Source organism: Deinococcus roseus (assembly GCF_014646895.1).
GTDB classification, from domain to species: domain Bacteria; phylum Deinococcota; class Deinococci; order Deinococcales; family Deinococcaceae; genus Deinococcus_C; species Deinococcus_C roseus.
Map to the genome: position 1 here is coordinate 57,672 of NZ_BMOD01000010.1, position 56,214 is coordinate 113,885.

56 protein-coding genes (2 of these 56 running past the window's edge) are annotated in these 56,214 nt (G+C 55.8%); 28 read left to right on the top strand and 28 right to left on the bottom strand.

All coding sequences use genetic code 11. The annotated features are described in order from the left end of the window. Positions 1–266: the 3' portion of a 30S ribosomal protein S9 gene (gene rpsI, locus IEY52_RS13890; protein ID WP_189003306.1), read on the top strand. The gene continues 121 nt to the left of window position 1, outside the view; the window shows 266 of its 387 coding nt (coding positions 122–387); its start codon lies off the left edge, out of view; its stop codon occupies positions 264–266. A 135-nt stretch (positions 267–401) separates the two neighbouring features. Here rpsI and IEY52_RS13895 read toward each other — a convergent pair whose 3' ends face one another. Continuing rightward, positions 402–866 carry an Lrp/AsnC family transcriptional regulator gene (locus tag IEY52_RS13895; RefSeq protein ID WP_189003307.1) on the bottom strand — a complete coding sequence of 155 codons (465 nt, stop codon included), beginning with the start codon at positions 864–866 and terminating at the stop codon, positions 402–404. A 204-nt stretch (positions 867–1,070) separates the two neighbouring features. On the opposite strand from IEY52_RS13895, the gene IEY52_RS13900 reads away from it, so the two are divergent. Next, positions 1,071–1,475 carry a thiol-disulfide oxidoreductase DCC family protein gene (locus IEY52_RS13900; protein ID WP_189003308.1) on the top strand — a complete coding sequence of 135 codons (405 nt, stop codon included), beginning with the start codon at positions 1,071–1,073 and terminating at the stop codon, positions 1,473–1,475. A 28-nt stretch (positions 1,476–1,503) separates the two neighbouring features. After that, positions 1,504–2,244 (top strand): YqjF family protein, encoded by a 741-nt coding sequence (locus tag IEY52_RS13905; RefSeq protein ID WP_189003309.1) that lies wholly within the window; start codon positions 1,504–1,506, stop codon positions 2,242–2,244. 16 nt (positions 2,245–2,260) lie between these two features. On the opposite strand, the gene IEY52_RS13910 is transcribed toward IEY52_RS13905, so the two are convergent. The 3 genes from IEY52_RS13910 to IEY52_RS13920 form a co-directional block, all read right to left on the bottom strand. Next, positions 2,261–3,484, bottom strand: a complete 1,224-nt coding sequence (locus tag IEY52_RS13910; RefSeq protein ID WP_189003310.1) for an AAA family ATPase — start codon at positions 3,482–3,484, stop codon at positions 2,261–2,263. Further along, on the bottom strand, positions 3,481–4,110 hold the full coding sequence (locus IEY52_RS13915; protein ID WP_189003311.1) for an RNA ligase family protein: 630 nt from the start codon (positions 4,108–4,110) through the stop codon (positions 3,481–3,483). The genes IEY52_RS13910 and IEY52_RS13915 overlap by 4 nt, the downstream gene beginning before the upstream one ends. A gap of 151 nt (positions 4,111–4,261) precedes the next feature. Then, the gene (locus tag IEY52_RS13920; RefSeq protein ID WP_229684792.1) at positions 4,262–5,125 is read right to left on the bottom strand and encodes a class I SAM-dependent methyltransferase; all 864 of its coding nucleotides are present in this window, start codon (positions 5,123–5,125) and stop codon (positions 4,262–4,264) included. Positions 5,126–5,287: 162 nt separating this feature from the next. Between IEY52_RS13920 and IEY52_RS13925 the strand changes: the two genes are divergently transcribed. The 5 genes from IEY52_RS13925 to IEY52_RS13945 all read left to right on the top strand — a co-directional run bounded on the left by IEY52_RS13925 (position 5,288) and on the right by IEY52_RS13945 (position 8,736). Next, complete coding sequence (locus tag IEY52_RS13925; protein WP_189003312.1) at positions 5,288–6,049, top strand: VOC family protein; 762 nt, start codon at positions 5,288–5,290, stop codon at positions 6,047–6,049. Positions 6,050–6,110: 61 nt separating this feature from the next. Further along, entirely contained in the window at positions 6,111–6,548 is a 438-nt protein-coding gene (locus tag IEY52_RS13930) for a hypothetical protein (RefSeq protein ID WP_189003313.1), read from the top strand. Between the two features lie 247 nt (positions 6,549–6,795). After that, positions 6,796–7,566: a sulfite exporter TauE/SafE family protein gene (locus IEY52_RS13935; protein ID WP_229684793.1), complete on the top strand. Its 771-nt coding sequence runs from the start codon at positions 6,796–6,798 to the stop codon at positions 7,564–7,566. A gap of 9 nt (positions 7,567–7,575) precedes the next feature. Further along, entirely contained in the window at positions 7,576–8,076 is a 501-nt protein-coding gene (locus IEY52_RS13940) for a carbonic anhydrase (RefSeq protein ID WP_189003314.1), read from the top strand. A 24-nt stretch (positions 8,077–8,100) separates the two neighbouring features. Further along, the gene (locus IEY52_RS13945; RefSeq protein ID WP_189003315.1) at positions 8,101–8,736 is read left to right on the top strand and encodes a LysE family translocator; all 636 of its coding nucleotides are present in this window, start codon (positions 8,101–8,103) and stop codon (positions 8,734–8,736) included. 75 nt (positions 8,737–8,811) lie between these two features. Here IEY52_RS13945 and IEY52_RS13950 read toward each other — a convergent pair whose 3' ends face one another. The 3 genes from IEY52_RS13950 to pnuC are packed head-to-tail and all read right to left on the bottom strand — an operon-like array spanning position 8,812 to position 10,827. Next, a complete protein-coding gene (locus tag IEY52_RS13950) occupies positions 8,812–9,189 on the bottom strand; it encodes a DUF6979 family protein (protein WP_189003316.1) in 378 nt (125 codons plus the stop codon). Further along, positions 9,186–10,220 carry an AAA family ATPase gene (locus tag IEY52_RS13955; protein ID WP_189003317.1) on the bottom strand — a complete coding sequence of 345 codons (1,035 nt, stop codon included), beginning with the start codon at positions 10,218–10,220 and terminating at the stop codon, positions 9,186–9,188. The genes IEY52_RS13950 and IEY52_RS13955 overlap by 4 nt, the downstream gene beginning before the upstream one ends. Then, positions 10,207–10,827 (bottom strand): nicotinamide riboside transporter PnuC, encoded by a 621-nt coding sequence (pnuC, locus tag IEY52_RS13960; RefSeq protein WP_229684794.1) that lies wholly within the window; start codon positions 10,825–10,827, stop codon positions 10,207–10,209. Before pnuC ends, IEY52_RS13955 begins: the two co-directional genes overlap by 14 nt. A 271-nt stretch (positions 10,828–11,098) precedes the next feature. Between pnuC and IEY52_RS13965 the strand changes: the two genes are divergently transcribed. Continuing rightward, the gene (locus IEY52_RS13965; protein ID WP_189003318.1) at positions 11,099–11,800 is read left to right on the top strand and encodes a DUF421 domain-containing protein; all 702 of its coding nucleotides are present in this window, start codon (positions 11,099–11,101) and stop codon (positions 11,798–11,800) included. Between the two features lie 132 nt (positions 11,801–11,932). Here the strand turns inward: IEY52_RS13965 and leuS are convergent, their stop codons facing one another. Further along, complete coding sequence (gene leuS / locus IEY52_RS13970) at positions 11,933–14,362, bottom strand: leucine--tRNA ligase (RefSeq protein WP_189003319.1); 2,430 nt, start codon at positions 14,360–14,362, stop codon at positions 11,933–11,935. A gap of 338 nt (positions 14,363–14,700) precedes the next feature. Here leuS and IEY52_RS13975 point away from each other — a divergent pair, with 338 nt between their 5' ends. From IEY52_RS13975 to IEY52_RS13985, 3 genes are all read left to right on the top strand, one after another. Beyond that, the gene (locus tag IEY52_RS13975) at positions 14,701–14,943 is read left to right on the top strand and encodes a hypothetical protein (protein WP_189003320.1); all 243 of its coding nucleotides are present in this window, start codon (positions 14,701–14,703) and stop codon (positions 14,941–14,943) included. Positions 14,944–15,104: 161 nt separating this feature from the next. Then, positions 15,105–15,887 carry a CPBP family glutamic-type intramembrane protease gene (locus tag IEY52_RS13980; protein ID WP_189003321.1) on the top strand — a complete coding sequence of 261 codons (783 nt, stop codon included), beginning with the start codon at positions 15,105–15,107 and terminating at the stop codon, positions 15,885–15,887. Between the two features lie 79 nt (positions 15,888–15,966). Then, positions 15,967–17,019, top strand: coding sequence for a GGDEF domain-containing protein (locus IEY52_RS13985; RefSeq protein ID WP_189003322.1), 1,053 nt, complete (start codon positions 15,967–15,969; stop codon positions 17,017–17,019). Between the two features lie 301 nt (positions 17,020–17,320). On the opposite strand, the gene IEY52_RS13990 is transcribed toward IEY52_RS13985, so the two are convergent. The 3 genes from IEY52_RS13990 to IEY52_RS14000 form a co-directional block, all read right to left on the bottom strand. Next, complete coding sequence (locus IEY52_RS13990) at positions 17,321–19,081, bottom strand: acyl-CoA dehydrogenase FadE (RefSeq protein ID WP_189003323.1); 1,761 nt, start codon at positions 19,079–19,081, stop codon at positions 17,321–17,323. 132 nt (positions 19,082–19,213) lie between these two features. Further along, a complete protein-coding gene (locus tag IEY52_RS13995; protein WP_229684795.1) occupies positions 19,214–19,516 on the bottom strand; it encodes a DUF1294 domain-containing protein in 303 nt (100 codons plus the stop codon). A gap of 139 nt (positions 19,517–19,655) precedes the next feature. After that, positions 19,656–19,802 (bottom strand): hypothetical protein, encoded by a 147-nt coding sequence (locus tag IEY52_RS14000; RefSeq protein WP_189003325.1) that lies wholly within the window; start codon positions 19,800–19,802, stop codon positions 19,656–19,658. 186 nt (positions 19,803–19,988) lie between these two features. Between IEY52_RS14000 and IEY52_RS14005 the strand changes: the two genes are divergently transcribed. The 6 genes from IEY52_RS14005 (at position 19,989) to IEY52_RS14030 (ending at position 26,066) form a co-directional block, all read left to right on the top strand. Then, a complete protein-coding gene (locus tag IEY52_RS14005) occupies positions 19,989–21,776 on the top strand; it encodes an ATP-binding protein (protein WP_229684796.1) in 1,788 nt (595 codons plus the stop codon). Between the two features lie 251 nt (positions 21,777–22,027). After that, complete coding sequence (locus tag IEY52_RS14010; RefSeq protein ID WP_189003326.1) at positions 22,028–22,840, top strand: hypothetical protein; 813 nt, start codon at positions 22,028–22,030, stop codon at positions 22,838–22,840. Positions 22,841–22,983: 143 nt separating this feature from the next. Beyond that, positions 22,984–24,024, top strand: coding sequence for a type 2 isopentenyl-diphosphate Delta-isomerase (gene fni, locus IEY52_RS14015; protein ID WP_189003327.1), 1,041 nt, complete (start codon positions 22,984–22,986; stop codon positions 24,022–24,024). A 173-nt stretch (positions 24,025–24,197) separates the two neighbouring features. Beyond that, positions 24,198–24,791 carry a MarR family winged helix-turn-helix transcriptional regulator gene (locus tag IEY52_RS14020; RefSeq protein WP_189003328.1) on the top strand — a complete coding sequence of 198 codons (594 nt, stop codon included), beginning with the start codon at positions 24,198–24,200 and terminating at the stop codon, positions 24,789–24,791. A 77-nt stretch (positions 24,792–24,868) separates the two neighbouring features. Next, complete coding sequence (locus tag IEY52_RS14025; protein ID WP_189003329.1) at positions 24,869–25,591, top strand: hypothetical protein; 723 nt, start codon at positions 24,869–24,871, stop codon at positions 25,589–25,591. Between the two features lie 40 nt (positions 25,592–25,631). Then, positions 25,632–26,066 (top strand): hypothetical protein, encoded by a 435-nt coding sequence (locus IEY52_RS14030; protein WP_189003330.1) that lies wholly within the window; start codon positions 25,632–25,634, stop codon positions 26,064–26,066. A gap of 300 nt (positions 26,067–26,366) precedes the next feature. On the opposite strand, the gene IEY52_RS14035 is transcribed toward IEY52_RS14030, so the two are convergent. Together IEY52_RS14035 and IEY52_RS14040 are read right to left on the bottom strand one after the other, a co-directional pair. Then, positions 26,367–28,661, bottom strand: coding sequence for a YhgE/Pip domain-containing protein (locus IEY52_RS14035; protein WP_189003331.1), 2,295 nt, complete (start codon positions 28,659–28,661; stop codon positions 26,367–26,369). Then, positions 28,658–28,873: an AbrB/MazE/SpoVT family DNA-binding domain-containing protein gene (locus IEY52_RS14040; protein WP_189003332.1), complete on the bottom strand. Its 216-nt coding sequence runs from the start codon at positions 28,871–28,873 to the stop codon at positions 28,658–28,660. The genes IEY52_RS14035 and IEY52_RS14040 overlap by 4 nt, the downstream gene beginning before the upstream one ends. Positions 28,874–29,772: 899 nt before the next feature. Between IEY52_RS14040 and IEY52_RS14045 the strand changes: the two genes are divergently transcribed. From IEY52_RS14045 to IEY52_RS14070, 6 genes are all read left to right on the top strand, one after another. Continuing rightward, the gene (locus IEY52_RS14045; RefSeq protein ID WP_189003333.1) at positions 29,773–30,375 is read left to right on the top strand and encodes a hypothetical protein; all 603 of its coding nucleotides are present in this window, start codon (positions 29,773–29,775) and stop codon (positions 30,373–30,375) included. 194 nt (positions 30,376–30,569) lie between these two features. Continuing rightward, the gene (gene mqnE / locus IEY52_RS14050) at positions 30,570–31,691 is read left to right on the top strand and encodes an aminofutalosine synthase MqnE (protein ID WP_189003334.1); all 1,122 of its coding nucleotides are present in this window, start codon (positions 30,570–30,572) and stop codon (positions 31,689–31,691) included. A 77-nt stretch (positions 31,692–31,768) separates the two neighbouring features. Beyond that, positions 31,769–32,602: a menaquinone biosynthetic enzyme MqnA/MqnD family protein gene (locus tag IEY52_RS14055; protein ID WP_189003335.1), complete on the top strand. Its 834-nt coding sequence runs from the start codon at positions 31,769–31,771 to the stop codon at positions 32,600–32,602. Positions 32,603–32,841: 239 nt separating this feature from the next. Next, positions 32,842–33,348, top strand: coding sequence for a hypothetical protein (locus tag IEY52_RS14060; protein ID WP_189003336.1), 507 nt, complete (start codon positions 32,842–32,844; stop codon positions 33,346–33,348). A gap of 118 nt (positions 33,349–33,466) precedes the next feature. Continuing rightward, positions 33,467–33,988, top strand: a complete 522-nt coding sequence (locus IEY52_RS14065) for a phosphotransferase-like protein (protein ID WP_189003337.1) — start codon at positions 33,467–33,469, stop codon at positions 33,986–33,988. A 19-nt stretch (positions 33,989–34,007) separates the two neighbouring features. Further along, positions 34,008–34,313 (top strand): MGMT family protein, encoded by a 306-nt coding sequence (locus IEY52_RS14070; RefSeq protein ID WP_189003338.1) that lies wholly within the window; start codon positions 34,008–34,010, stop codon positions 34,311–34,313. On the opposite strand, the gene prmC is transcribed toward IEY52_RS14070, so the two are convergent. The 3 genes from prmC to IEY52_RS14085 all read right to left on the bottom strand — a co-directional run bounded on the left by prmC (position 34,310) and on the right by IEY52_RS14085 (position 39,096). Then, complete coding sequence (prmC, locus tag IEY52_RS14075) at positions 34,310–35,146, bottom strand: peptide chain release factor N(5)-glutamine methyltransferase (protein ID WP_189003339.1); 837 nt, start codon at positions 35,144–35,146, stop codon at positions 34,310–34,312. The genes IEY52_RS14070 and prmC overlap by 4 nt on opposite strands. A gap of 16 nt (positions 35,147–35,162) precedes the next feature. Continuing rightward, positions 35,163–35,735, bottom strand: coding sequence for a Jag family protein (locus IEY52_RS14080; RefSeq protein WP_189003340.1), 573 nt, complete (start codon positions 35,733–35,735; stop codon positions 35,163–35,165). Positions 35,736–35,862: 127 nt separating this feature from the next. Further along, entirely contained in the window at positions 35,863–39,096 is a 3,234-nt protein-coding gene (locus IEY52_RS14085) for a glycoside hydrolase family 9 protein (RefSeq protein ID WP_229684797.1), read from the bottom strand. A gap of 434 nt (positions 39,097–39,530) precedes the next feature. Here IEY52_RS14085 and IEY52_RS14090 point away from each other — a divergent pair, with 434 nt between their 5' ends. Beyond that, entirely contained in the window at positions 39,531–40,115 is a 585-nt protein-coding gene (locus tag IEY52_RS14090; RefSeq protein WP_189003341.1) for a DUF4240 domain-containing protein, read from the top strand. A gap of 64 nt (positions 40,116–40,179) precedes the next feature. On the opposite strand, the gene yidC is transcribed toward IEY52_RS14090, so the two are convergent. Genes yidC through rpmH form a run of 4 tightly spaced genes read right to left on the bottom strand, consistent with a single transcriptional unit; the run spans position 40,180 to position 42,426 of the window. Continuing rightward, the gene (yidC, locus tag IEY52_RS14095) at positions 40,180–41,661 is read right to left on the bottom strand and encodes a membrane protein insertase YidC (protein WP_189003342.1); all 1,482 of its coding nucleotides are present in this window, start codon (positions 41,659–41,661) and stop codon (positions 40,180–40,182) included. Then, positions 41,658–41,930 (bottom strand): membrane protein insertion efficiency factor YidD, encoded by a 273-nt coding sequence (yidD, locus tag IEY52_RS14100; RefSeq protein WP_505692017.1) that lies wholly within the window; start codon positions 41,928–41,930, stop codon positions 41,658–41,660. The genes yidC and yidD overlap by 4 nt, the downstream gene beginning before the upstream one ends. Continuing rightward, positions 41,902–42,261, bottom strand: coding sequence for a ribonuclease P protein component (gene rnpA / locus IEY52_RS14105; protein ID WP_229684798.1), 360 nt, complete (start codon positions 42,259–42,261; stop codon positions 41,902–41,904). Before rnpA ends, yidD begins: the two co-directional genes overlap by 29 nt. 30 nt (positions 42,262–42,291) lie before the next feature. Continuing rightward, on the bottom strand, positions 42,292–42,426 hold the full coding sequence (gene rpmH, locus IEY52_RS14110) for a 50S ribosomal protein L34 (RefSeq protein ID WP_189003343.1): 135 nt from the start codon (positions 42,424–42,426) through the stop codon (positions 42,292–42,294). Between the two features lie 405 nt (positions 42,427–42,831). On the opposite strand from rpmH, the gene IEY52_RS14115 reads away from it, so the two are divergent. Then, positions 42,832–44,745, top strand: coding sequence for an alpha-amylase family protein (locus tag IEY52_RS14115; RefSeq protein WP_189003344.1), 1,914 nt, complete (start codon positions 42,832–42,834; stop codon positions 44,743–44,745). A 110-nt stretch (positions 44,746–44,855) separates the two neighbouring features. Here IEY52_RS14115 and IEY52_RS14120 read toward each other — a convergent pair whose 3' ends face one another. From IEY52_RS14120 to IEY52_RS14130, 3 genes are all read right to left on the bottom strand, one after another. Then, positions 44,856–46,451, bottom strand: a complete 1,596-nt coding sequence (locus IEY52_RS14120) for an alpha-amylase family glycosyl hydrolase (protein ID WP_189003345.1) — start codon at positions 46,449–46,451, stop codon at positions 44,856–44,858. Positions 46,452–46,502: 51 nt separating this feature from the next. Continuing rightward, complete coding sequence (locus IEY52_RS14125) at positions 46,503–47,642, bottom strand: LCP family protein (RefSeq protein ID WP_189003346.1); 1,140 nt, start codon at positions 47,640–47,642, stop codon at positions 46,503–46,505. A 68-nt stretch (positions 47,643–47,710) separates the two neighbouring features. After that, positions 47,711–49,360 (bottom strand): S8 family serine peptidase, encoded by a 1,650-nt coding sequence (locus IEY52_RS14130; protein WP_189003347.1) that lies wholly within the window; start codon positions 49,358–49,360, stop codon positions 47,711–47,713. Between the two features lie 101 nt (positions 49,361–49,461). Between IEY52_RS14130 and IEY52_RS14135 the strand changes: the two genes are divergently transcribed. Together IEY52_RS14135 and IEY52_RS14140 are read left to right on the top strand one after the other, a co-directional pair. Beyond that, on the top strand, positions 49,462–49,983 hold the full coding sequence (locus tag IEY52_RS14135; RefSeq protein ID WP_189003348.1) for a metal-binding protein: 522 nt from the start codon (positions 49,462–49,464) through the stop codon (positions 49,981–49,983). 39 nt (positions 49,984–50,022) lie between these two features. Next, positions 50,023–51,324 (top strand): glycosyltransferase, encoded by a 1,302-nt coding sequence (locus IEY52_RS14140; protein WP_189003349.1) that lies wholly within the window; start codon positions 50,023–50,025, stop codon positions 51,322–51,324. Positions 51,325–51,389: 65 nt separating this feature from the next. Here the strand turns inward: IEY52_RS14140 and IEY52_RS14145 are convergent, their stop codons facing one another. The 5 genes from IEY52_RS14145 to pdxR all read right to left on the bottom strand — a co-directional run. Then, entirely contained in the window at positions 51,390–51,995 is a 606-nt protein-coding gene (locus IEY52_RS14145; protein WP_189003350.1) for a DoxX family protein, read from the bottom strand. Positions 51,996–52,190: 195 nt separating this feature from the next. Further along, entirely contained in the window at positions 52,191–53,504 is a 1,314-nt protein-coding gene (gene hisD, locus IEY52_RS14150) for a histidinol dehydrogenase (protein WP_189003351.1), read from the bottom strand. Beyond that, positions 53,501–54,337, bottom strand: a complete 837-nt coding sequence (locus IEY52_RS14155; RefSeq protein ID WP_189003352.1) for a DUF3108 domain-containing protein — start codon at positions 54,335–54,337, stop codon at positions 53,501–53,503. The genes hisD and IEY52_RS14155 overlap by 4 nt, the downstream gene beginning before the upstream one ends. Next, positions 54,327–54,725, bottom strand: coding sequence for a nuclear transport factor 2 family protein (locus IEY52_RS14160; protein ID WP_189003353.1), 399 nt, complete (start codon positions 54,723–54,725; stop codon positions 54,327–54,329). Before IEY52_RS14160 ends, IEY52_RS14155 begins: the two co-directional genes overlap by 11 nt. Before the next feature lie 113 nt (positions 54,726–54,838). After that, a protein-coding gene (pdxR, locus tag IEY52_RS14165; protein ID WP_189003354.1) for a MocR-like pyridoxine biosynthesis transcription factor PdxR crosses the window boundary here: on the bottom strand, positions 54,839–56,214 show its 3' portion. It continues 76 nt past the right edge of the window; only the last 1,376 of its 1,452 coding nucleotides appear in the window; its start codon lies beyond the right edge, outside the window; the stop codon is at positions 54,839–54,841.

Below are 56,214 nucleotides of genomic sequence, written 5' to 3' on the forward strand. Positions count from 1 at the left end.
TGAAGGCCATCTACGCCCTGCAAGGCTTCCGTGAAACCGGCACCCTGGGCCGTTACGATGCCTACATCACCGTTTCCGGTGGTGGCCCCAGCGGTCAGGCCGATGCCATCAAACTGGGCATCGCCCGCGCTCTGGTGCAGGCCAACCCTGACTTCCGTGGCGCACTCAAGCCCAAAGGCTTGCTGACCCGTGACGCCCGTGAAGTCGAGCGCAAGAAAGCCGGTCTCAAAAAGGCCCGCCGCGCTCCCCAGTTCTCCAAGCGTTAATTTTTACCGCTTATCAAACACCCCGAGAAATCTCGGGGTGTTTTTTGTGGCTGCAGGTGATCTACTGCCTTATTTCAAAGCAGGGATGCCAGCTCTCAAAAGAGCTGGCATCTGGTGAACCCCCGAACGGATGCTTCAGGCTTTTTTGGGTGCCACAGCCAGCACAGGCCTTTCGATGGGCGTCGAGAGGATCATGCTGGTGTTGACCATGCCATACATGCTTAGAGCAGAAAGCAGTTTTTCCAGGTGCTCTGCACTAGACACCGCAACCTTGATCATGTGGCTGTCTGATCCTGTCACCACCATGCATTCCATGACTTCCGGGTAGTCTTTGAGGATTTCGGTGACTTTCTGCCAGCGTTCGTTGTTGGAACGGAAGCGGATCAGCGCTTGCAAATTGAGGCCCAGAAACTTGGGGTTGATTTTGACGGAGTAACCCTCAATGCAATTGGAGTCTTCCAGCCTGCGCACCCGTTCAATGGTGGCGGGCAGGGAAAGCCCAATGCGTTTGGAGAGGTCAGTGAAAGTCATGCGAGCATTCTCAGTCAGAGCTTGTAAGATTTTAAGGTCCACCGTGTCAAGCTTGTTATTTTCTTGCATACTTCACTCCTTCTTAAGTAACATATTAACCTATTTTTTGAGAAATGTTAATATTTTGTATTCAAAAAAGAACAGCAGGCAGCTGCCCTGTAGAAGCTTCTTCACCAGGAAGCATGCACATCAAACCTGCACGCTGTAACACCAACCTCCTGCCCTCCTGATGGGGGGCACTTTTTTGCTGGCCCAACCTGGGTATAGTGGGCTATGGATCCTGCTGAGCCGGTGGTGCTGTTTGACGGAGCATGCAATTTATGCAACAGTTCGGTTCAATTCATTCTACTCAATGATCGGTCCAGAAAGCTGCACTTCACCTCTTTGCAAAGCGAGGTGGCCCAGAAACTGTTGCAACAGCACTGGGAGGGTGCCAATCTGCCCGATTCGATCATCCTGATTGATCAGGGCAGGGTGTACGCCCAGAGCGATGCAGCCCTGCACATTGCAGCACACCTGAAATGGCCTTACGCCCTGCTGGGCATGTTTCGCATTGTCCCCAGACCCATCCGGGACGCTGTTTACGACTGGATTGCCCGCAACCGTTACCGCTGGTTTGGCAAACAGGACCAGTGCATGCTGCCCAGACCCGAATGGAAATCCCGTTTTTTGAACTGAGCCACTTCAACAAAACACAGGAGGTTCGATGGACTTCTTAAACGACACTGCCCACCGCCCCTGGCCCCTTCCGAACCGTCCGTGGCTGCTCTACATGGAGTGGGGAAACCTGCTGTTTCTGCATTACCCGGTGCATCCAGACGTGCTGCTGCCCCACATTCCTGCAGGCCTGACCCTGGAAACATACAACGGTTTTGCCTGGTTGAGTGTGGTGCCTTTCAAGATGCAGAACACCCATCCCAGAGGGCTGTTTCCCATTCCAACAGCCTCACATTTTCTGGAGCTCAACCTGAGAACCTATGTGACAGCAAAGAACAGGCCAGGGGTGTTTTTCTTCAGCCTGGATGCCCAGAGTCCTCTGGCGGTGCGGGGAGCACGGATGGGGTTTCATCTGCCCTATTTTGATGCCCGGATGCGCTGGGAAATTCAGAAGGGCTCCACCCGTTACCTCAGCCACAGAACCCACAAAGGAGCCACACCTGGAAGCTTCGAGGCCCATTATCGGCCCCTCTTTCCGCTGCCTCCGGTGGCCAGAGGCTCACTGGACCACTGGCTCACCGAACGTTACTGCCTGTACAGTGCAGATTCAAGAGGGCACCTTTACCGCTGCGACATCCACCACCAACCCTGGCCCCTGCAGGCCGTGCAGGTCCGGGAGGTGCAGAATTCCCTGGGAGCATTGCTGGGCATTCAATTGCTGAAAGCGGAACTTGCCCACTTCTCCCAGCACCTTTCAGTGGTGGGCTGGGGTCTGGAGCGGGTCCAGTGAAGGCCTGACCTGCAGGTCAGACAAAACACACCTCATGGGCTTCTGTCACCTCTGGAAACTGAAAGCCCTCCACCTGAGCAGCAATCACGCCTGCAGGCACAGCATGTTCACGCATGGTGTTCTGCCTGAGGGCGGTTTCTGGCGAGGTGTGAAAGACCACCAGTTTCACCCAGGCGTGGTAGTCCACCCCCAGGTTGATGAGGCGCTCACGGGAAAGCTTGCGGATGCAGGTGGCATCCCAGACCACCTGCTGCCCGGACCGCAGGGCTTTTTTGAGGTCTTCACGGGCCTGTTGCCAGACCTGACCATTGACGCTCTGGTCTCCCCTGTCGCCAGAGAGGTCCTCACGCAGGTCGTCCATGCTGACCACCACAGCATCCGGGCAGTGTTCTTTCACCCAGGTGCTTTTGCCTGAACCGCTCAGACCACACAAAATCAGCAGTTCAGAAGGCCGGTTGCGCCACCGGAAAGAACGGGAGATGGCTTCCTCCGGGGAAAAAATGTGTCCTTCCTCGTAATCCAGAACAGCACTCTGCTGGATGTAAGGCTCAAAATCCTGCAAAGGTTGCAGCCAATCCTGATAGGGATCCTGTTCCCAGATGTTGTGTTCTTCGCACTGCATCTTGAAAAGGTCCAGCCATTCCATTTGTTCTTGCAGGTCAGGGGCAATTCTGCCCCTCAAATCGGCCTGCTCCAGCCAGTACAGCAACTGCACGTCTGCAATCCGTGCCAGCCTGCGAAAAGCCCTTTCGGGTGCATCCTGGACCATCAGGTGTTTGGGGTCATGGTGGTGCCCGACCAGTCCGAGCACCTGCCGAATCAATGCACCTGAAAATCCAGCAGACCTGAGCCTCAGGGCAATGTGGTCCCGACCCATCACCGCATGCCCGGGTGACACAATGCGACCACCCCGAAAACGGGTGGCTTTTGCCTTGCCAAGGTCATGAAGCACAGCGGACAGCACCAGCACCAGACGCTCCTGGGAGGTGAAGTCCTGCTGGTCCAGAATCTGGTACATCTGCTGCAGCACCATGGAGGTGTGCACCTCTACGGTGCCTTCTGCATGCCACTCCCGGTCCTGGGGGGTGATGTCCAGTTGCGCCATCCAGTCCAGAAACGGGCTCAGGGCGGCTTTCCAGGCTGAATAAGGCACCTCCTTTCCAGCCTGCAGCTGTTCCACACAGCGCTGGACCTGTTTTGCATAAATGGTGTTCAAATTGGTGTTCAGGTTGGTGTTCATGGGGTTTTCCTCAATCCATTGGGAACGACGGCCTGATGCATCCAGTGTTCACTGGTTTGCACGTGGTTGGTCCTGACCCATTTTCCCACCAGACTTCCAAATTCTGCGTAGGAAAAACCCTGAACGGGACGCACCACATACCCTTCGGTGGTGGCGGTGTCAATCTGCAGGCCTTGCACCAGGCGCTCATCCCACAGGCCCCGGTACAGTTCTCTGGGGGTGGGGGCAGCAAGCAATGCAGCCCACTGCAGGGTCTCATCCCAGGTCAGGGACCGGTTCTGCTCATCCCACACCGAAAACAGGTAAAAGTAGGATTCCAGGTCCTGATACACGATGGAGTGCTGTGCGTACATGTTCTCGCCACACAGGCGGTACCCCTGGGGAATCAGGTGTTTGATCTGGCCATGGTAACGCTTGATCCAGTCTCTGGAGGGGTGGTAGCGGTTGTCGACGCTTCTGGCATGCAAATAATTGCGGTAAAGGCTGGTGTTCTCGCCGTCGAGTTTCTCAGTGATGACCACTTCCATGCCTGCCCAGATGCGGGTGTCTGGCAAGATCACATCGTCTGCATCTGCTTTCTGGGACCAGGGAAGGTGGGGGGTTCTGGGGTATTTGGTGTACTGCATGACATCCTCCTGCAACACGAAACAAGGGCCTGACCCTTTTTCAAGGGCAACGCGGGTCCTGGTGGTGGCAGAAAGGTCTTACATGATGGTTCCATTTTAAGAAAGGGCAATTGTTCTGGCATGGGGCTTGTGGCGTAGCCACACTAAGCCATCAGTGCGTTCCAGAAGCCAGCAACAGTTCATTGGGGCCTTCCCAGCCGTCTGGCGTCTGAAAGACCTCCAGTTGTGCTGCCATGTCTACCCAGGCTTTCTGCTGGGTCTGGGGGTCCAGCGTGGACACCAGTTGCATGATGGGAGAGGCCGCCGTCTGAGCAAATTCCATGTAATCCTGCGTGGTAGGCAACCGAAATGGCGCAGGGATTTTCTGGACCCTCACGTCCTTGAAGCCTGCCTCTGCAAACAGGGATGCCAGCAGTCCTGGTTTGCCCAGACTCATCAGTCCTCCGGGCTGATAAGGGTCTCTGGGAGGAAGCCCTGCATGTTTCACAGCTGTGGACATCAGGATGCCCATGGCGGGATTGGCACGGGGTTCAGAGAACACCACCACTGCAGCTTTGCCTCCGGGCTTGAGCACCCTGTGCATGCCTTGCAGAGCCAGCAGCGGATGGGGGCAGAACATCACGCCCAGACGGGAAACAGCAGCGTCAAAACTTCCAGCAGGAAACTCCAGCTGTTCAGCATCTGCCACCTGAACCTCCACCTGGGGCAAACCCGCCTGCTGTGCATTTCTGAGGGCAAGTTGCAAAATGTCTGCCGAGAGGTCTGTGGCCAGCACGTGTCCCTGTGCTCCCACCCGTCTGGCCAGCATCAGGGTCTGGTCTCCTGCTCCAGCAGCCACATCCAGCACTTGAGCACCTTCTTTGATTCCAGATGCATCCATCATGGCTTCGGTGATGTCCAGCAGCCACTGGTGAATCTGGGGAGTCTGCTGGTCCCATCCTGCTGCGGCTTTGTTCCAGCCTTCACGGGTGCGGTTTTTGAATTGCATGCTTGCATCTGCAGATGAATCGGTCATAAGTTTCCTCCTGCAGCCTGGGGCAGGTGGCAAGGACGATCAGGCAGCGATAAAGCATCTTAAACCCACAAAACAAATCCAGGCTGAATGCTGACCCTTTTGATAGTTAATATATTTTTTATAGTAGTAGATTTTATATAGCTATTAAGGTACAATGGTCTCATGAGACGCATCGGCACCGTGCACCTGAACGTGAAAGACCTGAGCAAGCAACTGGCGTTCTACCAGAACGTGCTGGGCATGCAGCAACTGGATGAAAAAGACAACACCGTGACCCTGGGAGCACCTGACCTCCCCCTGGTCACCCTGCACCACACCCCAGACGCCCAGAGGGTCAGGGGCGCAGGGCTGTACCACTTTGCTGTGCTGCTGCCCTCCAGGGCAGACCTGGGACAATTCATCCAGCACATTGCTGAGAAAAAGATTCCCGTGCAGGGGGCCTCAGACCACCATGTTTCAGAAGCCCTGTACATGGCAGATCCGGAAGGCAACGGCATCGAAATCTACCGGGACCGTCCAGAACAGGACTGGGGCCAGAACGGTCAGATCGAGATGACCACCGCCCGCATGGATGTGGAAGGCGTGCTCAGGGCGGCCCATTCTGAACCCTTCACAGGATTGCCTGCTGGAACCATCATGGGGCACATCCATCTGCATGCCTCCAATGTTCCAGAAGCGGCCCGCTTCTACCTGGACAGCCTGAAGATGGAGCACATCGTAGATTACCCAGGTGCCCAGTTCGTGAGTTACGACCATTATCACCACCATGTGGCCGTCAACAGCTGGGCCGGTCAGGGGGTTGCTGCCCACCCGGAAAGCCTGGGCCTGAGGTCCTATGGGCTGTTCACAGATGCCCTGCCTGCTGGCACCACCACCGACCCCAGTGGCATTGTGCTGAACATCAAACCCCTTTCTCTGAACTGAGATCCACCAGTGGGACAACAGACCCGCAAACCTCATGCAGGAGCACAGTACAATGGCGGTCATGAAACGCCTCCTTGTCGCTGTGCTCCTGCTTTCTTCTGTAGCTGTGGCAGCAGGACTGGATGTGGTGGCCAGTCAGACCACAGCAGGCATCTATGACTCCAAACTCACCTCCCGAATCAAAGCCCCGGACAAACGCAAAGTGGTGGTCTGGGCAAAAGGCCTCTCTGAGCTGAAAAGCCAGTACGCAGAACTCAGCTATGACCCGGAAGCCCGCAACCAGACCTACTTTCTGCTGCTGAAAGGCTACTCTGGAACCCTGAAGGAACTGGCCCCGAAGACCACCCGCAAAGGGATTTACCAGACCACTCCAGTGCTGCAAATCTCTGGAGGCATGCTGGATGGAAGTCTGCTGATGCTGCAAAAAAACACCCTCAAAATCTATTCCAGCATTTACGTGCTGCGGTTTGAACCGAAATTGATGCCGTTTTTGAAGTGAATGAGAGCAGAAGGCAGAAGCCATATAAAGGGCGAGGCATGCCGTCTTGTGCTGTACGAGGGACCGCAAATTGGTCCCTCAGCCCGCTCGCCCCTACACCCTTGTTTAACATTTCTCTTGCTGAATCAGGCATGTCTCTCTGTTCGCCTTCTGCCTTCTTGACCCTGCCACGTGAATCCAGATGTTCTGTACTCGGCACTCGGCCCTTGGCCCTCGGCAGTAAGCCCCAACATGTTAGGATACCCGCGTGCCTGACCTTGACCTCGCCCATGTGCTCTCTTACGGAATTCCGCTGTCTTTTCTGGCCGGCCTGATTGATGCCATTGCTGGAGGTGGAGGGGTGATCACCCTGCCCACTTTGCTGTTTATGGGCCTGAGTCCGGGGCAGGTGGTGGCCACCAACAAACTGCTGGCGATCTTTGGCAGTGCCAGTTCCACCTACCAGTACCTCAGGAAAGGCAAGATCGAACTGAACCTGGTGTGGCGTCTGGCCCTGGTTGCCCTGGTGGGCAGTGCCCTGGGAGCACAACTGGTGCTGGGTTTCAAGAACCAGGAGGCCTTCAGGTTGATCATCGCAGGACTGATTGTGGTGGTGGGCATTCTGGTGGTGGCCAACAAGAAAATGGGTCTGGAAAACAATTACGAGGGCCTGAACCGTCGTACACTGCTGGTGGGCGGTCTGGGTGCCCTGTTGATTGGCATGTACGATGGGTTTTTTGGACCAGGCACCGGGACTTTCCTGATGTTTCTGTTCGTGCGTTTTCTGAAGTTCGATTTTGTGGTGGGCAGCGGAAATGCCCGTTTCATCAACTTCATCACCAATCTAGGGGCATTCATCACCTTCCTGATCAGTGGGCAGATGGTCTGGGCAATTGGCCTTGCCATGGGGGTCGCCAATGCGCTAGGCTCCACTCTGGGCGCCCGACTGGCCATTCTGAAGGGAAGCACCTTTGTGAAGGTGATCTACCTGTTGATTGTACTTCTGGTGGTGGCCCGACTGATCTTCGTGCATAATTAATCCCTGAATATGCGAGGTAACCCTGTGATCGAACATCCCGAATACAACCAGGAAGCCGAACAGGCCATCAACATTCTGCTCAGCAGCCACAATGAAAAATCCGATGGTCCTGGATTTGAAGGTCCCCAGCTGGCCATTGTCACTTGCATGGACTACCGCATAAACTTGCGGCTTCCCAAGAATTTTGCTTTTGTGCTGCGCACCGGTGGGGCCAACACCCTGCCCATTGAACCTTACCTGGCCTTCAGTGTGGCCCGCACAGGCATTCACGCTGTGGCCATCATCGGGCACACCGACTGCGCCATGCAGCACCCCAACCCTTACGTGGTGGAGCAGCTGCCTGCCAGCACCGACGTCAAACGGGATTACCGCAGCCAGATTGCTTCTCTGGCCATTCTGGACGCTCCCGAGTACACCCGCAGAGAAGCCAAACGTCTGGCCGAGCGTCTGGGTCTCCCCGTGATTCCCCTGCTGTATCACGTGGAAGACCACAAAATCACCCGACTCTAAACCCAAACCCACAAGGAGGAAACCATGTTGCCCAGTGCGTCTCTGATTGCCTTTGCCCTGATTGCACTGGGCATGGTCCTCACCCCCGGTCCCAACATGATGTATCTGGTGTCCCGGTCCATCTGCCAGGGCCGCAAAGCCGGGATGTACTCTCTGGCGGGTGTGGTGCTGGGCTTTGTGGTTTACCTGCTGCTGGCTGCCTTTGGTCTGACCGCCGTGGTGATGGCAGTGCCTTTTGCCTATGACACCCTGCGGTTTGCTGGAGCGCTGTACCTGGGATATCTGGCCTGGAACACCCTGAAACCCGGAGGCCGATCTCCTTTTCAGGTGAAAGACCTTCCAGAGGATGCTCCAGGCAAACTTTTCCTGATGGGCCTCCTGACCAACCTGCTGAACCCCAAAATTGCTGTGCTGTACCTGTCCTTGCTGCCCCAGTTCATTGATGTGAACAGAGGCCATGTGCTGGAGCAGGGCCTGATCCTGGGGTGCACCCAGATTCTGGTGAGCCTGACCGTCAACACCACCATTGTGCTGCTGGCCAGCAGCATTGCCGCTTTTCTGGGAAAACACCCCCGATGGGCCACCTTCCAGCGTTACCTGATGGGCACCGTTCTGGGCGCACTGGCCGTCAGAATGGCCCTGGAAACCCGCAAAGCCTGAACAGAAGCAACCAGAAGCCCTTCAGCAGTTCTGAAGGGCTTCTGGTTTGGTGGCTTTTCAAGGCTTGTGAAACCCTCACTGGGAACTGTCTGCAGCAAACTGCCCTTCCAGCAGACCCACATCCCAGAGGGCCAGCAACACATCCTGCTCTGGCTGTTCCAGTTGTGCCGTCAGTCGGGCTTTGATGCTGTCCCTGGCAGGAATTTCTGGCTGGTGTTGCAAGAGCTGCAAAGCAAGCAGGATCCGACTGTCTTGAACGGCAGAAACACTGGCAGGAATGCCCAGCACCCGCCCGGCATCACACAACATCAGAAAGGCATCCTGGGCGATCAGGTGCTGCGGGGCAGACCCGGCACCCACAGCCTCGGTGGCCATTTGCCAGGCGTCCCCGGCATCCTGCAAATCCGGAAACAGTTCCACAGCGAGAATGGCAATTTCACCGTACTGACTCAAACAAGCACCTCCACCACTTTCTGAATTCTTTCCTCTAATGTACCTGTTAAAAGGGTGTAAGGGATAGCAAGTTGTTGAAGCAGTTCCATATACCAGTGGTGCTGCTTCCATCTGAACGCTTCACCAGCGCGGGTTCCATCCTGCACAAAAGGAAAATCAGGGGCACACAAAAAAGTGAAGTCATATGGGCGGTGCCTCAGGGCAGAGAGTTCTGGATCTGCCTGACCAAAATAAAAGTGGCTGTACATCCAGGTGGTCAGCGGTGAGGTGTCCGAAAAAAGAAACCTGTTGGCCTGACCTGCCCGCTTTTCTTCCTGCTGCACATGAAATTTGGCAATTTTCAGCATGTCCTCGAAACCCAGGTGTCCCTGCTGCTCCTCCCAGAGGGTGCGACCATATTCAGGCACAACCAGGGTATGCAGTTCTGCTGCCATGCGGCTGGAAAGTGTGCTCTTTCCGGTGGATTCTCCTCCCAGAAAACACACCCGCTGCACAAAATCACGGTACACTTCCGGAGCCAGAAAATCCCGGTGGGCATGGGGATCTGCCCGCACCTGGGTTCCAGAAATCGGCACCTGCAAGCGTTGCAAATCCACCAGCACATGTTTGACCTCGGGTTGAGGTTGATGCAGTGCAAAATAGCGGTTCAGTTCCTCAACAAACCCTTCTCCGTAGTCCTCACTGGTGAACACAGCGTCCAGCGGCTTTTGTGCCAGATGCTCCCACAGAAACGCGCAGAAACGGCGGTGCACCCCAGCCTCCTCTGCATTGAGGGGCAATTCAAAGCGACCCAGGTGGGAGAAATGAAACCTCAGGAATTCCGGGGTGATGACAAACACCTTGCATTGTGGGTAGAGGGTGGTCAGCCAGCGGTGGCATTTTTCAGGTTCACACCCCAGAATTTCCGGATTTGAGTAGGCAAAGATGTAGACCTGCTCGCTCTGGGCCAGGGCTGTGTCGATCAGAAGCTGGTGGCCTTTGTGCAAAGGGGCAAATTTGCCCACAATCAGGCTGTTTTTATAGGGCTTCACGCTTGCTCTGGTTTCGGTACAGTTGCCACCAGGTGTATTGCCCCCAGATGGCATTGAGCAGGAACAAAATGTACACCCCGGAGGTGAAATACCAGCCTTTGGTGGCGTAAAGCGGCACGGCCACGATGTCCACAATGATCCAGAACAGCCAGTTTTCCAGCTTGCGGTTCATCAGCATCAGCTGGGCAATCACACTGCCAGCCATCACGATGGAATCAATGAAGGGATAACTGGCATTGGTGAACCGGTGCAACAACCACCCATATCCCAGGGTCACCAGAACCCCCAGCCCAAAGCAGGTCAGCAGTTGCAGGGCACTGACCCTGGTGATGGGAAGTTCCTGATGGTCTTTGCCTCCTCTGGCCCACACCCACCAGCCATAAATGCTGGTGACAATGTAAAACAGCTGCAGGGTCACATCTGCATACAACTGGCCCTGAAAAAACAAAAGGCCAAACAGCACCACCCCGATGATCCCTGTCCACCAGGTGTGCACGCTGTTGCGGTTGGCCAGCCAAACCGAGATCAGGTAACTGATGTTGGCAGACAGTTCCAGCATGGAAGTGGCTTTCAGTCCAGCCCACACCTGAGCGAAATAATCGGTCATCGTCTTTCACCAGAGCATGAATTTTCTTGCATGTTGCAGCAGTATATCAGGGAAGCAGAAGGCAAAAGGCTTTGGGCAGAAGGCTCTGGTGAAGCCATTTTCTCCCTGCACAGGGATGCTCAGGAAATGGTTTTGATGGAAAGGCCTCCTGCTGCGCTGAAAACCTCGTCATCTTCAGAGTTCTGGAAGGCATGCAGGATTCAGCCAGGGGTCATGACCAGAGTGTAAGGGGAAAGATGGCCGAAAACCACAGGCCCTTTAAACTGCAGGTATGGAACCGTATGCCTTTGATTTGAAAAACATCTTTCTGGGCAAAGACCTTCCCCCGATGTTTTTTCTGGAAATCGTCTTCAGGACAACCGTGATGTACCTCTACACCCTGCTCTTGATCCGCTTGCTGGGAAAACGTGGGGTCAGGCAACTGACTTTTTTTGAATTTGCCCTGATCATTGCCCTGGGGTCTGCTGTGGGGGATGTGATGTTCTACCCGGACGTTCCCCTGCTGCACGGCATGGTGGTGATCACGGTGGTGTCGGTCATCCAGTACATTTTTGCCGTGATCACCGAAAAGAACAGCAAAATTGAACGGGTGCTGGAAAGCTCCCCCAGACGGATGATCTGTGACGGCAGGCTGGAACTTGAAGCCATGCACCGGGAGCGCCTGTCCCAGAATGAGCTGTACTCCTGGCTGCGGGACGATGACATCAGCCACCTGGGAGAGGTGCACCGGGCTTACCTGGAGCCTTCAGGGAGCCTGAGCGTGATCCGTTTTCCCCGCAAGAAAGTCCGTCCGGGCCTGCTCTTGATCCCCAGAGAAGACCCCGATTTCCAGTGCTTTGAAGACACTGCACCGCAAACAGGCACTTACGCCTGCTGGGAATGCGGCAACCTCAGCAAAAAAGACAAAGATGCTGCGCTGGACACCTGTGAATGCGGGGCACGGTCCTGGACGGTGGCAGTAGAACCAGAGTGACCCTCACCCCGCTGCGCTCCCTCTCCTGGCAGGTGGTTGACCTCACCGCGCTGCGCTCCCTCTCCTGGGAGGAGAGGAAAAACAAAAACCTCCCCCTCGTCAGGGGGAGGAAAGCGCAGCGAGGAGGGGGTCTTACCCTTTCACCACAATGTTCACCAGTCTGCCGGGAACGTAGATTTCTTTGACCAGCGGTTTGCCTTCAATGAATTTCTGCACGTTCTCGATGGATTTGGCGGCCATGAAGACCTCTTCCTGTGAGGCCCCATTGCGGATCAGGGCCTTGCCCCTGAGTTTGCCGTTGACCTGCACCACCACTTCGATTTCGTCTTTGACCAGGGCGTTTGCATCGTACTGGGGCCAGCTTTGCACGTGCACGGAGTCGCTGTGTCCGGTTTCAGACCAGATTTCCTCTGCGATGTAGGGCACGAAGGGGGCCAGCATGCGGTTGAAGATGTCCAGCGCTTCCGTCCAGGCTTGTGTCTGGGAAACCGGGCTGCGCTTGGCCTTCACCAGGGTGTTGGTGAGTTCCATCATGGCGGCAATGCAGGTGTTGAAGCTGAAGCGTTCGAGGTCATCTGTAACGCGCTTGAGGGCAGCATGCACGGCAAAGCGGAGTTCGGCTTCCGTGACGGCTTCTTCGGGGCCTTCTGCAGCATCAAAGTAGAGGCTCCAGATGCGGTTCAGCCACTTGTGGGGTCCCTGAATGCCCTTGGAGGACCAGGGTCCACCAGCTTCCCAGGGGGCAAGGAACATCAGGAAGGCCCGCACGGTGTCTGCTCCATACTCGGCCACGAGGTCGTCTGGATCGATGACGTTTCCTCTGCTCTTGCTCATTTTCTCGTTGTCTTCGCCGAGGATGATGCCCTGGTTGCGCAGCACCTTGAAGGGTTCACTGACCTCTGTGAGGCCCAGGTCGCGCATCGCCTTGGTCCAGAAACGGCTGTAGAGCAAATGCAGGATGGCGTGCTCGATCCCTCCGGTGTACACGTCCGGGGTGAAGTTGGCAAATTCAGGCCTGAAAGGAGCGTCGTGCACATCGTGGCTCAGGTAGCGGTACATGTACCAGCTGGAATCCACGAAGGTGTCCATGGTGTCGGTTTCACGGGTGGCGACCCCACCACAGCAGGGGCAGGTGGTGGTTTTCCAGTCCTCCATGAGGGTGAGGGGGCTCTGACCGGTGGGCTGGAAGCGCACATCCTCGGGGAGTTTGACGGGAAGTTCAGATTCGGACACAGGCTGGATGCCGCACTTCTCGCAGTAGACCATGGGGATGGGGGTGCCCCAGTAACGCTGGCGGGAAATCAGCCAGTCGCGCAGGCGGTAGGTGGTCCTGGCCCGCACACCGTAATCTGCGAGTTTTTCGATCACTGCACCAATGAATTCTTTTCCACCCTGCATGCCATCCAGGATGCCGGAATTCACAATGGCACCCTCGTCAGAGTAAGGCTCGGTGGCGTCTGCAGGCATGGGGGTTTCGCCCCGGATCACTTCCTTGACAGGGAGGTCAAACTGGCGGGCAAAGTCAAAGTCGCGGGAATCGTGGGCCGGCACAGCCATGATGCTTCCGGTGCCGTAGGTGACCAGCACGTAATCGGCAATCCAGATGGGGAGTTTCTCTCCCGTGACAGGATGGGTGGCGTAAGCGCCCGTCCAGACCCCGGTTTTCTCGCGGCCTTCTGCCTGGCGGTCAATCTCACTCATCTTGGAGGCCGTGTCGATGTAGTTCTGCACGGCTTCTTGCTGCTCCGGGGTGGTGAGGGTTTTGACAAAAGCATGCTCTGGAGCGAGCACCAGGAAGGTTGCACCCATGAGGGTGTCAGGACGGGTGGAAAACACCGTCACGGTGCCCGCATCGGTGGCAAAGTCAATCTCTGCACCCACGGACTTCCCGATCCAGTTGTGCTGCATCAGGCGCACCCGTTCGGGCATGTCTGTGGTGCCGAAATCGAGGAGTTCGTCGGCGTATTCGGTGATCTTGAAGAACCACTGCTCAAGTTTCTTCTGCACCACCACGGTGCCGCAACGCTCGCACTTGCCATCCACAACCTGCTCGTTGGCCAGCACGGTGTTGCAACTCGGGCACCAGTTCACGAAACCGTTCTTCTTGTAAACCAGACCCTGCTTGTAGAACTGTATGAAGAACCACTGGTTCCATTTGTAGTACTCGGGATCGCAGGTGGCAAATTGCTTGCTCCAGTCGATCATGGTGCCCATGCGCTTGAACTGCCCGGTCATGTACTCGATGTTGGAGTAGGTCCATTTGGCAGGATCAATGTTGCGTTTGATGGCCGCGTTCTCTGCAGGCAGACCGAACGCATCAAAGCCCATGGGGAACAGCACGTTGTACCCCTTCATGCGCATGAAGCGGGCACGGGCATCGGGCACCGCAAAAGCGTACCAGTGGCCAATGTGCAGGTTTCCAGAGGGGTAGGGGAACATGGTCAGGGCGTAGTGGTTCTCTTTGCCTTCCTGATGTTTGAAGGTGTAGAGGTCGCTCTCCTCCCAGCTTTTGCGCCAGCGGGGTTCGATGGAGTGCGGATTGTATTTTTCACTTCTTGGCATGGCCTTAAACTCCTTTGTGCAGGCAAAAAAACACCCCAGTCATGCAGACTGGGGGAAACGCGCGTTACACCGTTCTAACGTCGTCTCCCCTGTCGTAGTAGCAGCATGCTGTTCATAAGGCCATTTTACATGCAGGGGGCAGGACGTTCAAGAAAATAAGCCATAGGGCCTGCCAGAACATCAAAACGACCACAGCCTGAGGTCTCCAGGGGATCTCTGGCAAGTTAACAACTCTTTAACAACTTTTCTTTACTTTGAATCCATACAGGACAGCATCAAGACCTGCCAGGAGCAGCCTTCAGGTCATGGATGTGTGTTGTCTTTCTAAGGAGTCCATCATGTTGAACACCCTTCATCCTTCCCAATTGCAAGAAATTGCCCGTCGCACCCGCATCAGCTTTTTCAGGCGCATGCACAGGGCGATTTACACGGGTGCCCTGACCATGCTGGCCCTGATTTTCACCTCCCATGACCTCATGCTGAGTGTGGTGTGCAGCCTGAGCATGGCCCTGCTGGCTGCAGGCATGATTTACAGCTTGCGTTTCAGGTACCATCTGGCACGGGTGCGGGCGAGATACTGAAGCGCAAAGGCCGAGGGCAGCAACCATGCCCAAAGCGCCTCAATGTCAACCAGGCCATCCCGGCAATAAAGCAGAAGGCCTGACAGAGCCTTATGCTTTATTGCTTGAACGGATCAGCAATTTCATCCCCCATTTTCTCAAAAACCATTACACTGCTGGAGATGCAACTCTGGGTGCTGGTTTTGTTCTGTCTTTCCACTGTGCTGCTCATCCCCTTTGAAGTCTGGTTGTGGGGTGGGCTGGCCTGGGTGGCCTCTGTGACGCTCACCCTGCTGACCCGGGAACCTGCCCTTCAGCGCCGAATGCTGGTGTTGCTGGGGTGCATTCTGCTTCTGGCCCTGGCCCCCATCAGCACAGAGACCTCCAATGTCAAATTTCTTACACTGGGTTTACCGTTTCTGGCCGTGGTTGCGCTCCCTCCCCTGCTGCTGCGCAAAACCGACCCGGAGGTGTTCAGTTTCCGTTTACTGCCCGAGAAATTCAGCAAACTGGAATTCATTTACACCCTGCTTTCTGCGCCTCTGGCCTATTTTGCCTTCAAACTGTACTTTGCCCTCAGCCCGGAAGTGCCTTTCAACTGGACGCTGTCCCCGCAACCAGACAGCGAATCCTTGCTGAGGCTCTTTGTGGGCATCAACATGGTGGGCATCTGGGATGAACTGTTTTTTGTGAACACCTGCTTTGCCGTGCTCAGGTCCCTCTTTCCCTTCTGGAAGGCCAACTGGGGGCAGAGCGTGGTGTACGTGTCGGTGCTCTTTGACATGGCCTTCAGGGGGGTGGGGCCTTTTTTTGTGCTGTTTCTGGCGCTCACCCAGGGCATCATGTTTCAGCGCAGCCGTGCCCTGATTTACGTGCTGGTGGTGCATCTGATTGTGGATTACTTTCTGTTTCAGGCCATCGTGGGCACCTATTACCCCGGCTTTAAGGCCTGGTGGCATCCCTGAAATGGGAGCCAGAAGGCAACAAAGTTTGACGGTGGCGGCTGTCATATCTCGGTGAGTGGTCTGGTCGTATCCTTGAGGCATGATTCAACTGGTGGAAGGTCTTGCCCTCAACCTGTGCATTGTGATCACTGCCACCTACCTCCTGAGCCTCACTTACACCACCTGGAGGATGGAAACGGCCCGCAAGGTGATCCTGTTCAGGTCTGCCATGGCCTCTGCCACCTCCCTGTTTCTGATGACCCAGGGGGTGTCTTTCAGCAACGGCACCCTGCTGGATTTGCGGGCTTTGCCCCTGGCCCTGATCACCCTCAAATACGGGATGTGGTATGGGCTTTTTTCCATCCTGCTGGTGTTTCTGGCCCGGGGGCAATTCTGGCACAACTTCACCAGCGAAGACGTTTCCATCCTGATCTGCTACACCATCGCTTCGGTCTACCGGTATTACGCCACCGTGGAATCGGAAGAGGTGCCTTTCCAGTCTTATTTGTACGCCCCAGTGCTGATCTTCAGTGGCCTGCTGGTGTACATGTTCAAACTGAGAAGCTGGGATTTCGGCATCTTCCCTTCTCTGATGCTGCTGTATTTCACCAATGTGCTGGGCTTCATGGCGGCGGGTCGCATCATCCACCGGCACCTGATGTACCTGAAACTCACCGATGGCCTCAAAGAGGAAACCCTGATTGATCCGCTCACACGGGTCTTCAACCGCAGGCAATTTGAACTGGACAAACCCGGCATGCGGGAAGGAGACGCCATCGTGGTGATCGACATTGATGACTTCAAGAAGGTGAACGACACCTACGGCCACGCCGTGGGCGATCAGGTGCTGAAAGAACTGGCCCGCCGTCTGGTCCTGACCGTGCGCCACAGCGATCGGGTGTACCGTCTGGGCGGCGAGGAGTTCGCTGTTTACCTGACCCGTTGCCCCGAAGAGTACCTGACCACCATTGCAGAACGCATCAAGGAACGCATCTTCAGTGAGCGCTTCAATACGGTGGGCCGGGTCAGTGTCAGTGGCGGTCTGGTGCGCCTCAGTGCAGACACCACCATTGATGCTGCTTTCGAGCAGGCAGACCAGTATTTGTATCAGGCCAAAAAATCGGGGAAAAACCGTATCATCACCTCGATTTAGAGTTCACAGGAAACAGTTTTCAGTTCACAGTGAAACGCCTTTTATACCTCTATGTCTCAACAAACCCTGATCCTGCTGGGTGGATGTCTGTAGACACGGGCCACCACCTCACCCTTTGCAGTCTTTGCATGATCTGCAGGGATCTTCTGGATCTCACTGTGAACTGTCTACTGTGAACTGAAAACTTCTACAGCCCCCTTCTTTTCTGGAAGGGGGCTGTAAGGGCGAGCGTGCAGAGGGACCAATTTGCGATCCCTCGTTCTGCACAAGACAGGCATGCCTCGCCCTGTGCTCTCTGGGATTATTTCCGAGGCTGGGGGTACCCTTCAGCGGCCAGCACAGCTTTCGCCACATGGCGGCGCAGGCGGATGGTGTTGATGGGGTCGTGCTTGGTGAGGCGCTTGATCACGGCCAGACTGGTGCGCAGGTCGTCACCGGAGGCGATCATCTCAATGGCTTCACGGGCCAGGGTTGCAGATTTCTCTGCAGCGGACCAGGTGTAGAGTTGGGTCATTTCGGATTGCAGTTCGGGGTTGCCCAGTTTGCGGGTGCGCAGCAGGGCAGATTCTGCAGCGAAGGTCAGCATGGCGATGTCTGCAACGCGGGCCAGAATTTCCTGGCGGCTTTCCACCTCCATGCCGTACTTCATGGCGGCGGTGCCAGCGACCATCAGGGCCAGTTTCTTGAGGTTCTTGATGGTGGTTTCTTCCTGCACCAGCACCCCTTCTTCGGGTTCATCGAAGCTGGGTTCCAGCAGGTCGGACTGCAGTTTCTGTGCGGCCTGCAGCAGGGGGATTTCGCCTTTCATGGCGCGTTTCAGCAGCATGCCGGGGACCAGCAATCTATTGATTTCGTTGGTGCCTTCAAAGATGCGGTTGATGCGGCTGTCGCGGTAGGCCTGCTCGATGGGGTATTCAGAGCTGTAACCATAACCCCCGTGGATCTGCACCCCTTCATCGACAGAAAAGTCGAGAAGTTCGGAGCCAAGGACTTTGAGCATGGAGGCTTCCACAGCGTATTCTTCCACGGCCTTGAGTTTGTCCAGGCCGCTTTCCACTGCGGTGTCAATCAGGCCCATCACCCGGTAAAGGGCGGATTCCACAGCGTAGGTGCGCAGGGCCATTTCAGCCAGCTTTTCCTGAACCATCCCGAAGTTGGCGATGGGCTGGTTGAACTGGTGGCGCTCCAGAGCGTATTTCGCAGAGATTTTCAGGGCGTGTTTGGCTCCGCCGACCCCTCCTGCAGCCAGCTTGTAGCGACCCACATTGAGGATGTTGAAGGCGATTTTGGCCCCCTGCCCAACCTGTCCGAGCAGGTTCTCTGCAGGCACTTTCACGTTGTCCAGGATCACCTGACGGGTGGAGGAGGATTTGATGCCCATCTTGTGCTCTTCGGCACCGAGGGACACCCCTTCAAAAGCACGTTCCACCAGGAAGGCACTGAATTTGTTGCCTTCGTCGGTTTTGACCTGGGCAAACACCGTGAAGAGGTCTGCAAATCCAGCGTTGGAGATCCACATTTTGGTGCCGTTGAGCACGTAGTGACTGCCGTCTTCGGAGAGCACAGCAGTGGTCTTGGCGGCCTGGGCGTCGCTGCCGCTTCCGGGTTCGGTGAGGGCGTAAGCAGCCACCATTTCAGCACTGGCCAACTTGGTTAGGTATTTGGTTTTCTGCTCTGGGGTACCGAAGTACACGGTGGGCAGGCTTCCGATGGACTGGTGGGCACCGTAGGTCACGCTGAAACCCCCGGTCTGGGCCAGACGCTCTGCAATCACGGCACTGACGGCTTTGGGAAGGTCCAGACCGTCAAAGTCTTCGGGGACTTCCACAGCAGTGAGGCCCAGTGCGCCTGCTTTTTGCAGCAGCTCACGGTTCAGACCTTCGACTTTGTCTTCGAGGTCTTTCATGCGGGGCATCACGTCTTTGTCGATGAAAGCCTGGGTGGAGTCGGCAATTTGCTTGATGGTGTCATCGAAATCTTCGGGGGTGTAAATGTTCTGGGGTTGGCTGTCCTGGATCAGGAACATGCCGCCTTTGAAAAGTTTGGGCTGGGTTGCAGTCATGGGGGGGTCCTCCGCAGTGGATTGAATGTCCCCATTATATAGACTGAGTATAAATTTGTACAGGGTTTAGCCCACTGGCCTGCAAAACCCCCATTGCCCAATCAGCAAAACCGGGCAATTCAAGCAACACCCTCAGCTGACTTGCATGCCCCATGCCAGCAATCCCACCAGGAGGACATGCAACAAACCAATTCCCCAGAACACCATCTGAAAAGGCATTTTCTGGGTTTTGTGCCTGACCACCCGCTGGGCCACAAACGCCCCAAACCAGCCAAAACAGAGTTCCAGCAGATGCAGCGTGCGCTCAGGAACCCGCCTGCGGCCCAGCCTGGCCCGACGTTTGTCCGAGCCATACACCAGAAAAGTGACGCCTCCCATCAGGACATACAGGGCAGCCATAAAGAGCCAGATCTCCGTGCCATAGGCTTTCAACATACGCACACAGTATATCGGTTGCGGATCATGTGAGGGGATCGGGAAATGACCGTGGCCCAGATGGTTCGCCTGTCCGCACGGCACAGTGTGTGGCATGCAGGACAGGCGGCCATGAACAAACTGGATTGAAACGGGTGGGTCAGGGGTCTTCTTGATGGGTGCGGATGGGCAGCAAGAGGGAACGTTGGGGCTCTGGCAGGTCGGCACGGTCAAAGGATCGCAGAATCGCAATCAGGATCAGCAGGATTGCAACCAGCACAACGAAAAGAACCATCACCTCATCCATGTTCTCATTTTAGGGAAAGCGTTTGCAGGGGTCATCGGCAAAAAGATGTAGATGAACCCAAAATGAAGTTTTCAGTGCAAAACAATCAGAATTTCGATGTCCTGAACAGGACAAAATTCCCCGCTGACAAATGCATTTTTTCACCTTCATGCGCCCCTTCAGGGAATCGGATACCATGGTCCCAGCATGACTCAGGTTCTTTCCATCGGCATGGTCCTCGGCACCGAAGAAGCCACTCCCCTGCAATTCTGGTTCTGGGTGGAACCGGGGTCCAGCGTGCAACTGGACGATCTGGTCACCCTGAAAACCACCAAACCAGACGGCACCCGCGTCACCTATTTCGGGGTGGTAGATCAGGTGCGCAAACTCCACGAAGGGGTCGCTTTTGAATCCGATGTGCGGGACGTGCAGGCGGGCATTCTTCCGGTCAACACCTCTTACACAGCCCATGTGCTGGTCACCCGTGTGGACCCCGAGGAGTTCATTCCCCCTCACCCCGGAGATGAGGTTTACCTCGCCCTGGATGAGGAACTGGAAAAAGCCCTCTATCAGGACCGCATGGAGTCCAGATTGCCTGCGGGCATCCTGAGAAACGGCGAACCCGTGCACTTCAATTTTGACTTTCTGAACGGTGCCTCCGGTGCCCACGTGAACATCAGTGGGGTGTCCGGGGTGGCCACCAAGACCAGTTATGCCCTGTTTTTGCTGTACAGCATTTTCAATTCGCAGGCGCTGGGCGTGGACCGGGCCAACAGCAAGGCTGTGATCTTCAATGTGAAAGGCGAGGACCTGTTCTTTCTGGACCAGCCCAACAGCAAACTGGAGGAGAAAGAAAGCCGGGTCGCTGCAGCCAGAGGCCTCAGAAAAGACCGTTACGCCCTGTGCAAGTTGCCCAGCCGTCCTTTCAGCGATGTGCAGTTTCTGGCCCCTCCCAAGGCGGGTGGAGACGCCATCATTCCTGATGTGGAACAGAGAAAATCCGGGGTCACCCCTTACATGTGGACCATCCGGGAGTTCTGTCAGAAACGCCTGCTTCCGTACTGCTTTGCAGACAAGGACAGCAGCCTGAACCTCAAGTTCCTGATCGGGCAGATCGAGGAGAAACTGTACCGTCTGGTGCTGGGAGACACCAGCAGCACCCCACACATTGCCGTCACCGACTGGGAACAACAGGACGAACAACTGGCCCTGGAACTGGAACTGGATTTTGACACGCTGGGCAAAACCCGCATCACCACCTTCACGCAACTGGTGAGCTACATCGAATACAAGCTGCTGGAACAGAACGAGGGCCAGGGGGATCCCAGATGGGTGGGCAAGCAGAATGTGGGCACGCTGCAGGCCTTCATCCGCCGCCTCAAAGGGGTGCAGAAGTACCTGTCCAGCCTGATCCGCGGCAACCTGACCGCAAAAGAAGCCGAGAAATACCGTGCTGATGTGCTGCGTCAGGGGGTGCAGCTCAGCGTGGTGGACATCCACAGCCTGGATGCCCATGCCCAGATGTTCGTGGTGGGTGTGATCCTCAAAGAGCTCTTTGAGAAGAAAGAAAAGCAGGGCCGCAAGCCTTACGTTTTTGTGGTGCTGGACGAGTTGAACAAGTACGCCCCCAGGGAAGGTGAAAGCCCCATCAAAGACGTCTTGCTGGACATTGCAGAACGTGGGCGCTCGCTGGGCATCATCCTGATCGGGGCACAACAAACGGCCTCTGAAGTGGAAAGGCGCATCACCTCCAATGCGGCCATCCGGGTGGTGGGCCGTCTGGACCCCGCAGAATCCGAGCGTCCCGAGTACCGCTTTTTGCCCTCCACTTACCGCATGCGGGCCAGCATTCTGCAGCCGGGCACCATGATCATCCAGCAGCCCGAAGTGCCCACACCCGTGATGGTGACTTTCCCCTTCCCGGCCTGGGCCACCAGACTGGACGAGATGGTGGTTGCCCAGGACGACCAGAGCGCCGAAGACTGGCTGGCCTAAAGTCGGGGCGACAGGGAAAGCAAAGGTCGTTGCAGAAGTTTTCAGTTCACAGTGGACAGTTCACAGCAAGATCCAGCAGGGCCATTCCTTTTTGCAGGCAAAAGTTCTCCATCCCGGTGCTCCTGAAACCCAACAATGCAGCCTGATCGACAGAGCTGCCCTTGCAGGATAGCTACAATTCAGAAGATCTGATTCTGTGCCCATGACCCTTCTTGAAAAGGGCCTGGGCACTGGATCTGACAGGAGTGTGAATGGTTGTAGAGGACACCCTCAAAACACTGGTGGAGCGCAGGTCCGTGCGGGCCGTGGCGCAGGTGGGCAGTGCAGGCACACCGCTGGCCTGGGCAGGAAGCCTGCCACAGCTGCTGGTGGTGGACCGCAAAGTCCAGACCCCCACCCGGGAAATGCAGGATGGCATGGTGCTGCACCTTTTCCCTTATGCAGCGCTGGAGGAAGGACAGCTTCCCGTGGCTTTGCTGGCAGAAGCCCGCATTGTCTACGATCCCACCCGCCTGCTGACCCGTCAGGCCAGTCACCTGCCTGCGGCAGACCCGAAAACATTGCAAAAATCTGCCAGAGCATTGCTGGACAGAATTCAATTGAACCGCCAGCCGGATTTCATTCAGGCCCTCTTTGTGGCCCGTCAGGTTTTTCTGGAAAATGTGCTTCCCATGCACCTTTCTCCTGCACAACACTTCGTCAGCGATTGCCGTTTTCCGGAGTACCTGCAAAACCGACTCAGCCTGACCCAGCCCAGGGTGCTTTCAGCCCTGAACGAGCTTTTTGCCCTCAGACACCCTGAAGAAGCCTCTTTGCTGCTGGCTGCCACCCGTGGCCTGAGCCTCACCCAGCAGGAAAAACGGGCCAGAATCGCCAATGAAGCAGGTTTTGCTCAGGGCAGCATTTTTTACCTGAGGCAGGAAAGCACCCGCATCCACCAGGAAGCTTTAAAGCAGTGGGCCCACCTGCCTGCACCACGCAGAGAACGCCTCAGCCAGTTGTGGGGCCTGGAGCGCTCACCTCTGGGGTGGGTGGCGGTGAATCTGGTGAGGGAGTTTCTTTGACCCTCACCTCGCTGGAAGCAAGCTTCGCTGCTTCTTCGCTATCCTCTCCCTCAGAGGGAGGACCTGTCGCAGACAGCGGTGGGGGCAAAACCTCAGGGGGAGGAATAAGACTTCTGTCGTACAATCCATGGGAGACTGAAACCATGACCATGCAGGAGCGCAAACTCAAACACCTGGAAGCCTGCCTGCGGGAGGATTCCCAGTACCAGACCATCAGCACCGGGCTGGAACGGGTGTCGTGGCCGTATCAGGCCCTTCCCGAAGTGAACTTGAACGACATTGATTTGCGCTGCACCTTTCTCGGGAAGCCCCTCTCTGCGCCCCTTTTGATTGGGGCCATGACAGGCGGAACTGAGCATGCAGCCCGCATCAACCGCAATCTGGCCCTTGCTGCGCAGGAACTGGGCATTGGGATGATGCTGGGTTCCCAGCGCGTCATGCTGGAACACCCCGAAGCCAGTTACAGCTTTCATGTGCGGGAACATGCCCCGGACATCCTCCTCATCGGAAACCTGGGGGTGGCGCAGTTTCTCAAGGGCTACACGGCTTCGCACATCATCAAGGCAATTGGGGCCATCAAGGCAGATGGTCTGGCCCTGCACACCAACCCCTTGCAGGAAGCCGTGCAGGTGGGAGGAGACACCAACTTTCAGGGCATCACCGAGGTGCTTGCTGGTCTGGTGAAGAAAAGCTGGTTCCCGATCATGCTCAAGGAAGTGGGGCACGGGATCGGGCAGGCCACTGCAGAGCGCATCAAACACATTCCTTTTGCTGCCATTGATGTGGCAGGAGCAGGAGGCACCAGCTGGGCCAAAGTGGAAGATCTGGTGGCAAATGGCAGCATCACCCAGCCTGATCTGGGAGAAATTGGCATTCCCACTGCACAGGCTTTGCAGGAAACCCGCCATGTGCTGCCCCAGATGCCTCTGGTGGCTTCTGGAGGGATCCGCTCCGGGCTGGACATCGCCAAATGCCTGATGCTGGGAGCGCAGGTGTGCGCCATCGCAAGGCCGCTCATTCAGCCTGCACTTCTGGGACCGGATGCGGTGTTGATGTACCTGCTGAAGATCATCCAGCAGCTCAGGACAGCGCTTTTTGTGGCGGGCATTTCCAGTGTGAGTCACCTGACCCAATTGGAGCCTGCTGCTCCGCCGCCTCCACCCAGTTATCTGGTGGATGACTGAACCACAGCAAAGTTGAACTTTACAGAGGAGGTGTATGTGCACCTTCTTTTTTTGGCCTGCTGTTCTGGGTTGACAGGCCCTTTTGAAAAGCCCATAATACTTAGGAGTCCTAATTAAGGAGGTTGGACAGACCCCACAAACATCCCGTCCTGAAACTGGAACAATACAGAGACATGCCAGACCACCCTGCCTCCAGCACCGAACAGAACCTGATCACCGGACTGCACAAAATCAGTCTGGTCCTGAAAAGCCAGGCCTGGAAAGGTGCAGCACCCCAGAAACTCACCCCCACCCAGGGAGAAATTCTCGTGCAGTTGCGTCAGGAGGTGAATGGGCAAACCCTTTCACAGCTGGCCAGCCACCTGGGCATCACCCTGGCCACCACCAGCGACGCCGTCAGCATGCTGGTCAAAAAAGGGCTGGTCAGCAAAGTGCGCAGTCCAGAAGATGCCAGACAGCTGCGCATCACCCTCACCGCAGAAGGGCAAGCAGAAGCCCAGAAAAGTGCAGGCTGGACAGACTTCCTGCTGGAAGCCGTGCAGGACCTCAGCCCTGAAGAACAGGGATTGATGCTGCACATGCTGCTGAAATTGATCCGGGGCCTGCAAACCCGGGACCATGTGCCTGCAGCGCAGATGTGCCTGACCTGCCAGTTCTTTCAGCCTGGAGAGGGTCCCAGCTCTCCTCACTTCTGCCAGTTCACCCAGACACCCTTAAAACCCATGGACCTGAAACTGGATTGTCCTGACCACCAGGACATCCTCTAAGCCCACACACCCAGAATTCAAATTTCAGAGCAGCACTGGCCTTTCAAAAGGTTCAGGGTGCTGTTCCAGGAGCCCTCATGCGCAAAATGACCCTGATTTCCCTGCTGTGTCTGTCTTCCCTCTCCATGGCCCACCCTGTTTCTTCGCCCTCTGGCAATGCAAAAAGCCCTCATTTTGATGTGGTGAAAACCCAGGTCTTCAAAAAAGGCACCTTTCTGGTCTTTCAGATGAAACTGTCTGACAAAGCCGGCACAGAACTTCCAGCCGCCACGGGCCAGCTGGGAGGAAGCCAGGTCTACAGCTATGTGTGGCCCACCACGCTGGATTCCTCTGTGGTAGGGTTTGAGTCAGGACAGGGCGTGCTGGCCCTGGCAGCCACCTCCCACCCGGATTTCGATGACACCCCCCTTTACGATGAAAACGACGATGGGGATGTCAAAAACGATGGCACCCTCTGGCATACCCACTGGGTGGTCCTGACCCCGGACGATGCCTGCGGCCCTGGACACCTGAAAGTCAAAGACATTCCTGCAGGCACCACCCCCAGACTGCCCGCCACCTGGCCCGGATTGCCCATCCTGATTGACAGCCCTGGTTACCCTCCCCTGCTGAAAAACACCGTGGTGGAGGTGCAGGTGCCCCTCAAAGAACTGGGCTTCAACACCAGCTTTCAGTTTGACGGGGTGACAGCAGGTTTGCAGGTCAATGCCAGCGTGCACAGCCCTCTGCTCTGTGTCACCGATGTTTTTGATGTGGCCAGTGGAAACCTCAGCCTGCCCGGAACGGTGACCCTTCCCTGAACGTCATGCACCTCTGAAAGCATCAGGGTAAGATGCTCCCATGAACCACAATTTCTGGCTGAATGAACTGGGAGAACTGGAAGCACAGGTGCTGAATGACCTGCAGCACTGGAAAAACCACCCCGATTATACCCCCTATCATGGCGCAGATTCCCTGCTGACCCTGGCCCGAAAGATCTGCGCCCTTCCCGAAACCTACGCCCTGATTCTGAATGGCGCGTCAGACGAGGAGGTCCTCAAAGCCGCTGCAGGAGATTCCCTTGTGCACACCCCTGCTGCCCTGGGAGATTTCCTGCAGGTCGGAATGCTGGCCTTCAGAGCAGCTTTTCTGAAACTTCCCGAAATCGACATGAAGACCCGCGAACTTCATCACGTTCTGGGACAGGACAAAACCGCTGTGGCCCTGGTGATGGAACTCATCAACCGCATGCATGCAGTCAGAGCAGAACTTGAGCTGTACTTGAAACTGGCCTGACCTCCCAAAACCCATCCAAAAAAACTTCCCCACCTTACGGTGGGGTTCTAGACAGTGGATAATTTTGAGGTTATCGGCGCTTGCTGTGCACGGGAACGTACACTTTTTCAGGTTCTGCGGGTGAGCCTTTCGAAGCGACCACCACCACACCCAGCACGAGAATCAGGATTACAGCTTCGATCACGGATGCTCACCTCCTATGTCCTTCAGTCTAAAGACTCTCTCTGACAGTTTCCTGAACTTCGGTTAAGGATTCCTTACTTCAAAGAACCTTTAGTTTTGTCATTCTTCTGTAAGAGATCAGGCCTCGATGGGCGGGGTGTACTCTTTCTCTGGAACGTATTTGTACATTCTTCCAGCCAGCAGCACAGCAATCAGGAAAGCTCCTCCTCCCAGCAGCAGCATGCGGCCCACATAAAGCCCCCAGTTGCTGTCGTAGGCCCCAAACAGGAAGGCCCTGAGGGCTTTCACCAGATCGGTGATGGGGAGGTACTGGTGCAGGCTCTGGAACAGTCCGGGGGAAAGCTCCACAGGGTAAGCTCCACCTGCAGAGGCCAGTTGCAGCACCAGCAGGATCATGGCGAACATCCGTCCAGCATCGCCCAGGACCATGATCAGCAGGATGATGACCCCAAACATGCTGATGCTTCCCAGCAGCAAAATGCCGTAAAACAGGGCAGGATTGGGCACCGAGAGCCTGAGTCCCAGACGCATGGTGAGGGCCAGGAGCAAGCCCTGGATCAACACTGCCACAAAAGGCAGGGTGCTTTTGGCCAGCACTTTTGAGAAACGGCCTGCACCTTTCACGTTTTCAGGCAGCACCCGTAACCTGAAGATGAAACTGGTCAGCAGGGCACCCATCCACAAAGACAGCGACATGAAGTAGGGGGCAAACGCACTGCCGTTGTTGGCAACTTTGTTGATGGTGTTTTCCTTCACCTCGAAGGACACGGCCAGGAATTCTGCTTTTGCATCGGGTTTTTGCACATCTGGGATCTTGCTGGCAAGTTCACGGGCACCTTTTGCCAGTTTCCTGGCTCCGGTCAGCAGATCGGTGTTGCCAGCCTTGACCTGATCTGCACCGTCTTTGAGCTGGGCCAGACCACTGGAAAGCTCAGCAGTTCTGTCCCGCAGGGTTTTGATGCCCGTGTCCAGTTTGCCCAGGTCGCCTTTGCTGGGGGTTTTGCTGTCCATCAGCTTTAATGCGTCGCTGATCTGCTGCATGCCTGTGGTCAGGGTGGTCACACCACTGCTGAGGCTGCCCGATCCGCTGCTGAGGTCACTGGAACCTTTGGAGAGCTGTTCCAGAGGAGCATCCAGAGGATTTTTTTCAGGCACCTGGGCAGCCATTCTGGCAAGGCCCTCGGAAAGCTGCTGGGCACTGCCGCTGCTCTGGCCCAGAGGGGCATCCAGAGGGTTCTGGGCAGGGGTTTTTGCAGCAATCTGGGCCAGACCTTCAGAGAGTTGCTGGGCACTGGTGCTGCTCTGGGTGAGGGAAGCGCTCAGGGCACTTCCTGCAGCCTGACCGGAAATCTGTTTCAGTCCTTTGGACAGCTGATCTGCACCTTTGGCAGACTGCTGGATGGGATCATAAAGGGGATTTTCAGGGGTCACCTGATCGGACATTTGTTTCAGGGCAGCAGCCAGTTGCGCAGCCCCTTTTGCAGATTGCTGCATGGGCGCATACAGCGCATAATCCGCAGTCACCGAGTCAGACATCTGCTTGAGGCCAGAGGCCAGTTTGCTGTTGCCCTCTTTGACCTTCACAGCACCGTCCTGCAAGGCTTTCAGTTTGCTCTGGGCAGGGGTTTTGCCAGCCAGGGTGTGAATGCCGCTGCTCAGTTGCCCCACACCAGAGGTGAGTTTGGTGACTCCGCTGGTGAGGGTGGTGGCCCCACTGGTCAGGGCTTTTCCGCCACTGCTGGCTTTGGCCAGACCGGAATCCAGTTTGTCTGTGCCATTCAGCAGTTTGCGGGTGCCGTCTTCCAGTTGCTCTGCCCCATCCGCCAGTTTGCTGGCAGCATCTTTGAGTTTCTTGATGTCATCTGCACTGGTGCCCAGCTTTTTCAGGGTGGCTTCCCAGCGTTTCTCACTGAGTTTGCCGTTCAGTTCACGGGCCAGTTCGCTGGTGAACCTTTTTCCCAGGGTGGCGGCCAGATAGCTGGACCCCTCAGACACCGTGACATTCAGGTCTGCCTGGGCTTTCCCTGCAATGGCTTTCTCGCTGAGGTTTTTGGGCAATTCCACCATGAAGTAGATGTCGCCTTTCTTGACTGCAGCCTGGGCCTCTTCGGTGGTCCTGAACTCTGTGAATTTGAAAGGGGGGTCCTTGCGGATTTCTGCCAGGGTGTCCTCTCCGAGGTTGTATTTTTCCCCCTCAAAGACGGTGCCCTGGTCCAGGTTCACGATGCCTGCAGGCAGGTTTTTGGTCTGGCTGTAGGGGTCCCACACGCTTGAAAGATAAGTTGCGCTGTAAATGGTGGGAATGATGGTGATCAGAACCATTGCAGCATAGAGCTTTTTCTCTTTGCCAAACAGCTTCAGTTCTTCTTTTAAAACCTGCCTGTAATCTGACCCAAACTTTTTAAACATCATTCGCCTTCCAGCACTTCACGGAACTTTTGCTTGAGGATGTCGGTCAGGACCTTCTCCGGGACCACCGCAATGCCCCCGAAAATGCTGGACACCACCAGCATCTTGTCTCCGGGCTGGATGCCCAGTTTTTCTCTGGCTTCTTGTGGGATGGCGATTTGCCCTCTTTCGCCCACGGTGACGGTTCCAAAAAATTGCACTTCCAGGTCGCTCATGGACTCAGTCTAAAATTTTTGTTCAAGCATGTCAATCATGTAAATCATACTGGTATGTATGGGGATGGGTAACACCTCAGGAGTCAGATCTTTAAGGGACGCGTTACCATGGAAAGCATGAGCATTCTTCCTGATGCACCTTTCATTGAGCTGTATTTTTACCGTCCCAATCAGATCCAGGCTTCCAAAATTGCAAGTGTCCTGAAGGAATCAACAACAAATCCTATTCTAAATAAAACTGGAGATTTAATTTTCAACATAACGATTCATTCAATCCAGAAATTAAAAATGATACAAAAATCATATTTAAATCAATATCCAATTAGCGCAAACATGTATAATTTATTTGAGATACAGTCATGTTAATAATTTTAAAATTATTTAAATTTGTAAGGATTATCTTAATATATTGTGTGATTTAACTCATTATAATGTTTTTGAGTGGTGTTGTATTTTATTCAAATATTAAGACATTTATCAGGGAACAGCATTCACCAGATGGGATTAATCATGTATTTCTTCTTTATTCTCGAGACTTTCCAATATTTTCCGGCTACTATAAGCTGTATCATTATAAAGGAGGAAAGCGTGAAATTTTAGATCAAGGCTATTATCTTTTCGATGAATATGAATTTGAACAAATAAACAATGAATTTTTAAAATTATACTTGGAAAAAACTTCAGAGTGCAATTTAGATATAAATTATTTTTACAAATCTACGTCGGTAAATATATGTTGATTTGTAATGTTGTTTCTTTTATAAAACACCATCAGCACCAGATATAATGTTTCCTATTCATCATTGTAATGTAGGAGCGCAGTGTGCTGCGCCCCGTGGCAGGAAGGGTTGTCAAGGATTGTTCCTCTGACCCTTCCACTGCAATAAAATAAAAAAACCATGTCATTCTTCACCCACCCCTCGGCCTGGAGCGGATTTCATTGTGAGTTGGGCATTGAATTCTGCACCCAGAATGAAAAAGCGCTGGAAACCCTGATGCTGCACCTGTGGTCTTTTCCAGAACTGCAAGGAATTTACCTCGAAAAAGACAGGGAGCCCGCTGAACAACAGCGTTTTTCCCTGGACCAGTTGCTTGAGAAGGAATCCATCCTTCATTTGCTTTTAAGAGGCACTGTCACCCTGCCAGACGGGAATCAGGTGGCCTGCTCCACCAGCATCCTCAGAGAGGAGGCAGGTTCAGACTGGTTGTTTTTTTCCATCTCCACAGGAAGTCTGGAGCAGGTTTATCCTGTGGTCTCCTCTGCTGATGGAGAGGATCATCAGCTCAATCCCTGGTTGCGTCCTCTGGAAGACTGGCTGGCCGAACTGGGTATGAGGCTTTACAGGCACCAGCCTTATGATCTGGGCATCGTGGGCTTGAATCAAATGGGGATGTTGAATGCTGAAGACATCCTTCGGGACGGAATCCCAGAACAAAGGTACTGGGTACTGCTCTGGCCCGATGCTGAAGGTCTGCAGTATTATCCCAGCAACATGGGGTAACCCCCACTGCAGAAAATCTGAAATGCAACCTGTAGGGGCGAGGCATGCCTTGCCCTCTCCTCTGCCTCTGCTTGAAAATCTTTTTGCCCTCGGCTCTCGGCTCTCGGCCCTCGGCAGGCGAAGTCGTTGTCCTCGGCCCACCGCTTGTGAATCAAAGCACAAATTTTGGATCTAAAAAATGTTAAGCTGTCAGCATGAAGTACATCCGTGACCCCGAACTCATCCCCATCGCTGAAAAAGTCGAAGCGGGACAGAGGCTGTCTTTTGAAGAGGGGCTGAAACTCTACCACACCCCCGACATCAACACCCTTGCCCGCCTTGCCAACCTGGTGCGGGAACGCAAATTCGGGGACAAAACCTACTACGTGCACTCGCTGCGCCTTTCCCAGACCAACATCTGCTATGTTGGCTGCACTTTTTGCGGGTTTGCTGCCCACATGAACGAGGAGCGGGCCTGGGACTGGGAGATCGACGATGTCCTGAAGTTCGTGCGGGACCGTTACCAGCCCGGACTCACCGAAATTCACATCTCCAGCGGCCATCACCCCAAAAAACCCTGGAGTTACTACCTGGATCTGGTGCGTGCCCTCAAAGAAAACTTCCCTGGCGTGCAGGTGAAAGCCTGGACTGCAGCAGAAATCTGGCACTTCACCAAAATTGCCAAACTCTCTGTGCGTGAGGTGCTGACCCAGCTCAAAGAAGCCGGACTGGACGCCATGCCCGGAGGCGGAGCAGAGATCTTCGCAGAACGGGTGCGCAAACAGATTGCCCGTGCCAAGGTGAACGCAGACAACTGGCTGGATGTGCACCGCACCGCCCACCAGATTGGCCTGCACACCAACGCCACCATGCTCTACGGCCACATCGAAACCCTGGAAGAACGCCTGGACCACATGCACCGCCTGCGCGATTTGCAGGACGAGACCGGAGGCTTTTTCAGCTTCATTCCTCTGGCCTTCCAGCCCATGAACAACAGTCTGGCGATGAACCTCGGGAAGACCGATTACACCACTGGTCTCGATGACCTGAGAAATCTGGCTGTGGCCCGCGTTTACCTGGACAACTTTGACCACATCAAGGGCTACTGGATTCAGATTTCCCCTGAACTGACCCAGGTCTCGCTGGACTGGGGCGTCACGGACATTGATGGAACCATCATCGAGGAGAAAATCTCCCATGCTGCCGGGGCCACCTCCGAAGTCGGCACCACCGAGGAAAGCCTCAGAAACCTGATCCTCAGGGCAGGACGCACCCCAGTGTTGCGGGACGCCCTGTACAACGAACTGAAGATCTTTCCAGGAACCGCAGCAGATTGATGTTGAGTCAACGTGTAGGGGCGAGGCATGCCTCGCCCTTTCTTTGGCTGGTTTTCTTCAGAAACAGGAGTTTTTAAATGTCCAAACCCTACAGAATCGGGCTGATTGATTTCGCCAATGTTGCCCCCATCAATGAGTACCTGCCCGAATCGGACGCTTACGAGGTGCACCGGGGCGTGCCCACCGAAATGAACCGGCAGTTGCTGGCGGGAGAAATTGACCTTGCCAACATCAGCAGTTTTGAGTTTCTGCAGAACGCCCACCTGCTGCAGGCGTTGCCGGATTTCAGTGTGAGTGTGCTGGGTCCGGTGTACAGCGTGAACCTCTTTCACAACCTGCCCTGGGAGGCGTTGCAAGGAAAACGCATCGCCCTGACCACCCAGAGTGCCACCAGTGTGAAGCTGCTGGAGGTGCTGCTGTCTCTGAGTGGCATTCAGGCCACCCTGGAACGCAATGAAGGCAGCGTGCAGGCGTTGCTGGATGCGGGTTATGCTGGCGTGCTGAAAATTGGGGACAATGCCCTGAGAGAGTGGTACCAGTTGTGCGGACCGCTGGAGCCCCACGCCTCGGTGTGGGACATTCCGCATGGCCGGGGAGAGGTGCAGGTGACGGACCTGAGCATGCGCTGGTACGACCATTTTGGTTTGCCTTTTGCTTTTGCCGTCTGGGCTTACCGCACCCCTCCCCCACCTGAACTGGTACACAACCTGCGTCTGGCCCGCAGAACCGGGCTGGGAGAACTGGCTGTGGTGGCAGAGCGCAATGCCAGAAAACTGGACCTACCCGAATTCATCGTGCAGCATTACCTGTGGAACTTCAGATACCATCTGGAAAAGCCAGACCGTCTGGGCTTGTTGAAATTTGCTGAGCTGGTGGGGGTTTCTGGGGAGACCCTGCGTTTTTCAGAGTGAGGTAAATTTGAAGAAAAGCCAGGGTTTGTTGCCCTGGTTTTTCTTTTGTGTCTGGAACCCTGGGCTTTGAGCGGCATGCAAAGGGTTATCTCTGTGAACTGTGGACTGTAAACTTCTCAGCCTGACTTTCCCACTCAGGCTTTAAACAAAAGCTTTAAATGAGAACATTGAGAGGAAATCCTTCAGGCTGCATAGCATCCCTTCAGGACAACTGAAGCAAAATGCCAGATAATACCTTCATGACCCTTGAGGAATACCTGAAAAAGCACAATTACACCATTGAAATCATTGACGCTGGAAAAAACCAGGGTTACATCGTGCATTTCAGGGAGAAACGCGAAGACCGCCCGGATTTGATTCACAACGACGTGCCCACCCAGCCCCAGTCCACCCCCGAACTGGCTTTGCAGCAACTCAGAGAGCACATCGAAGGGATGCATCAGGATTCCCGTTCACTTTCCACCCCTCCGATGGTCTGGACCTATGCCCACGGGAAAAAAGCTGTGGGGTGGGCGCTGGAATCGGGGCATTACGAATACTTCGCCCGCAACCAGGAAGAAGCCGAGATCTATTCGGATTTGATTGCCAGGGCCGCCAGAGACCTCTCTTTGCTGGTCAAATCCCACTTCAACCGCGAGAAGTCCCGCATTGAGATGGAACTGCGGGGCATTGGCAAGATGAGTGCCTCCACAGTGGTGGTGGACTTTGAGCCTGCCAGTGCAGAGGGGCTTTACCTGGTGGATTGAGTTTACAGTTTTCAGTTCACAGTTTTCAGCGCTCAGTGCGACGTGGGCCGCCCCGCAAGCAGGTGGTCAGAGCAAGACAGTTCACAGTTTTCAGTTCACTGCAACAGATTGGAGACCCATGCCCGCTTTCATCATCTCTGGCACACCCGGCACCGGAAAAAGCTCTGTGGCAAAAGCCCTGCTGCAGTACTACCCGTATGGTCTGCACCTTCCCGTGGATGATTTTCGGGATTTTGTGGTTTCGGGGGCGGCCCATCCCGTGCCCCAGTGGACCCAGGAAACCTCCCGGCAGTTCATGCTGGCAAGGCAGGCTGTGGGCAAGGTGGCCACCATTTATCAACTGGTGGGATTCGCCGTGGTGATCGATGATGTGCTGGGTCCTGCTGAAGTCTCGATGTTTGATTTGCCTGTCCAGCCCTACAAGATCCTTTTAAGGGCAGATTTGCAGGAGGTGCTGGAGCGCAACCACACCCGCACCAACAAGCACTTTGACACCCGCATGCTGGATCAGGTGATCACGGAATTGCACCAGAGTCAGGATGTGGAGGCTTACCAGCACCATGGCTGGCACGTCATCAACAGCACGGGCCTGAGTGTGTACGAAACTGTGAATGCCATCCGTGCAGCCACCCACGTCTGAGGGTTACACTGAAGCCCTCATGGATGATGCATTCAGAAAATCGGTGTTGCAGGTGGTGCTGGGCATTCCTTACGGCCAGACCATGAGTTACGGCGGGGTGGCCCTGGAAGCAGGTTACCCCGGTTACGCCCGCCATGTGGGCAACTTGCTGGCCGGGCTCTCCGAGGAAGATGCACCAGAGGTGCCCTGGTACCGGGTGATCAATGCCTCACGGGGCATCAGCACCTACCGCAGGGGCATTGGGGACCTGCAAAGGAAACTGCTGATCTCTGAAGGGGTGTCTTTCAAAGGGGAAAAAATTGCAAAAGAGCACTTTCTGGGTTAACGCTTCATGGCCAGCAGAAAGCGGTCCTGTCCGGTCAAATCTGGATACACTTCTGAGGCGGCCCAGAACTTTCGGTCCAGTTCTTCTTGCAGCACTTTCACGTTTCTGGGGTCCAGTTCCAGGGCCAGAATGCCACCCGATTTGAGGTGCCGCACAGCTCCGGTGACAATCCGGCGGGCCAGACTGAGGCCGTCTCCCCCGGAGTAAAGTGCAATGTTGGATTCGTATTTGAGCTCAGGCATCTCGCTGGCCTGGTCTGCATCGGGCAGGTAAGGCGGGTTGGAAACGATGATTTCAAAGAAACCATCCAGACCTGCAAAAAGATCCCCCTGCTGCACTTTGAGCCTGAGGGACAGCTTGTGTGCATTCTGCTGGGCCAGGCGCACACACACCGGATTGATGTCTGTGGCGGTCACGTCCGAAAAAGGAATCTCGTGAAGCAAGGCCAGGGCAATGGCTCCTGTGCCCGTCCCGATGTCCAGAATGCGGGGCTTCATTTTCATGTTGCGCTCAATCACCAGCGAGACCAGGGTTTCGGTTTCGGGCCTGGGGATCAGCACGCCCTCGCAGACTTTCAGGCGCAGGCCATAAAAATAGGTGTAACCCAGCAGGAGCTGCAAGGGTTCACGGCTGGCCCTGCGGTGCATGAAGTCCTGCAGCTGGTCCCATTCTGCATGCTCCAGAAACACATGGCGGTCCATGAGCTGGCGCACCCGGGACAGTCCGGTCACGTGCTCCAGCAAAAATTCGGCGTCCACGTGTGGGGAGGGGATCCCCGCCACCGTGAACACCTCGACCATGTGTTTGAGGGCCTGCCCGACAGTGAAGGTCATCTTTTGAGACAACTGTTCAGGCAGGTTTGACGATGATGTGGCGGTCCTTGCCTTCTCCCACCGATTCCGTGGTGACCCCGCCCATCTCTTTGAGGGTCATGTGGATGATGCGGCGGTCCGAGGCAGGAATGGGGTCCATCTCGAAGGACTCTCCGGTTTTCATGACCTGCTGGGCGATGCGCTCGGCCAGTTGCACCAGTTTGTCCTCGTGGCGGCGTCTGAAACCCGCTGCGTCCAGGTGCAGCCTGAGGTCGTTGCGTCCGGCTTCTTTGGCGAGAAGGGTGTAGCACATCACTTCTAAAGCAGCCAGCACCCGCCCATCCCGGCCGATCATCTTGGCGGCATGCACCCCGGAGATGTCGGCGTAAATCACGTTTTCCTGCATGCGAACTTTCACACTGAGACCGGAGTCGACACGCTCACAGAGGCCCTTCAGGAACTGCTCAACCACTTCCTGAGGGTTGATGTTGTACTCAATCGGAGAGCTGGGGCTCTGGTAGGCTGTTTCCGGGTCAATCGGGCTTTCATCGGCGCTGTCGCTGATCCCGAGACCGGCCAGGTAGTCGTCAAGGTTGGTCTTCTTTTCCATCTGGTCCTTAGTTTACTGCAGTTTGGCCTGTTGTGCAGGGTGACAGGACCTATTCAAAGTCAGGCCCTGAAGCATAGAGGGCAAACCAAAACCCCCATTGCTGGGGGTTGAAGAATTCCAGGTGCGTTTATTTCGCCGGTGACTTCCCGAAGAGCAGCACCCCTTTTTCGAAGAAAGGCACATTCGGATTGGCGGTGTCTTCCGATCCGGTGGCCCCGGTCACCCCGGCATAAGAAGGATCGTTGCTGGGGTCCCAGGCTCCTGCAGGTGCGTTGATCTGGTCTGCCAGTCCAATGCGGAACTGCACTTCCTTGCGGTAGTACTGCTGGCCTCCCGGATAGATGGTGCCCGGAACGGTGATGTCCAGGTAATACATGTTCTGGGCGCTGTTCCAGAGCTGCAGGGCACTGGCGGTGCCTCCCCTGACCGTCACCACATAATCGCTGAGCTTGAAGCCTGCGGCAAAGCCTTCTGAGAGGTTCACAAAGTACCGGAAGGACACAGCGGTGGTGGGACAGGCAGGCCATGCAGATTTGTTGGTGGCCCAGCCAGCGATCTCGGTGAACTTGCTGCCAGAGGCATTCAGTTTGGTGCCCACATAGAATTCAGGGCTGTCAGGTTGCTCCACTTTCGGGAAGTTGGCGAGGCTCTGGCCGCCGTAGTTCTGCACCATTCCTGCCAGTGCTCCGGTGAATCCTGCGTTGTAATCGGTGGCCACCTCGTTGGTGATGTAGTTGCCCCGGTCATCGGTGTAGGCTCCGGTGGAGTCCGGGCCTCCCACCAGTGCACCCGTCAGGGTGTGGCGGCTCTGGGCGGGTGGACCTTGCAGGTTGTCGGCCCAGGTGCCGTGTGCGCCCCGGTGGTGGGGGTTTTTGGGGGAGTTGCTGCCAAACCCGATCTCATAAGAGCGGCTTGCAGGGTTATCTCCCAGCATGTAATTGATCTGGTCGGTGGCGAAAGTCTGGTAGCGGGTTTTTCGGGTGGCGTCCGTGATGTTTCCGCTGTGGATCAGGGCCAGCATGGCGGTGTTGGCGGCGTAACGCAGGGAGCCCCAGGTGTCCAGCCAGGCCAGTTTGTCGGTGTACTTGATGCGCTCTCCATTGAAGCCCACCGTCCAGTAGTCCAGCCAGCGGTCTGCATCAATCTGGTAGGCAGCGTCTTTTGTAAGCTGGTACATCAGCACGTAGGTGCCGTAAGATTTGTCATCCCAGGCGTGGGTCCACTTGTAAGGGTGGTACACGGTCTGGCCTTCTTTTGGCAGGTTGTTGTATTCGGTTTTGGCCTTGGTCAGGTATGCGGCGTCTCCGGTGGCCCGGTAAAGCCATGCAGCACCCCACACCAGTTCATCCTGATAGCCGCTCCAGGAGTTGTAATACCCGGATGCATCGGTGATGCTGCTGCTGTATTTGCCCCTGAACTGGTCTGCAAAGGCGTAAAGCTGTTTGGCGTGGTTCAGGAGGGTCTGGGCGTAGGTGGGATCGGTGTCTTTGAAGACCAGGCTGCCTGCTGCGAGCGCAGCTGCAGTCTCCCCTGCCAGATCCGAGCCAGGGTGGGCCTCGTCAATGTAATAGGTGGGGCGCATTCCTGCCTGACGGGTGTCCAGGGTTTCGGGGGCGGCCCAGTAAGCGTGGTCGGTGCTGCCCGATCCGACCTGTCCAGCCAGTTTGTTGGGGGCCACGTGTGCCCGCACAAAGTAATCCATCACGAAGCGCAGGTTGTTCTGGATGTGCTTCAGCTGCCCAGATTTCTCGTAACCCTGCTTGAAATCCAGGGCACTCCAGGCCAGCAGGGTGGCGGTGGAGGCCATGGGGAAGCCGAACTTCACGTGGTCACCGGCGTCGTACCAGCCTCCGGTGATTTCATCGAGCATGCTGGAGTTGCTGCGCCAGGACACCCGGTTCCAGCTTGCCACCGGGCCTGCCTGCTGGGCTTCGTAGAACAAGATGGCTTTCTGCAGGGCTTCGCCATAATTGAATTTGCCGCTGGAAACCGTTCCTGCTGCAGCTTCTGTAAACACATGGCTGAGGGGGTAACGGGCACAGGGGTTCTGTCCGGCCACAGGGGTCACTTCATCGGTGGTTTTGGCAGTCAGGTCTGCACTGAAAGCCGACCAGTTGCCCGCACCATCTCCGGCCCGCACTTTGTACAGGTAAGCGGTGTTTCTGGTCAGCCCTGAATCCGTGTAGCTGAGGGTGGTTCCAGAAACTGTACCAATCAGGGTACCGCTGCGATACACCTCATATTTGGTGACGGCCACATCATCTGTAGAGGCATTCCAGGCCAGAGAAATGCTGCTGGAGGTGGCTGCATTGGACCTCAGGGAAACTGGCACCGTGGGAGGCTGATCCACGGGAGCTGCAGGTGTGGTGAAAGTCACCGTGTTGCCAAATGCAGAGGCATTCCCTGCTGCGTCCAGCGCCCGCACTTTCAGGGTGTAAGCCGTGCTGGGGGTCAGGGTCAGTTTGGGATTGGTAAGGGTGCCAGCCACACTGGTGAGCAGGATGCTGCCGTTGTAGATTTCATACTTTGCAACACCCACGTTGTCGGTGGATGCAGCATAAGCCAGCGTCACCGAGTTGGATGTCAGGCCAGAGTAGGACAGCGTTCCAGGCACTGTGGGGGCAGCAGTGTCTGCAGGTGTGGTGAAGGTCACCGTGTTGCCAAATGCAGAAGCATTGCCTGCTGTGTCCACTGCGCGGATTTTCAGGTTGTAGGCCGTTCCGGGCCTCAGGGTGGTCAGTCTGGTGGTGGTGGCAGGGGCCGTGACGGTGCTCAGCAGGACGGTTCCATCATAAATTTCGTATTTTGCAACCCCACTGGCGTCTGTGGATGCCCCCCAGGTGAGCGTCACAGAGGTGAAAGCCAGACCGGAATGGGCCAGCGTTCCGGGAACGGTGGGAGGTGTGGTGTCGATGGGGGTCACCACCTGACCGTTGACCTCCAGCACAGTGCCATTGCCTCCGGTGTAACTGCCATTGGCCGTAAAACCCATCTCGTAGTTTGCACCAGCAGCAACAGGGCTGTATTGCAGGTAATCGGGAGAGGTGACGGTGTAATACCCCTGGGCATCCGGGCCAGTAAAAGTGCCATTCCAGCTGGATGCCAGGGTGATGGGGGTGTTCAGTTTGAATTTCAGTTTGAAGGATTTTGCAGCTGCCCCGGAGACATTGTTGAAACGCACATAACCCTGGTACCCACCCTGCCAGGTGTTGGTGGTGCCCAGCGTCACGGTGTAGGCATCGGCCTGTTTTTGCACAGCAGCACTCTTGCCAGACACAGCAGGGGTGGTGCTGTTGCAGGCCACAAAGCCCAGGCTCAGCAGGGCGGTCAGTCCCAGAGACATCACTCTTATGTTCGACATCTTTTCCTCGTTTGTTGGGTGATTCTTGCATGAATGGGGTGTGCTTCAGCCGCCGTCTGAAGTTCCGGTGCAGCACTTCTGCTGGGTGCATGGTGAAATCAAAGGTGATGAGGTACAGGTCCATCCTAATGTAACGGTTCTGAAATGATCTGAAAAAGCTGCTCAGACCGCAAAATTTTTTCACCTGTTGTTGTGGAGTGAATTGCTGGAACCAGCCACAAATTTATGTTCTAAACATACAAAGCATCCATGCAAGCAACCACCGGGCAGAATCTTTCCCAGAACGCCCTCCAGAACATCAGGAAACTTCTGGTCGTGCACAGATCGCTGCACACCAAAGTATGTTCATGGAAAACTTTTTAACCCAATTCAACCATGTACATAAATTTAGACGTGTTTGTCCAGCAACAGAATCTGCCTTCTACAGTGAATACATGTCAAAGCAGCGCAATGCACACCTCACTGAACAGCAATTCTGGACCTGGATTGCAGAAACCACTCCAGCGCCTTATGCCAGCGACCAGCATGTCAAAAACCTGATCGCCCTGCTGAGCAAACAATCCCTGGAAGAAATTGTGGGATTTGACTTCTGGATCTGGAAACATTTCTGCCAGTCCCACCTGACAGACCTCTGGTGTGCAGCTTACGTGATCAGGGGATGGTGCTCAGATGACAGCTTCGATTATTTTCGGGAAGCGCTGATCTTGCTGGGAGAAGGCATCTTCAAACAGGCCCTGGAACATCCTGACGCTCTGGCAGACCACTGGGAGGCTGTGCAGGACCTGCGCGAGGAAGGAACCCTCTCCATTGCACAGCATGCTTTTCGGTTGAAAACAGGTCTGTCTCATGAAGATTGGCGCGCTGTGGAAAAGTCTTTTTCACATGATCCCCTTCCAGCAACAGAAGACCCCTTTCACTGGAGTGCAGATGACGAAGAATCCCAGAGGCAACGGGTTCCAAGGCTGTACTTCAAAAGCATGCTTCGAGAAGCTGCAGAGAGAAGAGAGAACAACAGCTGAAGGTCAACAAAAAAATCCCCGAGAACATCGGGGACCTTTCTGTTCTGCAACCGACTTTTTAAAATCAGGCTTTGGAGACTTTTTTGGTTTCCATGTGGCGCTCGACCTGCCTGTTGATCAGGATCTGCTGACCCAGACCCAGCAGGGTGAACAGGGTGTAGTACAGGGTCACGCCGGAAGGGAACTGCAGGGCCAGGAAAATGAAAATGGCAAACATGAACAGCTGCTGGCGGAACATCTCGGGGTTCTTGCGGGTGGACACCCAGGTCTGCAGGAACATCGCACCGATGTACAGCACCACCATGATGTAGTAGGGATCAGGCAGGGCGAGGTCAGGCAGCCACAGGAATCCGGTGGTGAACTCGAACTTGCTGAACACCTGCCACAGCACGATCAGGATGGGCATGGGCAGGAACATGGGAAGGCAGCCACCAAAGGGGTTGACCCCGTGCTCCTGGTACAGCTGCATGGTGGCCTGGCCGCGTTTCTGGGCATCGTCGGCGTATTTTTTGTTGATTTCGGTGATCAGGGGCTGGATGGCCTGCATTTCGGCCATGCTCTTGTACTGGGCCTGCATCAGGGGCCACATGGCCAGACGGATGATCAGGGTCAGCAGGATGATGGCAATGCCCCAGCTTCCCACCAGTCCGTACATCCAGGTGAGGAAATTGGACACCAGAATCCCCAGGTTCCCCAGCACGAAAGAAGGGGAAAACAGACCGGGGCGGTCCAGGTAACCTTCCAGGTGCAGGCGAATGGCCTCATTGAAGCCGCCGTACACTTTCAGGTTGCTTTCACCAGAGAGGTCTGTCAGGGCCACTTTGGTGGGGTTGAGGGTGGCATTTGCCGTGGTGCTGTCCGCAGGAACCACGATCAAAGCAGGCTGGGTGGATTGCTTGTTGCCCTGCAAGGCCACATAATTGACGTTTTTCACTTCACCGCTGGACAGCACGTTGGCATCCTGCTTGCCAATGCCCTTGACGTTGGGCGTGGCGTTGTTCTGCAGCCCTTCAAAGGTCATCTGGTATTTTTCCACGCCATTGACCGTGGTTTTGGCCTCGATGGTGTATTTGCGGGCATGGATGGTGAAGGTCTTGGTGACAGTGACAGCCCCCTGCTGGTACTTGAACACTGCAGTGAGGGTGTCTGCAGATTCGCCTTTGGCCTGGGTGCCAGGATCAGGGTTCAGCACCGCATTTTCAGCTTTGACTTCACCTTCCAGAGGAATGGCGAATGCTTTGCCATAAATCTTGTCGTTGCCGCTCTGGTTGCGCACCTGCAGCAGGTTGGGAGCGCGGTTCAGAGCACCCGCATTCACTGTCCCATTGGTTTCCTTGAAGTAGCTGGTGCCCTTGACGGGTTTCACAAACCAGCCCACCACTTCCCCTTTCTGGTTGAAGGCAATGTCCATCAGGTTGGTGGTGGCCACCACATCCGGGGATTTGTCTCCGTCGATGTCGATATTGCGGATCCAGTGGGGGCTGATGTTGGCAAACGCGGAACCCGCGAACATCAGGATGGGCAACAGCACTGCGAGTTTCTTCATTCTTGTTTCCTTTTTGGCGTTTTCGGCATTGGCACGGGGTCATGGCCTCCCGGATGGAAAGGATGACACCTCAAAATACGTTGAAGTCCCAGCCAGCTTCCCCTGGCCACCCCATGCAGCTCAATGGCTTCCAGGGTGTATTGGGAGCAGGTGGGATGAAAACGGCAACTGGGAGACCCTTTTAAAGGAGACAGCCGCCGCTGGTAGAAACGGATCATGGACACTGCTGTTTTGACAGCACTACTTGGCAAAAGCCACCTCCAGCGCACGCCTGAGGGTTTCAAAGTCCACGCTCAAAACTTCGGGATTGAGGATCACGATGGCTTTGCAGGGTGGAATCTGGCCCAGACGCAACGCTTCTCTGATACGACGTCTGGCCCGGTTTCGTTCCACGGCCTTGCCCATCGCTTTCTTGGAGGTGACGATGCCCACCACCGGACGGGGATCGTACTTCTGTCCATGGCGGGGTTTGTAGGGGATTTTGCGCAAAGTAAAATAGGGGGTGCGGACTGCAGGTCCTTTGCGAACCTTACGAAACTCCGCATCCCCCTTGAGGGCGATGAACCGTTTTAATTGTTTTGGGCTCTGCCCTGCATCCACAACGTCGATTCTGCGCCTGATTCCTTAAAATCAGACGGTCAGGCGGTGACGGCCTTTGGCACGGCGGCGGGAAATCACACGGCGGCCAGAGGTGGTTTTCATGCGTGCACGGAAACCGTGGGTTTTGGCACGTTTGCTGCGGTTGGGTTGGTAGGTACGCTTCATGAGTCCTCCTGGAACATCCCTGTTTTTTCAGGGATGACGGTTTTGATAACCTGTGACGTTGCCTTTAAAAAGCAACAAGCTTTACAAGTGTATCATGACACCTTGAATGGGTCTAGCCCTGGGAAAGGGTTCAGGGGTCAGAGATCCGCCATGAGCAAAAGCAGCTCTGGGAAGGCAAGATTAAGGGCCTCACCCCTGTTGCAGGTTGCTGTGGGCTGCAACAAAGCAGCCTGTCCCTGCAGCCCACTTTTGAAATTCCTGGCAGGTGAATGCGCTGCAATCCCCTCTCCCATTTCTGGCCTCTTGCACGATTTTTGCTTCCGATAGCGGTTTCAAATCACCGCAATCACACAGCAAAATGAACCGATTCCAACAAAAATCACAAAAAGCATTTACACTGGAACCATGTCTTTTCAAGCCGAAAGTGTGATCAAAAAAGCCCTGCGCAGCAAAGCAGAGCGCCAGATGTTTGAGGCGCGTTACCAGCGGTATGCCCCGGACCTGCTGGCTTCCATCGAAAGCGTTTACGGTCATCAGGCCCTCCGGCTGATGCAAGAACTGCTTCCCCTGATGCTGGACTTCTACAAAGAGCGCTCCGAAGACCTGCGGCAACTGGACCTGGAACGCATGCTCAGACCCGACTGGTTTCAGGAAGAGAACATGCTGGCTTACGTCTGCTACACTGAACGTTTTGCAGACGACCTGCAGGGCATTCACCAGAAGCTGGATTACCTGTCTGAACTCGGGGTGACTTACTTGCACCTGATGCCCCTGCTGCAACCCCGACCTGCCCCCAACGATGGCGGTTATGCTGTGCAAGATTACCTTCAGGTCCGGGAAGATCTGGGCACCACCGAGGATATGGAGCAACTCGCCACCGCCCTGCGCAAACGCAAAATCAGCCTGTGCATGGACCTGGTGCTCAACCACGTGGCCCAGGAACACCAGTGGGCCGAAAAAGCCCGTCAGGGCAGCGAACGCCACAAAGAGTACTTCCACACTTACCTGGATCGCACCCTCCCTGACCAGTACGAAAGAACCCTGCAAGAGGTCTTCCCCGACTTTGCCCCGGGCAACTTCACCTGGAACGAAACCCTGAACCGCTGGGTCTGGACCACCTTCAACAGCTGGCAGTGGGACCTGAACTGGAGCAACAGCGAGGTTTTCCTGGAGTTCGTGAAGATCATCCTGTACTGGGCCAACAAAGGTGTGGACGTGTTCCGACTGGACGCCATTGCTTTCATCTGGAAACGCATGGGCACCGACTGCCAGAACCTGCCCGAAGTGCATGACATCACCCAGGCCCTCAGGGCTGTGGTGCGCATTGTGGCCCCGGCAGTGCTGTTCAAGGCAGAAGCCATTGTGGCCCCGGACAAACTCATTCACTATCTGGGCAGAGGCCAGCATTATGGCAAAGTCTCAGATCTGGCCTACCACAACAGCCTGATGGTGCAGATCTGGTCCAGTCTGGCTTCCAGAAATGCCTTCCTGCTGCAAAAAGCCCTGCAGAACTTCCCGGAGAAACCCACCTCGGCAAGCTGGGCCACCTACATCCGCTGCCACGATGACATTGGCTGGGCCATTTCAGATGAGGACGCTGCCCAGGCTGGACTGCATGGCGAAAGCCACCGGCGTTTCCTCAGCGACTTCTATTCCGGAAACTTTTCGGGATCCCATGCCAGGGGTCTGGTCTTTCAGGAAAACAAGCGCACCGGAGACCGCCGCATCTCGGGCAGCCTGAGCAGCCTGAACGGACTGGAAATTGCCCTGGAGCAGGGGGACCTGCACCTTCAGCACCTCTCCATTGAACGCAGCCTGCTGGCTTATGCTCTGGTGCTGGGATACGGCGGCATCCCCCTGCTGTACATGGGCGATGAACTGGCCCTCCCCAACGATTACAGCTTCACTGAAAATCCCGAGCACGCCATGGACAACCGCTGGGTACACCGTCCTCGCATGGACTGGAACCTCGCAGAGAAACGCCATGACCCTGGCACCTCTTACGGCCAGATGTTCCTGGGCCTGAAACACCTGATCGAAACCCGCAAGATGCTGCCCCAGTTGCATGCCGCACAGCCCGCTTGGGTGCTGAACAGCGAAATCCCTGCCGTGCTGGTGCTGGAACGCCCCCACCCCATGGGCCACATGATCCAGTTCTACAACTTCAGTGAGCACCACATGCAATACCCCATTCATGTCCTCTGGGAACGGGGATACACCCAGCCCCTGGACCACATCTCAGGAACACACCTGGATTTGCACCTCGGGTACATCCCTCTGGCCCCTTATTCAAGGCTGTGGGTGACGAACCAGGGGTAAATCCCCTGCCTTTCGCTGGCGCTCAAGGCTGTCCCCCTTAACGAAGGGGTACAGTGCAAGCGAAGCGAGCACAGGGGGAGCTGACCCGCAGTGCTCGCAAACAAAAATCCTTAAACCTTCAGAACCATCCCCTCACAGGGACCCAGGATCAGGGTTTCCAGCAACAGCCTCTCCCCCGATTCGCCACGGGTGCTGTAGAGCACCTGGCCCACCATGTTCACTTCGGAGAGGTCCACGCTCTGGCCTTCTTCAGAGAAGTTGAGCACGATGAGCAACGTCTGGTCATCGGTGTAACGCTTGAAAGCGAACACGTCCTGATGACCGGACTCCACGCTTTCGTACTTGCCGCCATAAAGGGCAGGGGTGCTCTGGCGCAGCCTGACCAGGCCTTTGAAGTAATTCAGGAAGCTGTTTGGGTCCTGCTCCTGCTTTGCCACATTGACTTCCTGATAATTGAGGGCCAGGGGCAACCAGGGTTCCACATCGCTGAAGCCTGCATGTTCGCTGTCGTCCCATTGCATGGGGGTGCGCTCGGGGTCACGGCTCGCCCCTTTGACTCCGGGTTGCTGCAGACCAGCAGGGTCCTGCATTTTCTCGAAGGGGATTTCGACATCTTCCATGCCGATTTCGTCTCCGTAATAGCAGGTGGGGGTGCCGCGCAGGGTGAGCAGCAGCATCTGGGCCATGCGGGCGTACTGGGGGCCACGGCGGGTGGCGATGCGGCTCTGGTCGTGGTTGCCCAGCACCCAGTTGGGCCAGCCTGCACCGACTTTCTGGTCGTACTCGTCCACCAGATCCCGGATGGCTTCTGCATCCCAGGTGCTGAGGATCAGGCTGAAGTTGAAAGGCAGGTGCACTGCGTCGTTGTTTTCGCCGTAGTAAGCCACCAGGTTGTCAAAGGGGAGGTAAATTTCTCCGACCATCATGCGTTCGTCGAATTCGTCCAGCACTTTACGCATGTCTTTGACGTAGGTGTGGGTTTCGGGCTGGTCCTGGGTGTACACGTGGATCAAACGCCAGTGGTTGAGCTGACCTTCCTGCCAGAGGGGATTTTCAGGCTCGTCTTCAAAGTCCTGGTGTTTGCCCAGCAACCAGATCACATCCACCCGGAAGCCGTCCACACCGCGCTTCAGCCAGAAGCGCATGCTTTCGTGCATGGCCTCTCTGACCTCCGGGTTTTGCCAGTTGAGTTCAGGCTGGCTGCTCAGGAACTGGTGCAGGTAGTACTGGCCGGAGGCCTCGTCCAGGGTCCAGGCGCTGGGGCCAAAGAAGCTGGTCCAGTTGTTGGGAGCGCTGCCATCTGGTTTTGCATCCTTCCAGATGTACCAGTCCCGTTTGGGGCTGTCTTTGCTGCTGCGGGCCTCCAGAAACCAGGGGTGCTGGTCGCTGGTGTGGTTGGGCACCAGGTCCAGCATGATTTTCATTCCTCTGGCATGGGCTTTTTCTGTCAGTTCGTCAAAGTCTGAGAGGCTGCCGAACATCGGGTGGATGTCGCAGTAATCTGCCACGTCATAACCGAAATCTGCCATGGGGCTGGGAAAAATGGGAGACAGCCAGATGGCCTGGATGCCCAGGCTTTGCAGGTAATCGAGTTTTTCAATGACACCCTGCAAATCTCCAATGCCATCGCTGTTGGAGTCTTTGAAGGAGCGGGGGTAGATCTGGTAGATGATGCCGGATTGCCACCACAACAGGTTCTCTTGCATGCCCCTATCCTACCCGAAGCACCCCCTGGCTGTGGGAGGTCTGTGGCGCAATCACTCCTGCCAGTTGCTGCCCAGTTTGATGGTCACATCAAAGCCCTGCAACCCTGACCCTGAATCCTGAATGCTGAGGTTTCCTGCATCTGAGGCCAGTTTCTCAGCCGCAGGACGGCCCACAGCAGAGATCACCACACTTTCGGCAGGATTGCCGTACCGAAGGTCACTGACCTGCACATTGCGGTAACCCAGAGCGTCCAGCTTCTGTTTCAGGCGTCTGGCCGCTCCTGCAGGCGCACCCACATTCAGGATGGTGACACTGGCTTCCAGCGGGTTGATGGGACCTCTGGCACTGAAGATCTTGCGGATGCCTGGTTCATCAGGCGCCCAGAAGCTTGCACCATAATTGGCAAAACGTCCGGGCAGCATGGTCATTTCAAACTGTGGCTGGCCCAGCAGCGCACCCAGCCACAGGGCCGCATCCTCACGGGACAGGTCAATGCGCATGTTCTGGTAGCCTGCAGCCAGCACCTGAGGAAGTTTATAAAGGCCCACTGGTGATTTCACCGTGGCCATGAAAGCCTGCAGAAATTGCTGCTGGCGGGCCACCCGGCCAATGTCTCCCAGGCGGTCATGCCTGAAGCGGATGAAACCCTCGGCTTTTTCTCCGTCCAGCAGTTGCAAACCGGGTTTGAGGTCGATGTTGAGCTGGGCAGCCGTGTCCTGGTACTGCATTTCGTTTTCCACATTCACCATCACGCCGCCCAGGGCATTGGTGACATCTTTGACCCCACCCAGGCTGATCAGGATCACCCCATCAATGGGCGTGTGGATCAATTCAGAGATCACCTGTTTCATCAGGGAGGTGCCGCCCCGCACGTTGGCACTGTTGACTTTTGATCCTCCCCATCCAGGAACCTGCACCAGGGTGTCGCGGGGAATGCTGACCGCCCTGAGCATCTTCTCTTCAGGCATGAAGTACAGCACCAGGATGGTGTCCGTAAGACCTTCAAACTTCTCAGGACCCTTCTGGTGGTAGCCCACATATTCCGGGGCCACCCCCGCCACAATCAGGGCCTGGGGCGTCTGGGGTTTTTGAGGAACGGCAAGGTATCTGGACAGTGCAGGGGCAAGAGGGGCCAGGTAGGCCACAAAGCCCGCCAGAGCAAGGGAAAGGAAAACCATCACAAAACGCATGCACCCCCACTATAGCCAAAAAAGCATTCCCGGGCATGAAAGCCCGGGAATGGCGCAAAACCTGATGTTCAGAAGCAAGGAGGATTGTTTTCGGGGCTGCCCACGGTCAGGTCCCGTTCGGTGTCGCCAGACAGGTTGGCACTGGAGGTGCACTTGTACAGCAGGTTCACAGGAGGAGTGGCGGTGGTGCCGTTTTCAGCCACTTCAGCGGTGATGGTGTAATTGCCAGCTGGGAAGTTGCCCATGTCATAAGGCAGTCTGCGGGTTCCGGTGGTGAAAGTCTGCCAGCCGGTGTCTTTGACCACGGTGCCACCCTGCTTGACATACACCCGTCCGGTGTATTTGATGCCATCTGCAGCCAGGGCCTTGTCAATTCTGAGGAATTTGGCATTGCTGATGGTGGGGTCGGTGACGGTGTCCCCACTGTTTCTGAGCAGGTTGCGGATTTCGGTGGGGGTCAGGTTGGGGTTGCGGCTGTACAGCAGGCCTGCTGCAGCAGATACCATCGGGGTGGCAAAGCTGGTGCCTGTTTCCTTGTGATAGGTCTGGTAGACCGTACCGGTATCACCTGCCACCTCAATGGTCAGCACTTCTTCACCGGGAGCCACCAAGTCCAGTTCAGGACCATAATGCGAAAAGAAGGACTTCTTGTTCTTGGTGTTGTCTGTGGAGCCCACAGCAATGGCATACTCACTGGAAGCAGGATATGCCACATAAGGGAGCCCTGCTGGCACAGTGTTGCCTGCTGCAGCCACAATGGTGATCTTCTTGTTCTGGTTCGCGTTCTTCAGGGCATTGTCCACAGCCACATCTTTGCCATCCACACCAGCATTCAGGCAGTTGCCTTCCGTGTCGTTGAGGCAGAGGCTCATGTTGATGACCTTCACATCGTGCTTGATGGCAGTGTTGACGGCATTGACAATGGCATCTGTGGTGGTGACGTCATTGTTCACATCGTTGGTGAACACCTTGATGGGCACCACAGTCAGCTTGTTGTATCCAATACCGGCAATGCCTTCATTGTTGTCGGTGACTGCAGCCATGATGCCTGCAATAGATGCTCCGTGGGATTTTTCACCAGCAAACGCAGGCTCAAACGTGGGGTCTGCATCCCGGTCTGCCGTATCGAGACAGTTGACCCCGGTGGTGGTGTTGCATCCCAGGTTGCTCACATCGTAACGGATCAGGGGCATGTCTTTATGGCGGTTGTAACCATCATCCACCACGGCCACCTTTACCGAGGTGGTGAACTGGGCAAGTTTGTCCCAGGCAGCGTAAGCACCAATCAGGCCCAGGTAGGTCTGTCCATTGCTGTCCCCAGGCTGGGCCAGAGGGTCATTGGGGGTGCGGAGTTTTTTGTAAACGTAATTGGGTTGTGCATAAACCACCCCTGCCAGGGAACGGGCTTCTTGCAGAGAGCCTGCTTTCACAATGGCCCACAGGCTTTCAGGTGCTCCCAGCCTGCGCACCGAAACCCCCTGTTTGGAGAGGCTCTGGGTGTCTGCGCTGCTGAGTTGCACAATGAATTCGCCAGGAACCGTCTGGGCTCTGGAGGCAGAGGCCTGTTTCTCAATTCCAGAAAGTTTCAGGGACTGCACACTGTCTGGGAGGATCACTTCGCCGTGAAGATGCACGGGTTGGCCAATTTGCACCTTGACCAGACCACAAGAAGTCAATGCGACAGTCACCAGAGTAAGGCTGAGAATCTTTGTTTTCATGGTTCTTATTCTGAGAGTGCAAATTCCATCTGGCGTGAAATTCAAATTAAGGAACCTTGGGACCTTGCTGACCTTTCATGATCCCATGCTAAGGTTGTGGCGTGCCCAGCGGTAAAGTCCACAACCTCATCAACACCGGCGCTTTTCTGCTGATTGCAGGAGGCACCGCTTACGCCAAACAGCAAGGCCACATTGACCCTTCCATTCCTGAAATTCTGGCTTTCACAGGCACTTTTTTTGTGGGCACTTTCATGATGAGCCCGGACCTCGATCTGGCTGAGCAAAATGTGAGCAGCAAAAAGGCCTGGGGACCTCTGGGCTTCATCTGGGTGCCTTATGGCAAGATGTTCTCCCATCGGGGCCTGAGCCACACCTGGATTGTGGGACCATTGACCCGACTGGGGTACCTGACCATCATTCTGGCTGCACTGTATTACATTGTCACTGCACTGCTGCCCGACCTGAAAACCCGCCTGACCTTTGAAAATGTGCCCCGCACGCTGGAATTCTGGCAGCCCTACATCCTGGGGTATTACATCAGCCAGTGGCTGCACCTGCTGGCAGATGGAGTCAGCCCGGATTTGCGGGCCATAAGTCGTACCTTCAAAAAGAAAAAACGGTAAGCTTGTGGAAACGTGTTTGCATATATACAGTTTCCCTCCGTGCAAGCACCTTCAATTCCGCAGGTTCTGGGAGGCATGATGACCCGCTACCTCAAAAACAAACTCAGCGTTGGACTTTTTACCGATACCTATACGCCTTCCATCAATGGGGTGGTTTCCTCTGTGCGCGGTCTGGCTGAAACCCTGCGTGAACAGGGGCACCAGGTCACCATTGTGGCCCCCAAACACCCCGAACAGCAGGACGAACTGGATGTGATTCGCATCCGTTCCACCACCTACCGGCCCATTCCCGAGCACCGCATGGCTCTACTGCCTTCACCTCGCAAACTGCGCCTGATGCAGTCCCGGCGTTTCGATGTGATCCACACCCATGGCAATGGACCTCTGCCCGTGCTGGGTCTGGCGCTGGCCCGCACCTGGGAAACGGCCCTCTTGCACACCTACCACACCCGCATGCAGGATTACCTGCACTATTACCCGTGGTACCCAGTGCTGAACCGTCTGGCAGGCCCGGACCACTGGTACATGAACGAACTGCGTTCCAGAACCCTGAAAAAGCGCATCGATGCCAGCACCGCCCTGATTGCCGAGCGTTTCGATGTGTGGTTTGCCAACCGCTGCCACTACCTGATCACCCCCACCTCGGTGATCAAGAACGAGCTGCTGGAAGCCGGGGTGAAAGCCCCCATTGCCGTGGTGCCCAACGGCATTCCCATTTCCCGCCTGCGGGTGCCTCGCACCGATCCTCTGCCCCACTTGCCCAGAGGAGAGCGCCTGCTCACCATCAGCAGGCTGGGGAAAGAAAAAAGTGTGGATTTCCTGCTGCAGCATCTGGCTCCACTGCTCAGAGAACGTCCCAATGGCCGCCTGATCCTTGTGGGGGACGGTCCAGAAAGACAGAACCTGGAAGCCCAGGCCGAGCAACTGGGCATCCGGTCCCAGCTGGTCTTCACCGGATACGTCAAACCTGAACAGGTTGCAGATTACTACCAGCATGCTGATGTGTTTGTCTTTGCCTCGGTGACAGAAACCCAGGGCATGGTGGCCCTGGAAGCCCAGGCCTGCGGCCTCCCGGTGGTGGCCCGTGCAGGTGGAGGCGTCACCACCACCATTGAACATGGCAAGACCGGTTATCTGGTGGACCCGGAGCACCCCGAAGAATTCCGCTTGCGGGTGGAAGATGTGCTGCAGGCTGGGAAACCCACTTTTGCAGACGAACTGACCCGCTGGGTGGACGCAGAAGGCTCACTGGAAACCATGGCCAAACGCATCCTGATGTGTTACGAGCTGGCCCTGACCCGCAAGTACGACCCGCCCAGGATTTCCCTGGACCTCAAATAAATCCTGCATGTGACAGCAAAAACTGGACCCTTTAAAAGGGTCCAGTTCTGTTTTGAGCTCTAAAACTATGCGGCTGGTGGGATGGGGGTCTGGGGAAGTCTGGCATCGTGTCTGAAGAGTGTTCCGGGGGCACCGGGGACGCCCAGGTAAGGCAGCACCACACGGTCCAGCCCGTACTGTCCAGCAACCCTCCACCCCAGCACCACTGCAAACGCAGCAATCAGCATGATCGGGTTCGTTGAGAGGGTTCCCGCAAACAGGAAGTTCGCATTCATCAACCCACCAAAGAACGCTGCAATCCCTGTGAAGATCCCCAGGATCAGGGCAACCCCGATCAAAACTTCTCCAAACGCCACCATGTAGCTCAGCAACTCTGCATTCGGCAAAGCCACGTTCTGGATGAAGCTTGCATACCACCCAGACACATCCGGGTGTTCCCCAGCCGTCTTGCCCAGTGCGCCTTTCAGGAAGCCTTCGATGGCCACTCCGGCTTTCTCTCCCACCCACACCCCTGCGGGGTTGGTGATTTTCCCCCATCCGGCATGCAGCCATTGCCAGCCCAGCCAGATTCTGAGCACGGTCCACAGGGGGGCCAGTCGGGTGTCTGCCAAGAGGATGCGGGTGAGGTTGGGTTCTGCGATCTGGGTACGGAGGTCTTGGGTGGTGGTCATGTCGTACACCTTCTTTCTCTTGGTTTCATGTTAAACCTTGACCTTGTGAAAAATGTCCCGAGTCAAGGGGGGACTGCAAAGATGAAAGAAGATGAGAAGGAATCGCTGGAAATCCATCAAAATTCAAGCAAAACAACAAAAACAACAAAAACAACAAAAAGGCCAGCAGTGGCTGGCCCTGACAATGCACTGACTTTACTCTTCCAGACGCACTTCAATGGCTCTGGCGTGGGCTTCTAAACCTTCGGCACGGGCAATTCTGGCAGCAGCAGGACCGGTGGCCTGTAAGGTCTGTCGGTTCACCCCGACCACGCTGATGATCTTCTGGAAGTCCCGCACGTTCAAAGGGCTGGAGAAACGGGCAGTGCCTCCCGTGGGCATCACGTGACTGGGGCCAGCAATGTAGTCTCCTAGCGCTTCCATGCTGTCCTCCCCGACAAAGACACCCCCTGCAGATTCAATCAGGCCCAGATACTCCCAGGGGTTTCTGATCAGCAGGCAAAGGTGCTCTGGAGCATAAATGTTGTTCAATTCAAAGGCCTGCTCCAGGGTTTCCACAATCACCATCTTCATGCGTTCCTGGATGCTCTCTCTGGCCATGCTCTGGTTGGGTTCAGGCAGGGTGGAAATCTGTGCTTCGATCTCCTCCTGCACAGCATAAAGAATCTTTTCACTGGTGGTGACCAGCACAGGTTCTGCGCCCACGTGCTCAGCCTGGGCCAGCAAATCTGCCACCACAAATCTGGAATCTGCCGTTTCGTCGGCAATCACCAGGGTTTCGGTGGGACCAGGCAGGGACTCAATGCCCACCTGACCAAACACCTTGCGTTTGGCCAGCACCACAAAAGTGTTCCCTGGTCCAGCAATCTTGTCCACCTGGGGAATGCTGTCTGTGCCGTAAGCCAGCGCACCAATGGCCTGCGCTCCGCCCACCTTGAAAACCCGGTTCACTCCGATTTCTCGGGCCGCCACCAGAATGGCCGGGTGCACCTTGCCAAACCGGTCTGGCGGGGTCACCACAATGATCTCTGGGACACCCGCCACTTTGGCAATCACAGCCGTCATGATGAGGGTGCTGATCAGGGGTGCACTGCCTCCGGGCACATAAATCCCCACCCGGGACATCGGGCGCACAATCTGGCCCAGTGCTCCACCTGCACCATGGTTGATCCAGCCAGAAGTCGGCTGGTTCTGGTGAAACTCCCGCACCCGCGCAATGCTCTGGCTGAGGGCTGCTTCCAGCTCAGAACCAATGCTGGCCGCCTGAAATTCAGCCTCGGTCACCTCCAGGCTTTCCACATGCACCCGGTCCAGCTTGCGGGTCCATTCCCTCAGGGCTTCATCCCCACGGGTTTTCACATCCAGCAGGATGCGGTCCACCACCTGATCTGGCGTGAGCCTTTCCCCGAAGGTTTTTTCAATGCGCTCCAGCATGCTCTCTGGAATGGCTTCTTCTCCAAAATTGCGTTTCAGTGCGGTCCTGGCCTGTTGATGGGTGAAAATTTTCATTTCCTTCTGCTCCTGGGTTTGCGCATGTTGTTCTGTGTTTTGGAAATCACCAGTTCACTGCGGGGGTTTCTGGAATCCCGCACCTCGCGAGAAGCGTCTTTCTGGGCTTCCCGGTTTTGATTGTCCCGACCTTCACGGTTGTTGTCCCGGTTGTTCTGATTGTTGTTCTGGGCATCCCTGTCGCGGCGCTCAGGGCGCTCTGGCCGGTCACTGCGCTCACTGCGCTCAGGACGGCGGCGCTCTGGTGTGCGCACCAGCACCACATCCATGCTGCCCCCATCGATGGGCTGGGTCAGCTTGAAAGGCCGGAAGGGAGGTTCCATCTCGATGTACACCTTGCTGAGGCCCGGACGCAAGTAATACACCCGGGTCATCTTCTCCCCTTCCAGCGTGGAAATCACCTGGTCAGGAAGGCGCTGGATGTGCACACTGGCCCCCACCATCGGAATGGTCAGGGCATGCTCCTCGTCAGGCAATTCGCGCAGCATCTGGATCAAACTCAGGGGATCCTGGTAATCCTGGGTCATGGGGATGGAGGCTTCATCTTTGCCCTGGCGCACCGTCACCAGACCGCTCTTGCGGTCAAAGAGGGTTTCAAAGCTGGTGCCCTTGCGGCCCCCGTTCTCGGAGCCCTCAAAGTAATAGGCACTGGTGCGGCTCTTGGGGCGCACCCGGCTGAGCTGCTCCCGGCGGCCCGTGCCCAGCAGGTGGTGTGAGAAGGAGGTCTGGGCCTTGATCACCCAGTAGTTGCGCTCCGCCTCGATTTTGACTTTCTGCTCTCCGATGGCCTTGTTGCCCACCAGAAGCTGATACTGCAGTTCTTCAGCTTGCATCGTGCCCTCCCGCGGGGCTCTTGTGGACGTGCACAACCCACCATTTCCCTTCTCTCTGTTCTAGCACCCGGCTCTCGTTGACAGAGCGGTGGTGTATAACATCTCCCCGCACCGTGGAAAGCATCAGGGTGTAGCTGCAGACCGCCACCTGACCTGCGGCCAGCATTTGCACTTTCGGTTCCAGAATGCTGATGTGGCTGGTTGCACCCTGGGTGGCCCAGCTGTTTTCGATCATGAATTTGTGAAAGTCCAGCCCCTCCTGCCGGTGGGGGGTCACAAAATGCTCGTAGAGGGTCAGGTCCGGTGAGGTGGTGGATTGATAGGTCTCCCAGTCCCGGGAGTAAATGCTCTCAAGATGGGTTCTCAGGAAGGCGAGTACGTCCTGCATGAAAAGGTTGTACCACACCAGACCCCTCCATCACCTGAGGTGAATCCCAGAGAGGGTTTTTGAGAAGACAGAAATCAACACAAAAATTCAGCAGAGAATTCAGCACAGCCTGTTCAAAGAAAGCTCCTCAGCACTCTGGAAAGCACCTCCACTCCCCTTTTCAATTCAGACAGATCCAGATGCCCATATCCCAGAATCAGGCCTTTTTGCTGCACAGGGCCGAGAGCGTAATTTTGCACATCCCGCACCAGCACCCCTCTCTGCAGGCAATGTGCCGCCACCTGTTGAGCAGGGAGGGCAGAAGGGAGTTCCAGAAAAGCATGCAGTCCTGCTTCCAGACCTTTCAGGCGAATGTCTCTGGACAGGTGGTTGAGGGGCTCCAGGGCTGCCCTGAGTTCGGCATACATCCGGCGCATTTTGCGGATGTGGCGGTCCAGCGCTCCGGTCTGCAGAAAGTGGGTCAGCAGGTGCTGCATCAGGGTGGGGGTGTGATAGTCAGAAAGCTGCTTTAAACGGATGAGTTGCTGCATCACCACTGGAGGGGCCACCAGATACCCCATCCTGAGTTCTGGCGAGAGCACCTTGGAAAAACTGCCCACATAAACCACCCGGCCCCGTGTGTCCAGGGAAGCCAGGGCGGGCAGAGGAGGTGCATCATAGCGGAATTCGCTGTCGTAGTCGTCTTCCAGAATCAGGCTGTCGTGCTGTTCTGCCCAGTCCAGCAAAGACAGCCTGCGGGTCAGGGGCATGCGGCCTCCCACAGGAAACTGGTGGGAAGGCGTGACATAAGCCAGCATGGGAGGCTGTGCAAAGGCCTGCAAATGCTCCACAGACAGGCCATCCTCATCCACGGCAACAGGAGCAAGGTGTGCCCCTCTGGTCTGAAACACCTGCCGTGCCAGCCGGTAACCGGGATCTTCAAAGGCCACCCCGTCCTCTGGATGCACCACCAGACGGGCCACCAGATCAATGCCCTGCAAAGCCCCTGCGGTCACCAGCACGTTCTCAGGGCCACAATGCAGCCCTCTGGAACGGTTCAGGTAAAGGGCGATTTCCTGCCTGAACGCCAGCAACCCCTGAGGGTCAGGATAATCCCCTCCCATGGGTTGCCTGGAGGCATGTTTCAGGCTTTTCTGCCAGTCTTCTGCATTCCAAAAAGCCGTGCTGGGCTGACACACCCGGAATTCCAGCACACCTGTCCTGTGGGGTGCATCCACCTGAATGTCAGGCAACATTCTCAGCCAGCGTCCTGCAGAGGGTGCTTTCAGGGGTGGAGTTGCACGCTGCACGCCTTTCCCTGTAAAAGTGCCAGCCCCATGCCGGGTGAACAGATACCCCTCTGCCTGCAAGGTTTCCAGGGCAGCCACCACCACATTGCGGTTCACCTGGTATTCCCGGGCCAGTTGCCTCTGGGAAGCCAGACGGGCACCTTCTGGAAGGACCCCTTGCAGGATGGCCTCCCTCAGGGCACGAACCAATTGCTGTTCCA

Bases quoted from the DNA above. Each gene is read 5' to 3' on its own strand.
- IEY52_RS13915 (WP_189003311.1), bottom strand. From the start codon at position 4,110: ATGCAGTACACCAAATACCCCAGAACCCCCCACCTTCCCTGGTCCCAG.
- IEY52_RS13980 (WP_189003321.1), top strand. From the start codon at position 15,105: ATGCAACTCTGGGTGCTGGTTTTGTTCTGTCTTTCCACTGTGCTGCTC.
- IEY52_RS13990 (WP_189003323.1), bottom strand. From the start codon at position 19,081: ATGACTGCAACCCAGCCCAAACTTTTCAAAGGCGGCATGTTCCTGATC.
- IEY52_RS14090 (WP_189003341.1), top strand. From the start codon at position 39,531: ATGTCAAAGCAGCGCAATGCACACCTCACTGAACAGCAATTCTGGACC.
- IEY52_RS14145 (WP_189003350.1), bottom strand. From the start codon at position 51,995: ATGACCACCACCCAAGACCTCCGTACCCAGATCGCAGAACCCAACCTC.
- hisD (WP_189003351.1), bottom strand. From the start codon at position 53,504: ATGAAAATTTTCACCCATCAACAGGCCAGGACCGCACTGAAACGCAAT.
- IEY52_RS13925 (WP_189003312.1), top strand. From the start codon at position 5,288: ATGAGACGCATCGGCACCGTGCACCTGAACGTGAAAGACCTGAGCAAG.
- IEY52_RS14005 (WP_229684796.1), top strand. From the start codon at position 19,989: ATGACTCAGGTTCTTTCCATCGGCATGGTCCTCGGCACCGAAGAAGCC.
- IEY52_RS13930 (WP_189003313.1), top strand. From the start codon at position 6,111: ATGAAACGCCTCCTTGTCGCTGTGCTCCTGCTTTCTTCTGTAGCTGTG.
- IEY52_RS13995 (WP_229684795.1), bottom strand. From the start codon at position 19,516: ATGTTGAAAGCCTATGGCACGGAGATCTGGCTCTTTATGGCTGCCCTG.
- IEY52_RS13905 (WP_189003309.1), top strand. From the start codon at position 1,504: ATGGACTTCTTAAACGACACTGCCCACCGCCCCTGGCCCCTTCCGAAC.
- IEY52_RS14115 (WP_189003344.1), top strand. From the start codon at position 42,832: ATGTCTTTTCAAGCCGAAAGTGTGATCAAAAAAGCCCTGCGCAGCAAA.
- IEY52_RS14000 (WP_189003325.1), bottom strand. From the start codon at position 19,802: ATGGATGAGGTGATGGTTCTTTTCGTTGTGCTGGTTGCAATCCTGCTG.
- IEY52_RS14060 (WP_189003336.1), top strand. From the start codon at position 32,842: ATGACCCTTGAGGAATACCTGAAAAAGCACAATTACACCATTGAAATC.
- IEY52_RS13920 (WP_229684792.1), bottom strand. From the start codon at position 5,125: ATGACCGATTCATCTGCAGATGCAAGCATGCAATTCAAAAACCGCACC.
- IEY52_RS14020 (WP_189003328.1), top strand. From the start codon at position 24,198: ATGCCAGACCACCCTGCCTCCAGCACCGAACAGAACCTGATCACCGGA.
- leuS (WP_189003319.1), bottom strand. From the start codon at position 14,362: ATGCCAAGAAGTGAAAAATACAATCCGCACTCCATCGAACCCCGCTGG.
- pnuC (WP_229684794.1), bottom strand. From the start codon at position 10,827: ATGACCGATTATTTCGCTCAGGTGTGGGCTGGACTGAAAGCCACTTCC.
- IEY52_RS14120 (WP_189003345.1), bottom strand. From the start codon at position 46,451: ATGCAAGAGAACCTGTTGTGGTGGCAATCCGGCATCATCTACCAGATC.
- IEY52_RS13940 (WP_189003314.1), top strand. From the start codon at position 7,576: ATGCGAGGTAACCCTGTGATCGAACATCCCGAATACAACCAGGAAGCC.
- IEY52_RS13985 (WP_189003322.1), top strand. From the start codon at position 15,967: ATGATTCAACTGGTGGAAGGTCTTGCCCTCAACCTGTGCATTGTGATC.
- IEY52_RS14130 (WP_189003347.1), bottom strand. From the start codon at position 49,360: ATGAAAACAAAGATTCTCAGCCTTACTCTGGTGACTGTCGCATTGACT.
- IEY52_RS14155 (WP_189003352.1), bottom strand. From the start codon at position 54,337: ATGCAAGCTGAAGAACTGCAGTATCAGCTTCTGGTGGGCAACAAGGCC.
- mqnE (WP_189003334.1), top strand. From the start codon at position 30,570: ATGAAGTACATCCGTGACCCCGAACTCATCCCCATCGCTGAAAAAGTC.
- IEY52_RS13945 (WP_189003315.1), top strand. From the start codon at position 8,101: ATGTTGCCCAGTGCGTCTCTGATTGCCTTTGCCCTGATTGCACTGGGC.
- IEY52_RS13900 (WP_189003308.1), top strand. From the start codon at position 1,071: ATGGATCCTGCTGAGCCGGTGGTGCTGTTTGACGGAGCATGCAATTTA.
- IEY52_RS14030 (WP_189003330.1), top strand. From the start codon at position 25,632: ATGAACCACAATTTCTGGCTGAATGAACTGGGAGAACTGGAAGCACAG.
- fni (WP_189003327.1), top strand. From the start codon at position 22,984: ATGACCATGCAGGAGCGCAAACTCAAACACCTGGAAGCCTGCCTGCGG.
- IEY52_RS14010 (WP_189003326.1), top strand. From the start codon at position 22,028: ATGGTTGTAGAGGACACCCTCAAAACACTGGTGGAGCGCAGGTCCGTG.
- rpmH (WP_189003343.1), bottom strand. From the start codon at position 42,426: ATGAAGCGTACCTACCAACCCAACCGCAGCAAACGTGCCAAAACCCAC.
- IEY52_RS13975 (WP_189003320.1), top strand. From the start codon at position 14,701: ATGTTGAACACCCTTCATCCTTCCCAATTGCAAGAAATTGCCCGTCGC.
- IEY52_RS14065 (WP_189003337.1), top strand. From the start codon at position 33,467: ATGCCCGCTTTCATCATCTCTGGCACACCCGGCACCGGAAAAAGCTCT.
- IEY52_RS14040 (WP_189003332.1), bottom strand. From the start codon at position 28,873: ATGAGCGACCTGGAAGTGCAATTTTTTGGAACCGTCACCGTGGGCGAA.
- IEY52_RS14070 (WP_189003338.1), top strand. From the start codon at position 34,008: ATGGATGATGCATTCAGAAAATCGGTGTTGCAGGTGGTGCTGGGCATT.
- IEY52_RS13910 (WP_189003310.1), bottom strand. From the start codon at position 3,484: ATGAACACCAACCTGAACACCAATTTGAACACCATTTATGCAAAACAG.
- IEY52_RS14160 (WP_189003353.1), bottom strand. From the start codon at position 54,725: ATGCAGGACGTACTCGCCTTCCTGAGAACCCATCTTGAGAGCATTTAC.
- IEY52_RS14125 (WP_189003346.1), bottom strand. From the start codon at position 47,642: ATGCGTTTTGTGATGGTTTTCCTTTCCCTTGCTCTGGCGGGCTTTGTG.
- IEY52_RS14025 (WP_189003329.1), top strand. From the start codon at position 24,869: ATGCGCAAAATGACCCTGATTTCCCTGCTGTGTCTGTCTTCCCTCTCC.
- IEY52_RS13965 (WP_189003318.1), top strand. From the start codon at position 11,099: ATGGAACCGTATGCCTTTGATTTGAAAAACATCTTTCTGGGCAAAGAC.
- IEY52_RS14045 (WP_189003333.1), top strand. From the start codon at position 29,773: ATGTCATTCTTCACCCACCCCTCGGCCTGGAGCGGATTTCATTGTGAG.
- prmC (WP_189003339.1), bottom strand. From the start codon at position 35,146: ATGACCTTCACTGTCGGGCAGGCCCTCAAACACATGGTCGAGGTGTTC.
- IEY52_RS14080 (WP_189003340.1), bottom strand. From the start codon at position 35,735: ATGGAAAAGAAGACCAACCTTGACGACTACCTGGCCGGTCTCGGGATC.
- yidC (WP_189003342.1), bottom strand. From the start codon at position 41,661: ATGAAGAAACTCGCAGTGCTGTTGCCCATCCTGATGTTCGCGGGTTCC.
- IEY52_RS14055 (WP_189003335.1), top strand. From the start codon at position 31,769: ATGTCCAAACCCTACAGAATCGGGCTGATTGATTTCGCCAATGTTGCC.
- IEY52_RS13895 (WP_189003307.1), bottom strand. From the start codon at position 866: ATGCAAGAAAATAACAAGCTTGACACGGTGGACCTTAAAATCTTACAA.
- IEY52_RS14085 (WP_229684797.1), bottom strand. From the start codon at position 39,096: ATGTCGAACATAAGAGTGATGTCTCTGGGACTGACCGCCCTGCTGAGC.
- IEY52_RS14035 (WP_189003331.1), bottom strand. From the start codon at position 28,661: ATGATGTTTAAAAAGTTTGGGTCAGATTACAGGCAGGTTTTAAAAGAA.